This is a genomic window from Pseudokineococcus sp. 1T1Z-3 (genome assembly GCF_037482365.1).
Lineage (GTDB): Bacteria > Actinomycetota > Actinomycetes > Actinomycetales > Quadrisphaeraceae > Pseudokineococcus.
Genome location: NZ_JBBHZF010000026.1, coordinates 173,508 through 230,092, shown reverse-complemented (window position 1 = coordinate 230,092; position 56,585 = coordinate 173,508). Strand labels below are relative to the sequence as shown.

The 56,585-nt window shown below is 75.3% G+C and carries 55 protein-coding genes, 3 tRNA genes and 1 pseudogene (2 of these 59 cut by a window edge); 31 read left to right on the top strand and 28 right to left on the bottom strand.

Going from position 1 to position 56,585, the window contains the following annotated elements; all coding sequences use genetic code 11:
• From WDV86_RS13170 to WDV86_RS13145, 6 genes are all read right to left on the bottom strand, one after another.
• Positions 1-6 carry the 5' portion of a rhodanese-like domain-containing protein gene (locus WDV86_RS13170; protein ID WP_339568091.1) on the bottom strand. Its footprint begins 453 nt before the window's first position, so 6 of the gene's 459 nt are visible here — the first part of the coding sequence; the start codon lies at positions 4-6; its stop codon lies beyond the left edge, outside the window.
• A complete protein-coding gene (locus tag WDV86_RS13165; protein ID WP_339568090.1) occupies positions 3-791 on the bottom strand; it encodes a reverse transcriptase-like protein in 789 nt (262 codons plus the stop codon). The genes WDV86_RS13170 and WDV86_RS13165 overlap by 4 nt, the downstream gene beginning before the upstream one ends.
• Entirely contained in the window at positions 788-1,489 is a 702-nt protein-coding gene (locus WDV86_RS13160; protein ID WP_339568089.1) for a zinc ribbon domain-containing protein, read from the bottom strand. The genes WDV86_RS13165 and WDV86_RS13160 overlap by 4 nt, the downstream gene beginning before the upstream one ends.
• Before the next feature lie 236 nt (positions 1,490-1,725).
• A complete protein-coding gene (locus WDV86_RS13155; RefSeq protein ID WP_339568088.1) occupies positions 1,726-2,154 on the bottom strand; it encodes a PPOX class F420-dependent oxidoreductase in 429 nt (142 codons plus the stop codon).
• A 39-nt stretch (positions 2,155-2,193) separates the two neighbouring features.
• Entirely contained in the window at positions 2,194-3,369 is a 1,176-nt protein-coding gene (locus WDV86_RS13150; protein ID WP_339568573.1) for a Nif3-like dinuclear metal center hexameric protein, read from the bottom strand.
• Positions 3,370-3,544: 175 nt separating this feature from the next.
• Positions 3,545-4,339, bottom strand: a complete 795-nt coding sequence (locus WDV86_RS13145; RefSeq protein WP_339568087.1) for an SDR family NAD(P)-dependent oxidoreductase — start codon at positions 4,337-4,339, stop codon at positions 3,545-3,547.
• A gap of 287 nt (positions 4,340-4,626) precedes the next feature.
• Here WDV86_RS13145 and WDV86_RS13140 point away from each other — a divergent pair, with 287 nt between their 5' ends.
• From WDV86_RS13140 to WDV86_RS13130, 3 genes are read left to right on the top strand one after another with little or no spacing between them, the layout of a single operon-like run.
• Positions 4,627-6,057: a sensor histidine kinase gene (locus tag WDV86_RS13140; protein WP_339568086.1), complete on the top strand. Its 1,431-nt coding sequence runs from the start codon at positions 4,627-4,629 to the stop codon at positions 6,055-6,057.
• Positions 6,045-6,722, top strand: a complete 678-nt coding sequence (locus WDV86_RS13135; RefSeq protein WP_339568085.1) for a response regulator transcription factor — start codon at positions 6,045-6,047, stop codon at positions 6,720-6,722. The genes WDV86_RS13140 and WDV86_RS13135 overlap by 13 nt, the downstream gene beginning before the upstream one ends.
• Positions 6,719-7,564: a hypothetical protein gene (locus tag WDV86_RS13130; protein WP_339568084.1), complete on the top strand. Its 846-nt coding sequence runs from the start codon at positions 6,719-6,721 to the stop codon at positions 7,562-7,564. Before WDV86_RS13135 ends, WDV86_RS13130 begins: the two co-directional genes overlap by 4 nt.
• A 60-nt stretch (positions 7,565-7,624) precedes the next feature.
• On the opposite strand, the gene WDV86_RS13125 is transcribed toward WDV86_RS13130, so the two are convergent.
• From WDV86_RS13125 to WDV86_RS13115, 3 genes are all read right to left on the bottom strand, one after another.
• Positions 7,625-7,697 (bottom strand) — tRNA-Val (locus WDV86_RS13125).
• 13 nt (positions 7,698-7,710) lie between these two features.
• Positions 7,711-8,235 (bottom strand): redoxin domain-containing protein, encoded by a 525-nt coding sequence (locus tag WDV86_RS13120; RefSeq protein WP_339568083.1) that lies wholly within the window; start codon positions 8,233-8,235, stop codon positions 7,711-7,713.
• Positions 8,236-8,254: 19 nt separating this feature from the next.
• The gene (locus tag WDV86_RS13115) at positions 8,255-8,677 is read right to left on the bottom strand and encodes a DUF3052 domain-containing protein (RefSeq protein WP_339568082.1); all 423 of its coding nucleotides are present in this window, start codon (positions 8,675-8,677) and stop codon (positions 8,255-8,257) included.
• A gap of 261 nt (positions 8,678-8,938) precedes the next feature.
• Here WDV86_RS13115 and fdhD point away from each other — a divergent pair, with 261 nt between their 5' ends.
• Together fdhD and aceE are read left to right on the top strand one after the other, a co-directional pair.
• Complete coding sequence (fdhD, locus tag WDV86_RS13110) at positions 8,939-9,808, top strand: formate dehydrogenase accessory sulfurtransferase FdhD (protein ID WP_445263082.1); 870 nt, start codon at positions 8,939-8,941, stop codon at positions 9,806-9,808.
• 167 nt (positions 9,809-9,975) lie between these two features.
• Positions 9,976-12,717 carry a pyruvate dehydrogenase (acetyl-transferring), homodimeric type gene (aceE, locus tag WDV86_RS13105; protein ID WP_339568080.1) on the top strand — a complete coding sequence of 914 codons (2,742 nt, stop codon included), beginning with the start codon at positions 9,976-9,978 and terminating at the stop codon, positions 12,715-12,717.
• Positions 12,718-12,943: 226 nt separating this feature from the next.
• Here aceE and WDV86_RS13100 read toward each other — a convergent pair whose 3' ends face one another.
• Positions 12,944-13,609 (bottom strand): hypothetical protein, encoded by a 666-nt coding sequence (locus WDV86_RS13100; protein WP_339568079.1) that lies wholly within the window; start codon positions 13,607-13,609, stop codon positions 12,944-12,946.
• A 208-nt stretch (positions 13,610-13,817) separates the two neighbouring features.
• Between WDV86_RS13100 and WDV86_RS13095 the strand changes: the two genes are divergently transcribed.
• The 6 genes from WDV86_RS13095 to WDV86_RS13070 all read left to right on the top strand — a co-directional run bounded on the left by WDV86_RS13095 (position 13,818) and on the right by WDV86_RS13070 (position 20,947).
• A complete protein-coding gene (locus WDV86_RS13095; RefSeq protein ID WP_339568078.1) occupies positions 13,818-15,149 on the top strand; it encodes a PucR family transcriptional regulator in 1,332 nt (443 codons plus the stop codon).
• A 325-nt stretch (positions 15,150-15,474) separates the two neighbouring features.
• Entirely contained in the window at positions 15,475-16,662 is a 1,188-nt protein-coding gene (locus WDV86_RS13090; RefSeq protein ID WP_339568077.1) for an acyltransferase domain-containing protein, read from the top strand.
• Complete coding sequence (locus tag WDV86_RS13085; RefSeq protein ID WP_339568076.1) at positions 16,659-17,669, top strand: beta-ketoacyl-ACP synthase III; 1,011 nt, start codon at positions 16,659-16,661, stop codon at positions 17,667-17,669. The genes WDV86_RS13090 and WDV86_RS13085 overlap by 4 nt, the downstream gene beginning before the upstream one ends.
• Before the next feature lie 146 nt (positions 17,670-17,815).
• The gene (locus WDV86_RS13080) at positions 17,816-18,064 is read left to right on the top strand and encodes an acyl carrier protein (protein ID WP_339568075.1); all 249 of its coding nucleotides are present in this window, start codon (positions 17,816-17,818) and stop codon (positions 18,062-18,064) included.
• A 154-nt stretch (positions 18,065-18,218) separates the two neighbouring features.
• A complete protein-coding gene (locus WDV86_RS13075) occupies positions 18,219-19,511 on the top strand; it encodes a beta-ketoacyl-[acyl-carrier-protein] synthase family protein (protein WP_339568074.1) in 1,293 nt (430 codons plus the stop codon).
• A 38-nt stretch (positions 19,512-19,549) separates the two neighbouring features.
• Positions 19,550-20,947 (top strand): carboxyl transferase domain-containing protein, encoded by a 1,398-nt coding sequence (locus tag WDV86_RS13070; RefSeq protein WP_445263064.1) that lies wholly within the window; start codon positions 19,550-19,552, stop codon positions 20,945-20,947.
• Positions 20,948-21,005: 58 nt separating this feature from the next.
• Here the strand turns inward: WDV86_RS13070 and WDV86_RS13065 are convergent, their stop codons facing one another.
• On the bottom strand, positions 21,006-21,509 hold the full coding sequence (locus WDV86_RS13065) for a DUF3145 domain-containing protein (RefSeq protein WP_339568072.1): 504 nt from the start codon (positions 21,507-21,509) through the stop codon (positions 21,006-21,008).
• A 204-nt stretch (positions 21,510-21,713) separates the two neighbouring features.
• Between WDV86_RS13065 and WDV86_RS13060 the strand changes: the two genes are divergently transcribed.
• Positions 21,714-22,361 (top strand): hypothetical protein, encoded by a 648-nt coding sequence (locus tag WDV86_RS13060; RefSeq protein WP_339568071.1) that lies wholly within the window; start codon positions 21,714-21,716, stop codon positions 22,359-22,361.
• 62 nt (positions 22,362-22,423) lie between these two features.
• On the opposite strand, the gene WDV86_RS13055 is transcribed toward WDV86_RS13060, so the two are convergent.
• Positions 22,424-22,768 (bottom strand): VOC family protein, encoded by a 345-nt coding sequence (locus tag WDV86_RS13055; protein ID WP_339568070.1) that lies wholly within the window; start codon positions 22,766-22,768, stop codon positions 22,424-22,426.
• Between the two features lie 88 nt (positions 22,769-22,856).
• Here WDV86_RS13055 and WDV86_RS13050 point away from each other — a divergent pair, with 88 nt between their 5' ends.
• The gene (locus WDV86_RS13050) at positions 22,857-23,435 is read left to right on the top strand and encodes a TetR/AcrR family transcriptional regulator (RefSeq protein WP_339568069.1); all 579 of its coding nucleotides are present in this window, start codon (positions 22,857-22,859) and stop codon (positions 23,433-23,435) included.
• Between the two features lie 175 nt (positions 23,436-23,610).
• Here WDV86_RS13050 and WDV86_RS13045 read toward each other — a convergent pair whose 3' ends face one another.
• Both WDV86_RS13045 and WDV86_RS13040 read right to left on the bottom strand, forming a co-directional pair.
• Positions 23,611-24,075, bottom strand: coding sequence for a hypothetical protein (locus tag WDV86_RS13045; RefSeq protein WP_339568068.1), 465 nt, complete (start codon positions 24,073-24,075; stop codon positions 23,611-23,613).
• Positions 24,076-24,113: 38 nt separating this feature from the next.
• Positions 24,114-24,980 (bottom strand): hypothetical protein, encoded by an 867-nt coding sequence (locus WDV86_RS13040; protein WP_339568067.1) that lies wholly within the window; start codon positions 24,978-24,980, stop codon positions 24,114-24,116.
• 182 nt (positions 24,981-25,162) lie between these two features.
• Here WDV86_RS13040 and WDV86_RS13035 point away from each other — a divergent pair, with 182 nt between their 5' ends.
• The 11 genes from WDV86_RS13035 to WDV86_RS12985 all read left to right on the top strand — a co-directional run bounded on the left by WDV86_RS13035 (position 25,163) and on the right by WDV86_RS12985 (position 34,111).
• Positions 25,163-25,381, top strand: a complete 219-nt coding sequence (locus WDV86_RS13035) for a hypothetical protein (protein ID WP_339568066.1) — start codon at positions 25,163-25,165, stop codon at positions 25,379-25,381.
• A 10-nt stretch (positions 25,382-25,391) separates the two neighbouring features.
• On the top strand, positions 25,392-27,371 hold the full coding sequence (locus tag WDV86_RS13030; RefSeq protein ID WP_339568065.1) for an amylosucrase: 1,980 nt from the start codon (positions 25,392-25,394) through the stop codon (positions 27,369-27,371).
• 127 nt (positions 27,372-27,498) lie between these two features.
• Positions 27,499-27,906 carry an excalibur calcium-binding domain-containing protein gene (locus WDV86_RS13025; protein WP_339568064.1) on the top strand — a complete coding sequence of 136 codons (408 nt, stop codon included), beginning with the start codon at positions 27,499-27,501 and terminating at the stop codon, positions 27,904-27,906.
• Between the two features lie 186 nt (positions 27,907-28,092).
• Entirely contained in the window at positions 28,093-29,166 is a 1,074-nt protein-coding gene (locus WDV86_RS13020; RefSeq protein ID WP_339568063.1) for an ABC transporter substrate-binding protein, read from the top strand.
• A 10-nt stretch (positions 29,167-29,176) separates the two neighbouring features.
• The gene (locus tag WDV86_RS13015; protein ID WP_339568062.1) at positions 29,177-30,004 is read left to right on the top strand and encodes an ABC transporter ATP-binding protein; all 828 of its coding nucleotides are present in this window, start codon (positions 29,177-29,179) and stop codon (positions 30,002-30,004) included.
• A complete protein-coding gene (locus WDV86_RS13010; RefSeq protein WP_339568061.1) occupies positions 30,001-30,798 on the top strand; it encodes an ABC transporter permease in 798 nt (265 codons plus the stop codon). Before WDV86_RS13015 ends, WDV86_RS13010 begins: the two co-directional genes overlap by 4 nt.
• Positions 30,795-31,640, top strand: a complete 846-nt coding sequence (locus WDV86_RS13005) for an ABC transporter permease (RefSeq protein WP_339568060.1) — start codon at positions 30,795-30,797, stop codon at positions 31,638-31,640. The genes WDV86_RS13010 and WDV86_RS13005 overlap by 4 nt, the downstream gene beginning before the upstream one ends.
• Positions 31,641-31,660: 20 nt before the next feature.
• Positions 31,661-32,677, top strand: a complete 1,017-nt coding sequence (locus WDV86_RS13000; protein WP_339568059.1) for an adenosine deaminase — start codon at positions 31,661-31,663, stop codon at positions 32,675-32,677.
• 389 nt (positions 32,678-33,066) lie between these two features.
• Positions 33,067-33,294, top strand: a complete 228-nt coding sequence (locus WDV86_RS12995; protein WP_339568058.1) for a hypothetical protein — start codon at positions 33,067-33,069, stop codon at positions 33,292-33,294.
• 299 nt (positions 33,295-33,593) lie between these two features.
• Positions 33,594-33,839 carry a hypothetical protein gene (locus tag WDV86_RS12990; protein WP_339568057.1) on the top strand — a complete coding sequence of 82 codons (246 nt, stop codon included), beginning with the start codon at positions 33,594-33,596 and terminating at the stop codon, positions 33,837-33,839.
• 119 nt (positions 33,840-33,958) lie between these two features.
• On the top strand, positions 33,959-34,111 hold the full coding sequence (locus tag WDV86_RS12985) for a hypothetical protein (RefSeq protein WP_339568056.1): 153 nt from the start codon (positions 33,959-33,961) through the stop codon (positions 34,109-34,111).
• A gap of 132 nt (positions 34,112-34,243) precedes the next feature.
• On the opposite strand, the gene WDV86_RS12980 is transcribed toward WDV86_RS12985, so the two are convergent.
• From WDV86_RS12980 to WDV86_RS12965, 4 genes are all read right to left on the bottom strand, one after another.
• Complete coding sequence (locus WDV86_RS12980; protein ID WP_339568055.1) at positions 34,244-34,534, bottom strand: hypothetical protein; 291 nt, start codon at positions 34,532-34,534, stop codon at positions 34,244-34,246.
• A gap of 248 nt (positions 34,535-34,782) precedes the next feature.
• Positions 34,783-35,265, bottom strand: a complete 483-nt coding sequence (locus tag WDV86_RS12975; RefSeq protein WP_339568054.1) for an ImmA/IrrE family metallo-endopeptidase — start codon at positions 35,263-35,265, stop codon at positions 34,783-34,785.
• Positions 35,266-35,410: 145 nt separating this feature from the next.
• Entirely contained in the window at positions 35,411-35,773 is a 363-nt protein-coding gene (locus WDV86_RS12970; protein ID WP_339568053.1) for a hypothetical protein, read from the bottom strand.
• 389 nt (positions 35,774-36,162) lie between these two features.
• Positions 36,163-37,068 carry a lytic transglycosylase domain-containing protein gene (locus WDV86_RS12965; protein ID WP_339568052.1) on the bottom strand — a complete coding sequence of 302 codons (906 nt, stop codon included), beginning with the start codon at positions 37,066-37,068 and terminating at the stop codon, positions 36,163-36,165.
• Positions 37,069-37,101: 33 nt separating this feature from the next.
• Here WDV86_RS12965 and WDV86_RS12960 point away from each other — a divergent pair, with 33 nt between their 5' ends.
• Positions 37,102-37,791: a hypothetical protein gene (locus tag WDV86_RS12960; RefSeq protein WP_339568051.1), complete on the top strand. Its 690-nt coding sequence runs from the start codon at positions 37,102-37,104 to the stop codon at positions 37,789-37,791.
• A pseudogene (locus WDV86_RS16290) lies at positions 37,685-38,179 on the top strand (site-specific integrase); the annotation flags it as partial. The gene WDV86_RS12960 and the pseudogene WDV86_RS16290, both read left to right, overlap by 107 nt.
• 207 nt (positions 38,180-38,386) lie before the next feature.
• On the opposite strand, the gene WDV86_RS12955 reads toward WDV86_RS16290, so the two are convergent.
• The 5 genes from WDV86_RS12955 to dusB all read right to left on the bottom strand — a co-directional run bounded on the left by WDV86_RS12955 (position 38,387) and on the right by dusB (position 43,442).
• Positions 38,387-38,460, bottom strand: a tRNA-Ile gene (locus tag WDV86_RS12955).
• Positions 38,461-38,589: 129 nt separating this feature from the next.
• Positions 38,590-38,661: transfer RNA gene (locus WDV86_RS12950), tRNA-Asn, on the bottom strand.
• Between the two features lie 165 nt (positions 38,662-38,826).
• Positions 38,827-40,770 carry a DNA primase gene (gene dnaG, locus WDV86_RS12945; RefSeq protein ID WP_339568050.1) on the bottom strand — a complete coding sequence of 648 codons (1,944 nt, stop codon included), beginning with the start codon at positions 40,768-40,770 and terminating at the stop codon, positions 38,827-38,829.
• A gap of 54 nt (positions 40,771-40,824) precedes the next feature.
• Complete coding sequence (locus WDV86_RS12940) at positions 40,825-42,168, bottom strand: deoxyguanosinetriphosphate triphosphohydrolase (RefSeq protein ID WP_339568049.1); 1,344 nt, start codon at positions 42,166-42,168, stop codon at positions 40,825-40,827.
• Entirely contained in the window at positions 42,165-43,442 is a 1,278-nt protein-coding gene (dusB, locus tag WDV86_RS12935; protein WP_339568048.1) for a tRNA dihydrouridine synthase DusB, read from the bottom strand. The genes WDV86_RS12940 and dusB overlap by 4 nt, the downstream gene beginning before the upstream one ends.
• A gap of 175 nt (positions 43,443-43,617) precedes the next feature.
• On the opposite strand from dusB, the gene WDV86_RS12930 reads away from it, so the two are divergent.
• The gene (locus tag WDV86_RS12930; protein ID WP_339568047.1) at positions 43,618-46,308 is read left to right on the top strand and encodes a M14 family zinc carboxypeptidase; all 2,691 of its coding nucleotides are present in this window, start codon (positions 43,618-43,620) and stop codon (positions 46,306-46,308) included.
• Between the two features lie 63 nt (positions 46,309-46,371).
• Here the strand turns inward: WDV86_RS12930 and WDV86_RS12925 are convergent, their stop codons facing one another.
• Positions 46,372-47,754, bottom strand: a complete 1,383-nt coding sequence (locus tag WDV86_RS12925) for a glycine--tRNA ligase (RefSeq protein ID WP_339568046.1) — start codon at positions 47,752-47,754, stop codon at positions 46,372-46,374.
• Between the two features lie 198 nt (positions 47,755-47,952).
• On the opposite strand from WDV86_RS12925, the gene WDV86_RS12920 reads away from it, so the two are divergent.
• From WDV86_RS12920 to WDV86_RS12905, 4 genes are read left to right on the top strand one after another with little or no spacing between them, the layout of a single operon-like run.
• Positions 47,953-49,020: a metal ABC transporter substrate-binding protein gene (locus tag WDV86_RS12920; protein ID WP_339568045.1), complete on the top strand. Its 1,068-nt coding sequence runs from the start codon at positions 47,953-47,955 to the stop codon at positions 49,018-49,020.
• Complete coding sequence (locus WDV86_RS12915) at positions 49,017-49,889, top strand: metal ABC transporter ATP-binding protein (RefSeq protein WP_339568044.1); 873 nt, start codon at positions 49,017-49,019, stop codon at positions 49,887-49,889. The genes WDV86_RS12920 and WDV86_RS12915 overlap by 4 nt, the downstream gene beginning before the upstream one ends.
• Positions 49,882-50,853 (top strand): metal ABC transporter permease, encoded by a 972-nt coding sequence (locus WDV86_RS12910; protein WP_339568043.1) that lies wholly within the window; start codon positions 49,882-49,884, stop codon positions 50,851-50,853. Before WDV86_RS12915 ends, WDV86_RS12910 begins: the two co-directional genes overlap by 8 nt.
• Positions 50,850-51,269, top strand: a complete 420-nt coding sequence (locus tag WDV86_RS12905) for a Fur family transcriptional regulator (RefSeq protein ID WP_339568042.1) — start codon at positions 50,850-50,852, stop codon at positions 51,267-51,269. The genes WDV86_RS12910 and WDV86_RS12905 overlap by 4 nt, the downstream gene beginning before the upstream one ends.
• A 19-nt stretch (positions 51,270-51,288) precedes the next feature.
• On the opposite strand, the gene WDV86_RS12900 is transcribed toward WDV86_RS12905, so the two are convergent.
• The 4 genes from WDV86_RS12900 to leuA form a co-directional block, all read right to left on the bottom strand.
• Positions 51,289-52,107 carry an isoprenyl transferase gene (locus WDV86_RS12900; protein WP_339568041.1) on the bottom strand — a complete coding sequence of 273 codons (819 nt, stop codon included), beginning with the start codon at positions 52,105-52,107 and terminating at the stop codon, positions 51,289-51,291.
• A complete protein-coding gene (recO, locus tag WDV86_RS12895) occupies positions 52,104-52,979 on the bottom strand; it encodes a DNA repair protein RecO (protein ID WP_339568040.1) in 876 nt (291 codons plus the stop codon). The genes WDV86_RS12900 and recO overlap by 4 nt, the downstream gene beginning before the upstream one ends.
• Positions 52,980-53,081: 102 nt before the next feature.
• Positions 53,082-54,740: a GGDEF domain-containing protein gene (locus WDV86_RS12890; protein WP_339568039.1), complete on the bottom strand. Its 1,659-nt coding sequence runs from the start codon at positions 54,738-54,740 to the stop codon at positions 53,082-53,084.
• A gap of 158 nt (positions 54,741-54,898) precedes the next feature.
• Positions 54,899-56,585, bottom strand: the 3' portion of a protein-coding gene (gene leuA, locus WDV86_RS12885) for a 2-isopropylmalate synthase (protein WP_339568038.1). 104 nt of this gene lie beyond the right edge of the window; the window shows 1,687 of its 1,791 coding nt (coding positions 105-1,791); its start codon lies beyond the right edge, outside the window; the stop codon is at positions 54,899-54,901.

Genomic DNA, 56,585 nt, shown 5'->3' with positions numbered 1-56,585 from the left:
GCTCACCGCTGGTCCTCCGGCAGCAGCACGGCCTGCGCGCAGTGCACCTCGCCGCCCCCGAGCGGGGTGATGACGGGCGGGCCGTGCAGCACGTACCCCTCGTCGAGGTGGTCGGAGACCTTCTGGCAGAAGTCGCTCGTGTCCGGGCCCGTCAGCAGCTTGTAGGACTTCCGCCGTGTCGGCGCCGGCTGCGCCCCTGCACCGCCCACAGCCGTCGACGCGGTCACGTCGGCCTCCCCCAGCTCCTCCTCGACGTCCGGCTCGACGTCGGTGGCCTCCTCGGCACCTGCCTCGCCGCCGCCGAAGAGGGTCTCGGCCGACGTCGCCACTCCCGACGCGACGCTCCTCGGCGCCCACGCCCGCCCCTGCGCCGCGGCGTCCATCGCCTCGTTGGCCAGGCGGTCGGCGTGGCTGTTCTGCGCCCGCGGGATCCACTCGTAGCGCACCTGGGCGCGCGGCCACACCTCGCGCGCCTCCTGCCAGAGCCGCTGCATGTCGGCGTGCTTGACCTTCCAGCGCCCCGACATCTGCTCGACCACGAGCTTGGAGTCCATCCGGACCAGGACGCTTGCCCCCGAGTCGATCTCGCGCGCGGCCCGGAGCCCCGCGAGCAGCCCGCCGTACTCGGCCACGTTGTTCGTCGCCCGCCCGATCGCCTCGGCGACCTCGGCCAGCACCGGGCCGCCCGGTCCCCCGTCGAGCACGACGGCGCCGTAGCCGGCCGGGCCGGGGTTGCCCCGCGACCCGCCGTCGGCCTCGACGACGAGACGCCGTGGCACCGAGGCGCTCACAGCCCCGACTCCGGGGTCCGGACGAGGATCCGCTCGCACTCCTCGCACCGCAGCACGGCGTCCTCGGCCGCCGCGCGAATCCGGTTCAGCGTCACCGTGTCCTGCTCCATCCGGCACCCCTCGCACCGTCGGGCGCGCAGCGGCGCCGCTCCCAGGCCACCGTGCTCGCCCCGCACCCGCTCGTAGAGCGCGAGGAGGTCGTCGACGACGCCACCGGCCGTGCTCTCGCGGTCGGCCCGCACCGACGCCACGTCCCGGTCGATCTCCGTCACCGCGCTGCCCAGCGCCGCCCTCGCCTGCTCGGCGTCGGCGTCGACCTCGGCGAGCAGCTGCTCCAGCCCCACGAGCGCCCCCTGCGCCGCCTCCTGGCGCTCCATGACCTCCAGCTCGACCTCCTCCAGCGCGCTCTGGCGCCGGGCGAGGGACTCCAGCTCGGAGGCGAGCGCCGTGGCGTCCTTGGCGCCCACGGCCCCAGAGTCGAGGCGGGACTGGTTGCGCGCGGCGCGCTGGCGCACCTGCTCGACGTCGCGCTCGGCCCGGACGACCTCGCGCTCGACGTCCGCCACGGCCGTGCGCGCGCGCACGACGTCGTCCTGCAGCTGGGCGACGCGCTGCTGCCGCTCTGCGAGCACGGCCCGCTCGGGCAGCGTCCGTCGCCGGTGGGCCAGCTGGGCGAGGCGGGTGTCGAGGGCCTGCACGTCGAGCAGCCGGAGCTGGTCGCGGGCAGGGGCGGTGGTGGTCAGGGGACCTGTCCTCCCGGGTCGGCGACGCCCTGGCGGGCGTCGCGGTGAGACTGCCGCCGCGGCGCCCGTCTCCCCGCGGGGCATGAGGGCGGGACGACGCGGGTGCCTCACGCTACCGCCGAGCGCCCGTGGCTCCTTCTCGTCCGGTCGCCGGCGTCGACCCCTCGACCCCGCGGGGGCGGCGAGGCGGCTCAGCGTGTCGGCAGCAGGCGCAGCACGAGCGTGACCTGCTCCCCGGCGAGGCCGGCCCGCCCGGGCCGCATCCGCGCCGCGGCGCGCGCGAGCACCAGCACGCGGTAGCCGACGGGGTGCTTGCGGCGCAGCAGCGACGTCGTCCGCGCCACCTCGGCCGGGTCCTCACGGACCTCCACGCCGACCGCCGTCGTCGGCGCCCCCTCGCGCAGCCGACCCCTGGCGTCGCACGGTGTGATGGTGCCGCGGGGATCGCGTCGCGCCCGCCTCGCCTTGGCCGTCGCGCTCCCGGTGAGCACCCGCAGCACGTCCCCGTCCCCCACGAGCCACACCGGCGTGGGGCGCGCCGAGCCGTCGGGGCGGTAGGTCACGAGGCTGACGTACGTCTCCCGGGCCAGACCGCCGAGGCCCCCAGGCTCGTCGCTCACGACTCGACGGTACGCCCGGACGACCCGGAGGTCGACAGGTCAGCGGACCGGGCCGCCCGGGCTCGCGACCCGCAGCGACCACGGGTCGCTGCGCCGCCGGCTGATGTTGACCTCGACGGTGCCGACGCCCTCGAGGTCGGCCCGCAGCCGGTCACCAGCCGCCTGCAGCCACGGCCACTCGCTGGCCCAGTGCGAGACGTCGAGCAGGTGGGGCGGGCCGCCGCGCGCCCGCTCCCGCAGCTCGGAGACCGGGTGGTGGCGCAGGTCCGCCGTCACGTAGGCGTCGGCGCCGCTGGCGCGCACCGCGTCCAGGAGGCTGTCGCCGCTGCCCCCGCAGACGGCGACACGCCGCACGAGGGCCGAGGGGTCACCGGCGACGCGGACGCCGTGGTGGGTGAAGGGCAGGGCTGCGGCGACGACGCCGGCGAGCTGGTCGACCGTCACCGTCGTGTCGAGGGTGCCGACGCGCCCCAGCCCGCGCGGGGAGGACCACGGGGCCAGCTCCAGCACGTCGATCGCCGGCTCCTCGTAGGGATGCACGGCACGCACGGCCGACAGCACCCGCTCGCGCAGGCGGCGCGGCGCCACCATCTCGACACGGGCCTCGGGGCCGGTGTGCCGCTCACCCACCGTGCCCACCGCCGGGCTCGCCCGCGGCCCGGGGGTGAAGGTCTGGGTGCCCGGCGCGGTGAAGGCGCACCGGGCGTACTCGCCGATCTCCCCGGCCCCCGCGGCCGCCATCGCGTCGACGACGCGCTCCGCGTCGGGCTCGGGCACGTAGACGACGTGCTTGTCGACCGGGTCGGACGGCGCCGCCGCGAGCGGGGCCAGGTGGTCCAGCCCGATCACCCGGGCGAGGGCGTCCGAGACGCCGGGGCGGGCGGCGTCGGCGTTGGTGTGGAGCACGTGCAGCGCGATGCCCGCGCGCACGAGCCGGTGCACCACAGCGCCCTTCGGGTCGTCGGCCCGCACGGAGCGGACGGGCCGCAGGAGCAGCGGGTGGTGCACGAGCAGCAGGTCGACCCCGAGCTCGACGGCCTCGTCGACGACGTCGGCGACGGGGTCGACGGCGAGCAGCACCGAGCGGACGGGGCGGGTGGGGTCACCGCACACGAGGCCGACGGCGTCCCACTCCTGCGCGGACGACTCCGGGTAGCGGCGCTCGAGCACCCCGAGCAGCTCGCCCAGCGGTATCCCGTTGCCCACCGCACCCATCACGCCCTCACCGTAGCCGTCAGCGACACAGAGTCATCTGATCATGGCGCGTGCGGTGCGTCGTGACCACCCTGCGAGAGCTGAGGACCTGCGCGGGTGGCCCCGCGCCGACCGGACGCCGCGGGCCGGACCGGGGTCACGGCCCGCGGCGACGCCGGGGAGGGCGGGGTCAGGCTCAGATCGTCTGCACCGAGCCGGAGTCCACGCGCAGCGTGGCCCCGTTGACGAAGCTGGCGCGCTCGGAGCACAGGAAGACGATGGCGGCGGCGACCTCCTCGGGCTCCCCGCGCCGACCGAGCTCCATGCCGGGGCGCTCCTCGGCGAGGAAGCTCTTGATCGCCTCGTCGGTGGAGGTGTCCAGCTGGTCGGCCCGCTTCTGCATCATCGCGTCGGTCATCGGCGTGGAGATGAAGGCGGGAGCGACGCTGTTGACGAGGATGCCCTCGGACGCGTAGGTCTTCGACAGCCCCTTCATGAGCGCCAGCACGCCCGCCTTCGCCGCGCAGTAGGGGATCTCGTCGGCGTAGGGCTGGAAGGCGTCCTCGCTGGTGAGCAGGACGATCCGGCCCCAGCCCTTCGGGCGCATGCCGTCGATGAAGGCCTTGACCGTGCGCACGGGCGACATGAGGTCGACCTCGACGGTCTTCGTCCAGCCCTCGTCGTCGATCTCGTGGAAAAAGCCCTGCGCGCCCGTGATGCCCGCGGCCGCGACGATGATGTCCGGCGCCCCGCCGAGACCGGCCTCGACCTCGGACTTGAGCGTCGCGACGTCGTCCAGGCTCGTGAGGTCGGCGGCGACGGTGACGACCTCGCCGGGCAGCCGGCTCGCGGACTCCTTGAGGGAGTCGGCGTCGATGTCGGAGACGGCGACGCGCACGCCCTCCTCCAGCAGCATCCGGGCGGTGTGCCAGCCGATGCCCGAGTCGGCGCCCGTCACGAGCGCCGTCTTGCCGGTGATGCCGAGGTCCATGGGTCTCCTCCGTGGTGCTCCTGCGCCGCAGGGCGGCGCTGTCCGTGGTCTGGGTGGTGACCGCCCTCGGACGGCCCCTCGTGGCCGCTGCGTCGCAGGGCCGTCGGCGCGCCCGGGCAGGAGCAGGGCCGGGCGGCACCTCGACGGGGACGCTAGGCGCGCAGGGACGAGCGCGCGCGGCGAGCCGGCCCGGCGGCACCTGACGCCGCCCGGCTCCGGTTTTCCCTCACCAGACGTCGGGTCCGCCGGGCAGACCGGGGGACCGCCACGCTCCTACCGTCCTCGGCATGAGCTCGCCGACCGCCGCCGACGCCTCCCCCACCACGCCGCTGCCCCGCGACACCCCCGGGACGCACGGGGGCCAGGGCCGGGTCCCGTCCTCCGACGTCCCGCCCGGCCCGCGTGACTCGCCCGGCCCGCGTGGCCCGCGTGGCTCGCGTGGCCCGCGTGGCTCGGGGCCCGGCCGTACCGCCGGGGGACGCCACCCGCGCCGCCGTGGTGTCGGCACGGTGCTGCTCACCGTGCTGCACCTCGCGGCCCTCGGCGTCGCGGGCACCCTCGCCGCCGGCGTCGTCTTCGCCCTCTTCATCGTCGGGATCAGCAGCCTCACCGCGCTCGGGCTCGGCGTGCTCGTCCTCGTCGGCCTCGTGTACGTGCTCTACGCCTGCGCCTGGGCGGAGTCGGCCCGCGTCGAGGGCCTCTACCGGCTCGGCCTGCCGCCGCTGCAGCGTCGTCGACGACAGGGCCCGGGCCTCGCCGCTGTGCTGCGGATGATCGGCAGCCAGAGCGTCGACGGCGCCATGTGGCGTGCCCTCGTCAGCCTCGCGCTCGCGACCGCCCTGGGTCTGCTGACGCTGCTGCTCGCGAGCCTCGCCGGCACCGGCCTCACGCTGCTGCCGGCGGCCCTGTCCGCGTCGGACGACACCGTCGGGCTGCTCGGGCTGGAGATCGGCGCAGACGTCGCCCCCCTCGCCGGGCTGCTCCTGGTGGTCGGCTCGCCGACCGCCGTCGTGGGCCTCGCGCTGCTGCACGGGCTCGTCACCCCGGCCCTCCTGGCGCCCTCGCGGGAGGCCCAGCTGGAGGCCCACGCGCGCGTCGCCGACACCCGTCGCGAGAGCGCCGTGCACGCCGCGGAGGTCGAGCGCACCCGCATCGAGCGGGACCTGCACGACGGCGTCCAGCCCCGCCTCGTCGCGGTCGGCATGTCGCTCGGCCTGGCCCGGCAGAAGATCGAGGGCGACCCCGCCGCCGCGCGGGCGCTCGTCGAGGAGGCGCACGCCTCGACGAAGGCCGCGATCACCGAGCTGCGCCAGCTCGCCCGCGGCATCCACGCCTCGGTGCTCGACGACCGCGGCCTCGACGCGGCGCTCTCGGCGCTCGCGGCCCGCTCGCACGTGCCCGTCGACCTCGACGTGCGCCTGCCCGAGCGCTGCGCGCGCCCCGCCGAGGCGGCCGTCTACTTCGCCGTCGCCGAGCAGCTCACCAACGCCGCCAAGCACTCCCGCGCCGGGGCGTGCCGGGTCGCCGTCCGCCAGCGTCCCGACGGCAGCCTGTGGGCGCGGGTCGAGGACGACGGCGTCGGCGGCGCCCGCGTCACGCCGGGCGGGGGGCTGGACGGCGTCACCGGACGCGTCACGGCGGCGGGCGGCACCGTGCGGCTCGACAGCCCCGCCGGCGGGCCGACGGCGCTGGAGGTGGTCGTGCCGTGCGCGTCCTGATCTGCGAGGACTCGGTCCTCCTGCGCGAGGGCCTCGCCCGGCTGCTCGCCGACGCCGGGCACGACGTCGTCGCGGCGCTGCCCGACGCCGAGCACCTCGCCCGGGTCGTCACCGAGCACGACCCGCAGCTGTGCGTCCTCGACGTCCGGCTACCGCCGACCTGGAGCGACGAGGGCGTGCGCGCCGCCCTCGCGCTGCGGGCCGCGCACCCGCGGCTGCCCGTGCTCGTGCTGTCCCAGTACGTCGAGGAGCGGTACGCCGCAGAGCTCTTCGCCGAGCCGGCCGGTGGCCTGGGGTACCTGCTCAAGGACCGCGTGGTCGACGTCGCCGACTTCCTCGACGCCGTGGGACGCATCGCCGCCGGCGCGACGGTGCTCGACCCCGAGGTCGTCGCCCAGCTGCTGAGCCGCCGGGCGCGCGACGAGCGGATGACCCGGCTCACCGACCGCGAGCGCACCGTCCTCGGGCTGCTGGCCGAGGGCCGCTCCAACCAGGCGGTCGCGGGGACGCTGTTCCTCTCCCCCGCGAGCGTCGAGAAGCACATCACCGCGATCTTCACCAAGCTCGGCCTGGAGCGCGACGAGGCGGGCAACCGCCGCGTGCTGGCCGTGCTGGCCCACCTCGAGCAGCGCGGCGCGACGCCGCAGCAGGGAGCCCCCCGATGAGCACCGCCCAGGCCCCGCCCCTGACGTCACCTGCGCCCCCGCGGCGCGCGCCCCGGGTCGTCTCCGTCGTCGCGGCCGCGCTCGGAGGGCTCGTGCTGGCGGCCACGACGGCCTCGGCGATCGGGATCACCGCCGACCAGGTCGGGCGCTACGACACCACGCTCACCGAGCCCGTCGCGGGGGTCACGAGCCTGGACCTGGACGCCGCGGGGGCCTCCGTCGTCGTCTCGCCCGTCACCGGCAGCAGCGACGCCCGGCTCGTCCTCGACGGCGTCCGCGGCGACTGGCGGATGGAGCGGGTGGGCAGCACGCTCGTCGTGACCGGTCCCTCCCGGGAGAGAGCGCGCGCGTCGGGCAGCGGCGCCGGGCACGCAGACCTCTCCCTGCCGGCGTCCCTGCTGCGGGGGGACCTGTCGGCGGACCTGGACGTGCTCGGGAGCTCGGTCACGGTCGAGGGCCGCTACGGCGACCTCGCGGTCTCCGTCACCGGCGGTGAGCTCTGGCTCGGCGGCGCGCCGGACGAGGGCCTGCGCGCCACCTCGGTGGCTGCCGTCGTGACCGGTGGCACCCTCACCGCCCGTCTCGAGGACGTGGCCGAGGTCGACCTGGGCGTCACCGGCGGGTCAGGCAGCGTCGTGGCGACCGGGACGCCGCCCGAGGAGGTCGTCGTCGACGTCACCGCGGGCTCGCTCGACCTCGTGCTGCCGACCGCCACGTACGACGTGACGACCGAGGCCGGGCCGTGGGAGGTCGTCGACGAGCTCACCTCCGTGCCGGGGGCGCCGCGCACGGTCGACGTCTCGGTCACCGCCGGGCAGGCGTTCCTCTCCCCGGGCAGCTGACCGACGCTCCCCTCACGACGGCCCTGACGGCGCCCCTCACGACGGCACACGGAGTCTGCGTGGGCCCGGCCGGAGTCGAACCGACGACATCCGCGGTGTAAACGCGGCGCTCTGCCAGCTGAGCTACGGGCCCTCGTGCCGCGACGTCAGGCCGGCCCCGGAGGGCGCAGCAGCCGGTGCGCCGCGTCGAGAGCATCATCCAACCTCCGGGCACCCCCCGGGGCCACCTCGTCGCGCCAGAGCACGACGGCCTGCTGGTCGAGCAGCAGGCTCACCCGGCGCGGTGCACCCGTCGCCTCCTCGAGCGCCCCGCAGGCGCGCGAGGCGGCGCCGTGCGGCCAGAAGTCCGAAAGCAGCGGGAAGGGCAGGCGCTCGGCGCGGGCCCACGCCGCGAGCGCCGGGACGGCGTCGCAGGTGACGGCGACGACGTCGAGGCCTGCGGCGGAGAGCTCCTGCGACCGGTCGCGAAGCGTCCCGACCTCGCCCGTGCACACCGGTGAGGACGCGAAGGGCAAGAAGACGACGAGCCGGCCGGCACGACCGGGCGGGGTCTCGCCGAGGTCGACGGTCGAGCCGTCGGCGGCGGTCAGCGGTGTCGACGGAAGGCGGTGCCCGACCCGCAGCCCCCGAGGGGGCCGCCCGTGCCGTCGCCGCCGCAGGGTGCGCAGCACGGCCCGGGCCCGTCGGCGCTCAGGCCTTGCGGCTGCGGGCCACGAGCCGGGTGCCGGACCAGTCCTCGGTCACCGCCAGCGTCGACGTCGCGTGCAGGCCTGCGGTGGGCGCGGCGTCGTCGACGTCGGCGGGCTCGACGTGCCCCGGCCGGCCGCTCTTGGGGCTCAGCAGCCACACCACCCCGCCGTCGGCCAGCGAGGTGAGGGAGTCGACGAGGGCGTCGACGAGGTCGCCGTCGCCCTCGCGCCACCACAGCAGCACGACGTCCACGGGCTCGACGGCGTCCTCGTCGAGCATCTCCGTGCCGATGGCCTCCTCGACGGCGTCGCGCAGGTCGTGGTCGACGTCAGAGTCGTAGCCCAGCTCCTGCACCACCTGGTCCGCCGAGACGGCCAGGCGCCGTGCGGCCCCGCCCCCCGCGGCGTCCGCGCTTCCAACCACCGTCGTGCCCCACCCCTCGTCGTCGTGCGTCGGTCGTCGTCGGCCCCTCGGCCTGCCGCCGGACGGGCTCCCCCGCCCCCGGTGGGGGCGACCGTAGTGCACGCCCTGGCCGTCGGCCCCCGCCGGAGCCGGGTCGGGGGCGGTCGCGGTGGCGTGCCGACCTACAGTCGGGGCGTGGCAGCAGGCGCGGCTCCCGCGGGCGGCGAGGACGGCGACGACGGCGGGGCCCCGGGGGCGGTCGGCAGCAGCGCCGTGGACGTCGTGCACGTCCGGGTGGGCGGCGGGGCGGCCGCGAGCGCCAGCACGGCGTCGCCCCGGCCCGACCGGGTCGCCGTCGAGGAGCCGCTGGAGGTCCGCGTCGCCGGCGCGCCCGTCGTCGTGACGATGCGCACGCCCGGCCACGACGAGGACCTGGCGCTGGGCTTCCTGCTCACCGAGGGGCTGCTGCCGGGGCCGGCGGCGGTCGCCCGGACGACGGCGTGCGTTGACGTCGGCGTGGACGGCGAGCCGCTGGTCGGGTCGCTGGAGCTGGCGCTGGCCGGCGGCGTCCCCGTCCCGGACCTGGAGGGGCGCCGCACCTTCGGCATGACCTCGGCATGCGGGGTGTGCGGGTCGGCGAGCGTGGACGCCGTCCGGGCCCGGACGGGGACGAACCTGTGGCGCGACGACGTCGTCGTCGACGCGGGCGTGCTGGTCGCCCTGCCGGACCGGCTGCGGGAGGCCCAGCGCGTCTTCGCCTCCACCGGCGGGCTGCACGCCGCCGGGCTGGCGAGCGCGGACGGGACGGTGCTCGTCGTCCGGGAGGACGTCGGGCGCCACAACGCCGTCGACAAGGTGCTCGGGTGGGCGGCGCGGGAGGTCGGGTGGCCGCTGCGGGGTCACGTGCTCGTCGTCAGCGGGCGCGCCTCCTTCGAGCTGGCGCAGAAGGCGTGGATGGCGGGCGTGCCCGTGCTGGCCGCCGTGTCGGCGCCGTCGTCGCTCGCCGTCCAGCTGGCCCGCGAGGCCGGCATGACGCTCGCGGGCTTCGTCCGCGCCCCGACCTTCACCCTGTACGCCGGCGCGCAGCGGGTAGGCGTCCCCCACGAGCCGGTCCCGGGCGACCACGGCGAGAAAGTGGCGCCCCTGATGTGACGGCGCGCCACCGGGCACGCGAGGATGGGTCCGCCGCGGTCGACCCCTCTCCGCGGTGTGCGGCCGAGCCGGCCGCGGCCGGACCGCCGGGGCAGCAGCCACGGCGGCGAGCGAGACGGAGACGCCCAGTGGCAGGACGCGACGACGCCGGTCCCCAGCGGAGCGGCATGCCCTCCCAGGTCCCGGACATCGACCCCGAGGAGACCCAGGAGTGGCTGGACTCCCTGGACGGTGCCGTCGACGAGCGGGGCCGCACCCGGGCGCGCTACCTCATGCTCTCGACGCTGCAGCGCGCGCGGGAGCGCGGCGTCGGCGTCCCGAACCCGGTGACGAGCGACTACGTCAACACCATCGGCCCCGAGCAGGAGCCGTGGTTCCCCGGTGACGAGGAGGTCGAGCGCCGCTACCGCGCGTGGCTGCGGTGGAACGCCGCCGTCCAGGTGCACCGCGCGCAGCGGCCCGACGTCGCCGTCGGCGGGCACATCTCCAGCTACGCCTCCTCGGCGACGCTCTACGAGGTCGGCTTCAACCACTTCTTCAAGGGCCACGAGAACGGCACCCCCGACCAGGTCTACATCCAGGGGCACGCCTCCCCCGGCGTCTACGCGCGTGCCTTCCTCGAGGGCCGGCTGTCCGAGACCGACATGGACGGCTTCCGCCAGGAGCTGACCGCGAAGGGTCGCGGCCTGCCGAGCTACCCCCACCCGCGTCTCATGCGCGACTTCTGGGAGTTCCCCACCGTGTCCATGGGCCTGGGGCCGATGAACGCGATCTACCAGGCGCAGTCGAACAAGTACCTCACCGCCCGCGGCATCAAGGACGTCTCCGCGAGCCACGTGTGGGCCTTCCTCGGCGACGGCGAGATGGACGAGCCCGAGAGCCGCGGCCTGCTGCAGGTGGCCGCCAACGAGAACCTCGACAACCTCACCTTCGTCGTCAACTGCAACCTCCAGCGCCTCGACGGCCCGGTGCGCGGCAACGGCAAGATCGTGCAGGAGCTCGAGAGCTTCTTCCGTGGCGCCGGCTGGAACGTCATCAAGGTGCTGTGGGGCCGGGAGTGGGACCCGCTGCTGGCCGCCGACGCCGGCGGCGCCCTCGTCAACGTCATGAACCAGACGCTCGACGGGGACTACCAGACCTTCAAGGCCGAGTCCGGCGGCTACATCCGCGAGCACTTCTTCGGGCAGGACCCCCGCACCCGCAAGCTCGTCGAGGACTACACCGACGACCAGCTGTGGGGCCTCAAGCGTGGCGGCCACGACTACCGCAAGGTCTTCGCGGCCTACAAGGCAGCCGTCGAGCACACCGGCCAGCCGACCGTCGTCCTGGCGAAGACGGTGAAGGGCTACGGCCTCGGCTCGCACTTCGAGGGCCGCAACGCCACGCACCAGATGAAGAAGCTCACGCTGGAGGACCTCAAGGCCTTCCGTGACAGCCTGCGGATCCCGATCACCGACGAGCGGCTCGAGGAGAACCTCTACAACCCGCCCTACTACCACCCGGGCGAGGACGCCGAGGAGATCCGCTACCTCAAGGAGCGGCGGCAGAAGCTCGGCGGCCCGCTGCCGGCGCGCCGCACGACGCCGCACACGAAGATCGAGATGCCGGGCGACGACGCCTACAAGGTGCTCAAGCGCGGCTCGGGCAAGCAGACGATCGCCACGACGATGGCCTTCGTCCGGCTGCTCAAGGACCTCATGCGCGACAAGGAGCTCGGCCGGCGGGTCGTGCCGATCATCCCCGACGAGGCACGCACCTTCGGGATGGACTCCTTCTTCCCGACGGCGAAGATCTACAACCCGAACGGGCAGAAGTACCAGTCGGTGGACCGCGAGCTGATGCTCGCCTACAAGGAGTCCGAGACCGGGCAGATACTGCACGTCGGCATCAACGAGGGCGGCTCCATGGGCGCCTTCACCGCCGCCGGCTCCGCCTACGCCACGCACGGCGAGGCGCTCATCCCGGTCTACGTCTTCTACTCGATGTTCGGCTTCCAGCGCACCGGCGACAGCATGTGGGCGGCCGCCGACCAGATGGCCCGCGGCTTCCTGCTGGGGGCGACCGCCGGTCGCACCACGCTGACGGGTGAGGGCCTGCAGCACGCGGACGGGCACTCCCCGCTGCTGGCCTCGACGAACCCGGCCGTCGTCTCCTACGACCCGGCCTACGGGTACGAGATCGGCCACGTCGTGCGCGCCGGGCTGGAGCGGATGTACGGCGAGGGGCCCAAGGGCACCGACGCGGCCGGGCACGACGTCGACCCGAACGTCATGTACTACATCACCGTCTACAACGAGCCGATGGTGCAGCCGGCCGAGCCGGACGACGTGGACGTCGAGGGGATCGTCCGGGGCATCCACCTCGTGAGCAGGGGTCACGAGGGCGACCGGCCCCGGGTCCAGCTGCTCGCCTCGGGCGTCGGCGTGCCGTGGGCGCTGGAGGCCCAAGAGCTGCTGGGCAACGAGTTCGGCGTCGACGCCGACGTGTGGTCGGTGACCTCGTGGGGCGAGCTGCGCCGCGACGGGCTGGCGTGCGACCAGTGGGTCTACGACAACCCGGGTGCCTCGGCCGACGAGGCGCCCGTGCCGTACCTGACGAAGAAGCTCCGGGGCTTCGAGGGGCCGGTCGTCGCGGTGAGCGACTACATGAAGTCGGTGCAGGAGCAGATCCGCCCCTGGGTGGACGGGGACTACACCGTCCTCGGCACCGACGGCTTCGGCCTCTCCGACACCCGGCCCGCCGTCCGTCGTCACTTCCACGTCGACGGGCCCTCGATGGCCTACCAGGCGCTGGTGCGCCTCGCCGCCCGCGGCGAGGTCGACGCCGACGTCCCGGCCAAGGCCTACTCGACCTGGCAGCTCGACGACCCCCGCGCCGGCACCTCCGGCTCCGCGGGCGGCGACGCCTGAGGCAGCCCCCGAGGCCGACGGCCGGTCACCCCTGGTGGGGTGGCCGGCCGTCGTCGTCCGTGGTCGTGCTCCGACGGCCCATGCCCCCGCCCCGCGGGTCGGCGACATCTCGCCCTCCCCGCACCGCCCGCCGGCGAGCCGACGACGACGTGCCTCCTACGTGCCCGCGGACGACGACGGGCCGCCACCCGTGGGGGTGATGGCGCGTCGCGCTCGTGACGGCGAGTCAGCGGCGGCTCTCGGCGCCGGCGATGACGCGCTCCAGCTCGGCCTGGACGGCGTCGGCGCGCTCGGAGTCCGGGTGGGCCGAGAGAGCCTCGAGGTGGCGCTTGGCCTCGCCGACCCGGCCCGCCTCGACGGCGGCGTGCACCATCTGCACCCCCGCGTCGATGCGGTGCTCGCGCGGGCGCCAGTGGCCGACGCCGAGGCCCAGGGCGTCGCCCGGCAGGCCGGCCTCGCGCAGGATGGACAGGGCGTGCGCCAGCGCGCGGCCCGAGCCGTCCCGCTCGGACGCCGTCGACAGGCGACGCATCGCGCCGTCGCGGTCGTCGTGGATGGACAGGCGGCCCAGCTCCAGCAGCGGGTACCAGGAGCGGCTGGAGCCGGCCATCTCCTCGGCGAGCGCCCAGACGGCGTCGGCCTCGGCGCGGCGGGGGTCACCCTCGGCGTGGTTCTCGGCGGCCCGGCGGCGCACGATGCCCGCCAGCTCGACGAAGGCGCTCTCGTCGTTGGGGTCGTCGTGCAGACGCTCGCGCAGCGCGTCCTCGCGGCGGTCGTCGGAGTGGGGGTGCCCGGACCGCCTGCTGACCGGGTCCACCTTCCGTGCCGACGGCGTCTGCTCCGCCGGGGCGCCGCGACCCACTCGGCGGCGAAGCTTCTCGAGCAGGCTCATGCGGTCCTTCCGTCGGTGCGTCGGACCGCGCGGTGGTGCTGTGCGCCGGACCCCCGGACGACTCGACCATATCCCCCGGCCCCGCCCCCGGCACGCCCCCGACGGCGCAGCGGGGCCTCGCGCCGGTCACGGTCCGGACACGCCCCACCGCTTCCGCTGGCACCGCCGTGCCCCCGCGCGGCCACGCCTGGTCCTTACGATCTCAGCCGTGGACGACGCCGGAGGCCCCTCCCCCGTCGCCGCGGCCACCCAGCACCCGCGGACGGGCCGCGGGCCGCGCCGCAGCCCGCACCGCCTGCGCCGCACCGAGCCCTCCGCCGACGACGTCGCCCGCCTGCGCGCCGCCACCGGGCTGCTGGCCACCGCGGCGCTGCGCCACCTCGACGAGACGCTGCCCTGGTACGGCGCCATGCGGGCCGAGGACCGCTCCTGGGTCGGGCTGGTCGCCCAGGCCGGCATCGGCGCCTTCACGACCTGGTACTCCGACCCGGACGCCGACGCCTCCCTCGCCATCACCGCGGACGTCTTCGGCAGCGCCCCCCGCGAGCTCACCCGCGCCGTCACCCTCGCCCAGACCCTGGAGCTGGTGCGGGCGGCCGTGGACGTCGTCGAGGACCACGTCGACGTCGTCGCCGCCCCCGGCCGCGAGCAGCACCTGCGTGAGGCGGTCCTGCGCTACTCCCGCGAGGTCGCCTTCGCGGCGGCCCGGCTGTACGCCGGCGCCGCCGAGGCCCGGGGGGCCTGGGACGCCCGGCTCGAGGCGCTCGTCGTCGACGCCGTCGTGCGCGGGGACGTCGACGACGCCGTGCGCTCCCGCCTGTCCGCGCTCGGGTGGGGGCGGCCGTCGGCCGTCACGGTCGTCGTCGGGTCCGCGCCGGCGGGGGCGCCCGAGGACGTCGTCGCCCGGCTCCGGCGCGCCGCGCGGGCCTCCGCCGACGACGCGCTCGTGGGTCTCCAGGGCGAGCGCCTCGTCGTGCTGCTCGGGCTCACCGGCCGACGTCGCCGGCACGAGGAGCCCTCCGCGCCGACACCTGCGGACCCGGCCCTGGTCGACCTGCGCACGGCGACCACGGCGCTGGCGCGCTCCTTCGGCCCCGGCCCCGTCGTCGTCGGGCCGGCCGTGCCCGACCTCGCCTCGGCCGGCATCTCGACCCGCGCGGCGCTGTCGGGGCTCGCCGCCGCCCGCGCCTGGCCCGGGGCGCCGCGCCCGGTACTCGCCGACGAGCTCTGGCCCGAGCGGGTGCTCTCCGGGGACGTGCGCGCCCGGCGGGCCGTGCTGGACGCCGTCTACCGCCCGCTCGTCGCGGCGGGCGGCGGCCTCGCCCAGACCGTGACGACGTACCTGGAGCAGGGCCGCTCGCTGGAGGCGACGGCCCGCCTGCTGTTCGTGCACCCCAACACCGTGCGCTACCGGCTCCGCAAGGTCGTCGACGTCACGGGGTATGACGCCACGTCCGCGCGCGACGCCCTCGTGCTGCAGGTCGCCCTGGTCGTCGGCGCCCTGGCCGACGGCCCCCCGGGACGGGCGCGCGACGGGTGAGGTGCCGGGCGACCTGCCCGAGGCCGGCAGCGCGGCACGTCGCCGCAGGTCAGGGGCGCGGCGGCCGCGCAGCGAGCCACCTCTGCGGGTCCAGGGGCACGCACGGCCACCGAGGGCGACGAGCAGGGACGCCACTCGGCAGCCCGTGGCGCACATCAGCCACAACTGTCACAGGCGCTCACTCGACGCACCTGCTGGTCGACGCAGCGTCACGGCCTCGACACCTGCGCGCCGCCCCCCGTTGTAGGACCCCTACAACGTCGCCGCGGCGGCGCTGTCGGCGTCCTCACCCTCGCGAGCGCGCCCCGCGGACCACAGTCGTCGCGTGCTCGTCATCGCGTGCCCCGGCCAGGGGTCCCAGAAGCCCGGCTTCCTCGCCCCGTGGCTCGAGGTGCCCGGCTTCGCCGACCGGCTGCACTGGCTCTCGGTCGTCTCGGGGCTCGACCTGGAGGCCCACGGGACCACCTCGGACGCCGAGACCATCCGCGACACGGCCGTCGCCCAGCCCCTGCTGGTGGCGAGCGGCCTGCTCTCGCTGCTCGCGCTCTTCCCCCGTCCCGACGACGCCTTCTCCCTCGTGGGGATGGCCGCGGGCCACAGCGTCGGGGAGATCACGGCGGCGGCGGCCGCCGGCGTCGTCTCCGCCGAGCAGGCCATGGTGCTCGTGCGCGAGCGGGGTCGGGGCATGGCCGCCGCGAGCGCGACCGCGCCGACGGGCATGAGCGCCGTCGTCGGCGGCGACCCCGACGACGTCGCCGCCACCCTGGCGCGGCACGGGCTGGTGGCCGCCAACGCCAACGGCGCCGGGCAGGTCGTGGCCGCGGGCACCACCGAGCAGCTGGCGGCGCTGCGGGCCGACGGGCCGGCCCGCGCCCGCGTCATCCCGCTGTCCGTCGCGGGCGCCTTCCACACCGAGCACATGGCTCCCGCCGTCCCCGAGCTGGAGCGCCTCGCCCGCGCGATCACGACGCACGACCCCCGGGTCCTGCTCGCGAGCAACGCCGACGGCACGCTGCTGCACGACGGCGCGCAGGTCCTGCGGCGGATCGTCGCGCAGGTCGCCCGCCCAGTCCGCTGGGACCTGTGCCAGCAGACCTTCGCCGACCGCGGCGTCACCGGCCTGCTCGAGGTTCCACCGGCGGGCACGCTCACGGGCCTGGCCAAGCGCTCGCTGCCCGGCGTGGAGACCTTCGCGCTGACCTCGCCCGACCAGCTGGACGACGCCCGCGCCTTCGTCGCCCGCCACGGCGAGCCCAGCACGGTCGAGGGCGCCCCGCCGTGGCGGCTCGTCGTCGCCCCGGCCAAGGGGGTCGTGCACGTGCAGGGCCCCCGCGAGGAGGGCGCCGCCGTCGAGCCGGGCGCCGTCGTCGCCCGGGTCGAGGGGCTGCGCGACGGGCACGACGCCACGGCCCCCCACGGCGGCTGCGTGCTCGAGTGGCTCGTCGAGGACGGCGACCCGGTCGCCCCCGGCCAGCCCCTCGTGCGGCTCCACCCCGTGGGCGGTGCCGCGTGAGCCCGGTCCTGCGCACGAGCCGCGGCCCGGAGCACACCCGGGTCCTCGGGGTCGGCGCGTGGCGGCCCGAGCGGGTCGTCACCAACGAGGAGGTGTGCCAGCACATCGACTCGACCGACGAGTGGATCCGCCAGCGCACCGGCATCGAGTCGCGCGGGTGGGCCGACGCCGAGACCTCGGTCGTCGACATGGCCGTCCACGCCGGCGCCGAGGCCCTCGCCGCCGCGGGCGTCGAGCCGTCGGCCGTGGGCGCCGTCATCGTCGCGACCGTCTCCCACCCCTACCAGACGCCGGCGGCCGCCACCCTCGTCGCGCACCGCCTCGGCGCCAGCCCGGCGGCGGCGTGGGACATCTCCGCGGGCTGCGCCGCCTTCTGCCACGCCCTCGCCCAGGCCTCCGACCTCGTGCGCGGCGGCACGAGCGAGCACGTGCTGGTCGTCGGCGTCGACAAGCTCACCGACTTCACCGACCTCACCGACCGCTCGACCGCCTTCCTGTTCGCCGACGGCGCCGGCGCCGTGGTCGTCGGCCCCTCCGACACCCCGGGCATCGGCCCGACCGTCTGGGGCTCCGACGGCGAGCAGTGGGACGTCATCCGCAGCAAGACCTCCTGGCTGGAGCACCGCGACGCCGGCCCGGCGGCCGTGGAGTGGCCGGCGCTGCAGCAGGAGGGGCAGAAGGTCTTCCGCTGGGCGGTGTGGGCGATGGCGCCGCTGGCGCAGCGGGCGATCGACGCCGCCGGCATCACCGCGGGCGACCTGGCCGCGTTCATTCCGCACCAGGCGAACATGCGCATCATCGACAAGCTCGCGCACCAGATCCGGCTGCCCGAGCACGTCGCGATCGCGCGGGACGTCCGCACGACGGGCAACACCTCGGCGGCCTCCGTGCCGCTGGCGATGCACCGGATGCTCGCCGAGGGCCAGGTGACCTCCGGCGGCCTGGCCCTGCTCGTCGGCTTCGGCGCCGGCCTGTCCTACGCCGCCCAGGTCGTCGTCCTGCCCTGACCCCCACCGGACGTGCTCCGCGGACCCCGCGAGCACCGACGGCCCCCAGCCCCCCGCCCCGGCGGGTCGCACCACCGCAGCACCGCACCACCCGGACCAGACCGCAGAGCCGGCGCATCCGCGCCGCAGACGAGGAGCACCCACCCATGGCCCAGAGCGAGAACGAGATCCTCGACGGCATCGCCGACCTCGTGAACGAGGAGACCGGCCTGCCCAAGGAGTCCGTCGAGATGGACAAGTCGTTCACCGACGACCTCGACATCGACTCCCTGTCGATGACCTCCATCGTCGTCCACGCCGAGGAGAAGTTCGGCGTCACGATCCCCGACGAGGACAGCAAGAACCTCAGCACCGTCCGCGACGTCGTCGCCTACATCCAGCAGGCGCAGGGCTGACCTCGCCGCTGACCTCGGGCGGGTCTCCCGGCCGGCCCCCGCGCCGGCCGGGAGACCCGCCCGAGGCAGCACCGGCACGAGAGCACCAGCACGAGCGCACCACCACGAGCGCACCGACGCAGCACCCGACCCGTCCGACCTGGAGGCCCTCGCCATGACCGAGACGACCCGCTCGTCCGCCGACGGCGCGCCCGGCGCGAGCGACGCGCGCGCCGTCGTCGTCACCGGGATGGGGGCCACCACCCCGCTCGGCGGCGACGTCGCGAGCACCTGGGAGGCGGCGCTCGCCGGCCGCTCGGGCGCCCGCCCCCTCACCCAGCCGTGGGTCGAGGACTACTCCCTGCCGGTCACCTTCGCCGGCAGCCTCGCCGTCCCGGCCAACGAGGTGCTGGCCCGGCACGAGACCAAGCGCCTCGACCTCTCGGCCCAGTACGCGCTCATCGCCGGTCGTGAGGCGTGGACGCAAGCGGGCACCCCGCAGGTCGACGGCCAACGCCTCGGCGTCGTCGTGGGCACCGGCATCGGCGGCATCACCACCCTCATCAACGCGCAGGACACGTTGCGCGACAAGGGTCCGCGCAGGGTCCTGCCGCTGACGGTGCCCATGCTCATGGCCAACGGCGCCGCGGGGGCCCTGTCCATCGAGCTCGGCGCGCGGGCCGGCGCCCACAGCCCGGCGTCGGCCTGCGCGACCGGGGCCGAGGCCATCGCCCAGGGCGCCGAGATGATCCGCACCGGGCGCGCCGACGTGGTCGTCGCCGGGGGCACCGAGGCGGCGATCATGGCGCTGCCCATCGCCGCGTTCGCCTCGATGCACGCGCTCTCCCAGCGCAACGACGAGCCCGGCACCGCCTCCCGCCCCTACGACGTCACGCGCGACGGCTTCGTCCTCGGCGAGGGCGCCGGCATCCTCGTGCTGGAGTCGGCCGCCCACGCCGCCGCGCGCGGGGCCCAGGTGCTCGGGGCGATCGCGGGTGCGGGCATCACCTCCGACGCCCACCACATCGCCGCGCCCGACCCCGAGGGACTCGGGGCCACCCGGGCCATGCGGCTCGCGCTCGAGCAGGCCGGGGCGACGCCGGGCGACGTCGTCCACGTCAACGCGCACGCGACGTCGACGCCGGTCGGCGACGTCGCCGAGGTCGTCGCCCTCCGGGCGGCGCTCGGCGCTGACCTCGACCAGGTGGCCGTGTCGGCGACCAAGTCGATGACGGGCCACCTCCTCGGCGGCGCCGGCGCGCTGGAGAGCATCTTCTGCCTCAAGGCGCTGGCCGAGGGTCTGGCCCCGCCGACCATCAACGTCACCGAGCTGGACCCCCGCGTCGACCTCGACGTCGTCCTCGACGAGCCCCGCAAGCTCGTGACCGGGCCGGACGCGGTGGCGCTCAACAACTCCTTCGGCTTCGGCGGCCACAACGCCGCGCTCGCGCTGGTGGGCCCGGCCTGAGCGTCGGGACGACCCGAGCGGTCGAGGTGCCCGCCGAGGTGGACCCCAAGGACCCGCTGCTCCGGCTGCGGACCCTGTTCGACGAGGGCTCGGTCACGCCCCTCACGCCCGTCGACGACTCCGGGATGCTCGCCGCGGCCGGGCTGGTCGACGGCACCCCCGCCGTGGCCTTCGCCTGCGACGCGCGCGTGCAGGGCGGCGCGATGGGCGCGGCCGGCAGCCGCGTCGTCCTGGCAGCCTACGAGCGGGCCCTGGCCGAGCAGGTCCCCGTGGTCGGCGTGTGGCACTCCGGCGGGGCGAGGCTGCGCGAGGGCGTCGTCTCCCTCGACGCCTTCGGTGCCGTCTTCGCCGTGATGACACGCGCCTCGGGCGTCGTGCCGCAGATCTCCGTCGTCGTCGGCCCGGCCGCCGGTGGCGCCGCCTACGGGCCCGCGCTGACCGACGTCGTAGTGCTCGCCCCCGAGGGCCGGGTCTTCGTCACGGGCCCGGACGTCGTCCGGTCGGTGACGGGCGAGGACGTCGACGCCGCCCGCCTCGGCGGGCCCGAGCCGCACGGCCGCCGCTCCGGCGTCGTCCACGTCGTCGCCGCGTCGCAGCCGGAGGCGTACACCCAGGCTCGCAAGCTCGTGCACCTGCTCGGCACGCAAGGACTCCTCGACGTGGCCTCCGTGGAGGAGCGCGACCTCTCGGAGCACCTGCCCGAGAACGTCCGCCGCGCCTACGACGTCCACCCGCTCGTCGACGACCTGCTGGACTCCCCCGCCGGGCACGGCGAGGGCGACGGTGCGCTCGAGCTGCACCCGCGGTGGGCGCCCAACGTCACGACGACGCTGGGGCGCCTCGGCGGCCGCACGGTCGGCGTCGTCGCCAACAACCCGCTGCGCCTGGGCGGGTGCCTGGACTCCTCCTCGGCCGAGAAGGCCGCCCGCTTCGTGCGGCTGTGCGACGCCCTGGGGGTGCCGCTCGTCGTCGTCGTGGACGTGCCGGGCTACCTGCCGGGCGTCGGCCAGGAGTGGGACGGCGTGGTGCGCCGCGGCGCCAAGCTGCTGCACGCCTTCGCCGAGTCGGTCGTCCCGCGCGTCACCCTCGTGACCCGCAAGAGCTACGGCGGGGCCTACATCGCGATGAACTCCCGCTCCCTCGGGGCGACCCGGGTCCTCGCCTGGCCGACGTCGGAGGTCGCCGTCATGGGCGCCGTCGCCGCCGTGCGGGTCCTGCACCGTCGTCGCCTCGCCGAGGTGCCCCCGGACGCGAGGGCCCAGGTCGAGGCCGAGCTGGCCGCCGAGCACGAGCAGCTCTCCGGCGGCCTGGCCCGCGCCCTCGACATCGGTGTCGTCGACGAGGTGGTCGAGCCCGGCGCGACCCGTGCGGCGGTGGCCTCCGCCATCGCCTCCGCGCCCCAGCGCCGCGGCCGCCACGGCAACATCCCCCTTTGACCGGCCGGCGCCGCCCGACGTCCTCGACGCCCTTCTCCGCCCGGGCGAAGGGATCGGCTCAGCCGACGCGGTGCAGCCAGCGGACGGGCGTGCCGTCGCCGGCGTAGCGGAAGGGCTCGAGCTCGTCGTCCCAGGCCGTGCCGAGGGCCAGCTCCAGCTCGGCCCGGACGTCGGCGGCCGACTCGACCGAGCACTCCAGCGCGGCGCGGACCCTGTCCTCGGGCACGAGGACGTTGCCGTGGACGTCGGTGACGGCGTGGAAGATGCCCAGCTCGGGCGTGTGGCTCCACCGGCCGCCGTCGACGCCGGGGCTCGGCTCCTCGGTCACCTCGTAGCGCAGGTGCGCCCACCCGCGCAGCGCCGAGGCGAGACGGGCGCCCGTGCCCTGCTCGGCCTGCCACGACAGCTCCGTGCGGAAGGCGCCGGGGGCGACGGGCTGCTCGATCCAGTCCAGCGTCGCGGGCACGCCGATGACGCCGCCCGCGGCCCACTCGACGTGGGGCAGCAGCGCGCGCGGCGCGGAGTGCACGAACAGCACCCCGCGCGTCAGTGCTCCGGCCATGGCTGACCCTCCTGGTGTCGGTCTCCGAGGTGCGTCTTCCCCAACGTCCTCGAGCCCTGACCGGGTGGTCGTCGTGCCGGACGGCGCGGCGCCGTCGCGGGCAGGATGCCAGAGACCTCTCTCGCCCGCCAGCCCCTGCCGCACAGCTGGTCCGGACGGCGCGGGCGAGCGGCGAGGACGGGCTGCGCGGAGCACCATGGGCGCGTGAGCCCCCCGCAGCGGCCGCGGCGCCCCACCTTCCTCGGGCCCCGCGCGATGGACAGCCTGGAGAGCCCGGGCGACCCGACGTCGCGTGACGCCGCCGCCCACGCGACCGCGCGGCTGCTCGTCGAGGGGGCCCAGGGCTCCGGCGACGCCGGCGTGGCGGCGCGCCTGGTCGCCCTGGCCGACGACCAGGGCCTGGAGCTGCTCGCCGAGCTGTGGGCCGACGCCCCGCCGGAGTCGCTGCCGGGCGCGCTCTGGCGGCTCTACGTGCTGCGCCAGTGGGTGCACGCCGCCCCGTCCGAGGCCGCCCGGCAGTTCGACGAAGGTCGCCGGCGCGCGCCCGTGCTGGAGGTCGTCGCCGGGGTCGCCGACCCGCCCGGGCCCGACGAGGTGCGCGCCCAGGTCGACGCCGTCCTCGCCGGCGTCGCGACGGGCGACTTCGCCGGCACCCTCGACCGCGCCGCCGCCTTCGCCCGCGTGGTGGCCGTCGGCCGCGCCGACCTAGCCGACAGCACGGGATGGACGCCCGAGGTGGACGACAGGACCGACGCCGAGGAGAGCCTGACGACGTCGGCCGCCCGGCTCGTGCGCACCGCCGAGCACCTCGAGGCCTGCGCCGGGCGCTGGCGCTCGGGGTCGCTGCTCTGAGGGCCTCGCTGCTCTGGGGGGGCCCGCTGCCCTGAGGGCGTCACCGCCGTGAGAGGGCGCGGCTAGACGTCCTCGGTCGACTGGTCCATCACCTGCACGAGCAGGCCGCTCGGGTCGCGGTAGAGGGCCACGAACCCGCCGGGGATCTCGCTCGGGCCCTGGACCTCCTCCAGACCCTGGGGCCGGTCGGCGTGGAAGGCGCTGACGTCCTCGACGAGGAAGATCGGCCCCGGGGTGGCGCCGTCGTCGCTCGCGTCGAGCATCACCTGCGCCCCCGACCGGACGTCGCGGAGCGCGACGGTCGTCTCGCCCTCCCGCCACACCTCCGTCATCCCCAACCCGTCCCGGTAGAGCGCCACCGAGGCCGCCAGGTCACGGGTCGGCACGTAGAAGAACTCCAGCTGCACGGTCGGCTCCTGCCGTCGGGCCGGAGTCCCGCTCGGGACTCCGGGTTACGTAGTCGAGTTACGTCGACCGTAGCAACATGATGGGCGCATGCGGGAGTGGGTGCCGGTGCGGACGTCGACGCGGGGCCGGCTCGTGCTGGCCGCGCTGAACGCCTTCGGTGACACCGCCTACGACGACGTCGCCGTGACGGAGCTGGCTGGGGCGGCGCAGGTGACGACGGGGGCGCTGTACCACCACTTCGGGAGCAAGCTCGGTCTCTACGAGGTCGTGCGCGCCGACGTCGAGCAGCGCGTCCTCGACCGGTTCGAGGCGGCCGCCGCGGCCGCCGGCGAGGACCGGCCACCAGCGCGCGCCGCCCTCCTCGCCGGCTTCGACTTCGCCGTGCGCGAGCACTTCCTGCGCCTGATGGCCGCGCCTCCCGGGACGGCCGCCAGCCACCGCCTGGGCGTCGGTCTCGCCCAGGCGTGCGGCGTGGACGAGCCTGTCGGCCGGCTGCTGCTGGCCGCCTGGCGCGAGGCCCTGCTCGCCGTCGCCGAGGGGACCGACGCCGCCGCAGCGCGCCGGGCGCTGACGGCCATCGAGGTCGGCGCGGACGCCTCGGGCGAGCACCCGGGCGGGCCCCTGGACGGACAGCCGGGCGGGCAGCCGGACGAGCGCGGACGCTGACACCGGAGGCGCGGCGCGGGCCACGCCGGCGGTGCGCCGCTCGTGCCCGCCCGAGCGCGACGGCGCCGTCGGACCGTGGTTACAGTTGTCGCGCGCCGGGCCGCGGTAGCCCCGGGCTCCACCTGAAGCCGCTACGAGCGGCCACGCGCCGAGAGGCGCTCCCGGCCCGGCGCACCTACTCCCCCCGCTCGCCTCGGCCAGAGCGCGGCGTCCTGAGGTCGGCACCCGCCGCCAGGTCGTCGAGCAGGGCGCGCAACCATCCGGGGCCCCAGCACCGCACGGGCAGGCGCGCCCGCAGCCCCCGGTCGGCGGTGACGACGACGACCTCGGCTCCTGCCGGCGAGCTGAGCAGCTCGCGCGTCAGCTCGACGACCGCGTCGTCCCCGGAGCCGGGCGCCTCCAGCACCCGCACCTGCGGGCTAGCCGCGGTGGTGCCCGCGCCGCGCGCCGCCCCCTCGAGGACCACGGCGACGGCCGCCACCGAGACCGCCTCGCCGTCCGCGCCCGTGACGGGTCTCCCCGGCAGCGACGCCAGCTGGTCCAGCAGCCGGCGGGCCGCGCCCGCGCGGTCGCGCCACCAGCCGTCCGGGCGGGCGCCCACCACGTTGGCGGCGTCGACGACGAGCACGAGGGAGGTCACCGCCCCACCATGACCGACCTGCCTGGCCGCTGTCGTCGTCACGCCCTCCCGGCTCGCCCGGAGGGCAGGGCCGTGGTCAGGGCCGTGGTCGGGGCCGTGGTCAGGGCCGTCACCAGGGCCAGCACCAGCAGCAGGCTCATCGCCAGGAGCTCCCCCGCGGACTCGGCGAGAGCGAGGGCGTACCCCGCCCGCCCGGGCAGGACGGGCGCCAGCAGCTCGTGCGCGACGTCGAGGCCCGCACCGGCCAGCAGGAGCAGCCCCGTCCCGCCCGCGAGCCACCACGACGCCCGGCGCAGCCCGGCGTCGGCGCAGCGGCGGTGCGCGAGCACGACCAGGAGCCCGAGCACGGAGCCGTAGGCCGCCCAGACGACCAGCTCGCCGACGTCACCGCCTCGCAGCCCACCCACCTCGGAGACGCCGACGGCGCGGGCCAGGGCGAAGCCGCCCCGCTCGTGCAGCTGGGCGGCGTCGTCGAGGACGACGACGCCGAGCAGCGACGACCAGGCGCCGAGGAGGAGCGACCGGGCCCGCAGCGCGACGACGAGCAGGACGAGCGACGCCGCGGCGAGCTGGACGTAGCCGAGCACCTCGGCCCACGACCAGTCCAGCTGGCTGTCCCACCGCCACCCGGCGAAGGCGGGGAACCGGCCTTGGAGGGTGGCGTAGCGGTGCAGCGCGTCCCCGGCGAGGACGCCGAGGTCCAGCAGCACCAGCACGACGAGCAGGGCCCCGGCCCGGCGGGAGGACCTCCAGCGGGGCACGACGCGGCGGGAGCCGATGCGGTCGTCGACCAGCCCGCCCCGGCCCTCCTCGCCGGCCCCGGCGGGACGGTCGGCGAGGCCGGGCGACGTCCGCCGCCCTCCGCCGTCGTCCACCCGTGCCGCCGGGCCATGTCGACCGGCCATCACGCCCCCCGTCGGTCCCCGGCCGAGCGCCGACGACCGGTCCGCCACCTGCCGCTCGTCCCCCGTTCACCGAGCGGTCACCCACCGTAAGGTCCCGATGGCGGTCGTGGTGGGCCTCGGGGCCGCTCCTCGTCGACGGGTGGGGCTCGACGGGTGGGTCCGCACCGCCCATGCTGTGCGGCATGGTCGAGGAGCCCACGCGCGGCAGCCCAGCCCAGGACGGCCCGGCGGACGAGGCAGGTGCCGAGCGACGGGAGCCGGCGATGCCGACCGTCGCGCTCAACGCCGCCGAGCAGGACCCCGACCCCAGCGCGACCACCAGCGACCCGACCGCCCCGCAGGCCTCCGCCGACTACGACAACGACCGCGAGGAGATGCCGGGCGCCGGCGACGGCCCATGAGCGGGGCGGGGTGAGCGGGGCGGGGCGGGTGCCGGACGTCGCCGACGTCGCGGACCTCCTCGCCGACCTGTCGGCGGACCGGCGTGAGCTCTTCGCGCTCCGGCTGGAGCGGTGGTGGCCCGACGTGCGCGACGGCCTGCTGGCCGTGCACGCCCCCGAGGACGTCGCCGCGCTGGAGCGCCGCCTGCTGCGGTCCGCGGCCCGGGCCTACGCCGAGCGCGACCCCGAGCTGCACCGCCTCGACCTGGCCCGCACGCTGGCGCCGGACTGGTTCCAGCGCCCGGGCATGCTCGGCTACGCCGCCTACACCGACCGCCTGACCGGCACGGCCGACGCCCCCGGCACGCTCGCCGACGTCCGCGAGCGCCTGCCGCTGCTGGCCGAGCTGGGCGTCACCTACCTGCACCTCATGCCGCTGCTGCTCCCGCGCGAGGGCGACAGCGACGGGGGGTACGCGGTCGCGGACTACCGGCGGGTGCGGCCGGACCTCGGCACGACGCAGGACGTGCGCGCCCTCGCCGCCGACCTGCGCTCGCGCGGCATCAGCCTGGTGCTCGACGTCGTCCTCAACCACGTCGCCCGTGAGCACCCGTGGGCGCGGGCCGCCCGCACCGGCTCGCCCGAGGAGCGAGCCCGGTACCGGGCCTACTTCCACGTCTTCGACGACCGCGGGGTGCCCGACGCCTACGAGCGCACCCTGCCGGAGGTCTTCCCCGGCACCGCTCCCGGCAGCTTCACCTGGGACGACGAGCTGTCCGGGTGGGTCTGGACGACCTTCAACGCCTTCCAGTGGGACCTCGACTGGTCCTGCCCCGACGTCCTCGCCGAGATGGTCGACGTCGTCCTGCACCTGGCGGGGCTGGGCGTCGAGGTGCTGCGCCTGGACGCCGTCGCCTTCCTCTGGAAACGGATGGGCACGGCCTGCCAGAACCAGCCGGAGGTCCACGCCCTCACCCAGGTGCTGCGCGGCGTGACCCGGGTGGCCTGCCCGGGCGTGCTGCTCAAGGCCGAGGCGATCGTCGCCCCCACCGACCTCGTGCACTACCTCGGCACGGGCCGCCACGTCGGCCGCGTCAGCGACCTGGCCTACCACAACTCCCTCATGGTGCAGGTGTGGTCGATGCTCGCCACCGGCGACGTCCGGCTGGCGAGCAGGGCGCTGCAGGCCATCCCGCCGGTGCCCGCCTCGACGTCGTGGATCACCTACGTGCGCTGCCACGACGACGTCGGCTGGGCCGTCTCCGACGAGGACGCCGCAGCAGCGGGTCTGGGCGGGTACGCCCACCGCTCCTTCCTGTCCGACTGGTACTCCGGCGCCTTCCCCGGCTCCTCCGCGACCGGGCTGGTCTTCCAGGCCGACCCCGCGACGGGCGACCGCCGGATCAGCGGCAGCACGGCGGCCCTCGTCGGGCTGGAGGCCGCGGTGGCCCGCGGCGGACGGCTCGGGCAGGAGGACGTCGACCTCGCCGTCGGCCGGCTGCTGCTGGCGCACGCCCTCGTCATGGCCTGGGGCGGCATCCCGGTGCTGTGGACGGGCGACGAGCTCGGCCACCCCGGCGACGACGGCTGGGCCGCCGAGCCCGGGCACGAGGCGGACAACCGCTGGGTGCACCGGCCCCGGATGTCCGCCGAGCTGCTGGAGCAGCGCCACGACCCCTCGACGGTCCCCGGCGCGGTCTTCGCCGGCGTCCGCCACCTGGCCCGCACCCGCGCGTCGCTGCCCCACCTGCACGCGGCCGTCGCCGCCCAGGTGCTCGACCCGGGCGACCCGGGCGTGCTCGCCGTCCTGCGGCGCCACCCCGAAGGGCCGCTGCTCGTGCTCGCCAACGTCACCGAGGGCTGGCGCCCCTTCCCGGCCGAGCGCCTGGCCGCCCACGGCGTCGCCGGGGCCCTCGACGCCCTCTCGGGCCGCGTGCCCCCGCTCGGCGGCGACGGCCAGCTGTGGCTCTCGCCGTACGAGGTGGTGTGGCTGGTCGGCGACCAGCCCTGACGGCGCGGTCGAGAGGCCGCGTTCTTCACCCCTTCGAGGTCACCTGGAGTACTCGACCCCTCACGCTGGGCCACCTACCGTCGATCGGGCACGGCCAGACGACGACGTCTCACCTCGGGGGAGAACCATGCGCACCACCCGCTTCGCCCTGCCTGCCGCCCTGTCCACCGTGCTGGCCGCCGGCCTCGTCGGCCTCGGCGCACCGGCGCTCGCCACCTCCGGCGATCCCTTCGACTGCGACGACTTCGCCACCCAGGAGGAGGCCCAGGCCGAGCTGGACCGAGACCCCGGTGACCCGTCGGGGCTCGACGCTGATGACGACGGCGTCGCGTGCGAGGACCTGCCGCGTGGCGGGTCCCCGGGTGCGGGCCCGACCGGCACCGGCACCGGCTCCATGACCATGCCCAGCGGCGGCGTGGCCACCGGCCTGGGCGGCGGGGCCGGCGGCACCACCACGCTGCTCGCCGCCGGGGGTGCCCTCGCGGCGGCCGGGGCCAGCGGGGTGGTGCTGCTGCGGCGACGCCCGCGGGGCTGAGACCCCGGCTCGGCGTCGCCAGCGGCTCGGCATCCCCACCCCCGGACGAGGTCCGGGGGTGGGGATGCGTCGTTTACCGGGCGGAAACCTGAGGCAGTTGAAGGTCGAAACACCACGCTCGTACCTTCCGCCTCGGCAGCGCCTCGAAGGCGCGCACACCTCATCGCCAGAGCCACCTGGAGCCCCGTGACCATCTCGCCGCGCCCTGCCCGCCGGACCGCCACCACCGCCGTCGCCCTCACCGCCGCCCTCACGCTCGCCGCCTGCGGGGGCGGCTCCGACGACGGCACAGGCTCGGGCGGCGACGGCGAGGCCGCCGACTACGGCACGCTGGACCTGCAGCTCTCGTGGATCCTCAACGAGGAGTTCGCCGGCGAGTACTTCGCCGACAGCAACGGCTACTTCGCCGAGGCCGGCTTCTCCGACGTCGTCATGACCCCGGGGCCCTCGACCGGCACGGCGGAGCTGCTCTCGGGCAGCGCCGACGTCGCCCTCTCGGACTCGGTCGCCGTCGGCACCGTCGTCGCCAACGAGGACGCGCCGCTGAAGATCATCGGCGCGACGTACCAGGCCAACCCCTTCACGATCCTCTCCCTCGCCGACGGCGGGGACATCGCGACGCCGCAGGACATGGTCGGCCAGCGGATCGGCGTCCAGGCCTCCAACACCTCCCTCTTCGAGGCGCTGCTCGCGGCCAACGACATCGACCCGGCCGACGTCACCGTCGTCCCCGTCGAGTACGACCCCTCGGTGCTCGTCAACGGCGACGTCGACGGCTTCCTCTCCTACCTCACCAACGAGGTCATCACCGTCCAGCAGCAGGGCCTGGAGACGACCACGCTGAACTTCGCCGACAACGGGCTGCCCTTCGTCGCCGAGACCTTCACCGTGACCGACCAGACCCTCGCCGAGGACCGCGAGCTGCTCAAGGCCTTCCTCGTCGCGGAGATCCGCGGCTGGACCGACCAGCTCGCCGACCCCGACGAGGGCGCGCGGCTCGCCGTCGAGGAGTACGGGGTCGACCTCGACCTCGACCCGGAGAAGGCCCGCATCGCCTCCTCGCTGCAGAACGAGCTGCTCGTCACCTCTGGCAGCACGCAGGAGAACGGCCTGTTCACCATCAGCGACGAGCTGCGGGAGCAGACGCTCGCGAGCCTGCAGGGCGTCGGCCTCGACGTGGCGGACGAGGACCTCTTCGACCTCACGCTGCTCGACGAGGTCTACGAGGAGAACCCCGACCTCGTCGACTACAGCAGCTGACGCGGCACTCGTGAGCGAGGGCACCGCGGGACCGGCGGGCGCAGGCGCAGGTGCAGGCACGGGCCTGCACCTGCGCGGCCTGCACAAGAGCTTCCGGACGGGGCGGCGCGACGTCGTCGCGCTGGAGGACGCCCACCTGCACACCGAGCAGGGCAGCTTCTTGTCCCTGCTCGGGCCGTCGGGCTGCGGCAAGTCGACGATCCTGCGCATCCTCGCCGGCCTCGAGGACCCCACCTCGGGCACGGCGACGGTGGACGGCAAGAGCCCGCAGGAGCTGCGGCGCGCGGGCGAGCTCGGCATCGCCTTCCAGGACCACGCGCTGCTCCCCTGGCGCTCGGTGACGGCGAACATCTGCCTGCCCTTCGAGGTCGCCGGACGCCAGGTCGACAAGGCCTACGTGGAGGAGCTGGTGGACCTCGTCGGCCTGCGCGGCTTCGAGGGAGCCAAGCCCTCCCAGCTGTCCGGCGGCATGCGGCAGCGGGTCTCCATCGCCCGCTCCCTGGTGCTGCGTCCCTCGGTGCTGCTGCTCGACGAGCCCTTCGGCGCCCTCGACGACATGACGCGCCAGCGCCTCAACCTCGAGCTGCTGCGGATCTGGACCGAGAAGCCCGCGACGACGCTGCTGGTCACCCACGGCATCAGCGAGGCGGTGTTCCTCTCCGACCAGGTCGCCGTCATGTCCCCGCGCCCGGGCCGCGTCAAGGAGGTGCTCGAGATCGACCTCCCGCGCCCGCGCACGCCCGAGATGCTGCGGACACCGGAGTTCCACGCGCTGCACGACCGGGCCTCGGAGGTCCTCTTCGGGACGGCGGCCCCGGCGGCCGCAGGGCCGGCGTGAGCCGGGGGCTGCCCCGCTGGGCGACGTCGGTGCTCGGGACGCTCGCCGTCCTCGCCGGGTGGTGGCTGCTGTCGGCGATCGTGCCCTCGACGGGCAGCTACGCGCCGGTCCCCTCGCCCGCCGCCGTCGTCGCGACCCTCCTGGACGACGGGGCCGGGCTGTACTGGACGAACTTCGTGGTGACCATCACCGAGGCGGGCATCGGCTACGCCGTCGGCAACGCCGTCGCGCTGCTCATGGCGGCTCTCGTGCTCCTCCTGCCCCGGGCCGACTGGTTCGTCAACCAGCTGGCCGTCATCACCTACTGCATCCCCATCGTCGCCATCGGGCCCATCGCCGTCGTCGTCCTCGGCGGTGCGCGCAGCCCTGGGGACCCGTCCGCGACGGCGGTGCTCTTCGCCGGGCTGTCCGTCGTCTTCACGACGGTCGTCGGCGCGCTGCTGGGGCTGCGGGCCGCGGACCGCGCCGCGCTCGACGTCGTCAGCGTCTACGGCGGCTCCCGCCTCACGCAGCTGCGCAAGGTGCGGCTCGTCGCGGCGATCCCCGCCGTCTTCACCGCCCTGCAGATCGCCGTGCCCGCCGCCTTCCTCGGCGCCGTGCTCGGGGAGTACTTCGGCAAGATCAGCCGCGGCGTCGGCCCGCTCCTCGTGTCCTCCCAGGTGGCGCTGGACTCCCCGCGGGTGTGGGCCGTGCTGCTGATCTCCGCGCTCGTGGCGATCGTCGGCTTCGGCCTCATGGGCCTGCTCGGGCGTCTCGCGGCGCCCTGGTCGGCCGGTCAGGGGGCCCGCGCGTGAGCGTCGACGTCGGTCCCCCCGGGACCCCGCGCGTGCGCGGCGCAGCCACCGCCTCGGTGGTCCGGGCGCTGCTGCGCAGCACGCTCTCGGCGCTCGGCACCCTCGGCATCGTGCTGCTCGTGTGGCTCGCCGTCGTCCACCTGACGGGCATCTCCGCCTACGTGGCCAAGGGGCCGCTGGAGGTGGGGCGCTTCCTCCTCACCGACGAGGGCGCCGCGCAGAACCGCGCGGTGCTCGGGGAGAACCTCGCCGTCACCTTCGGCCACGCGGCGAGCGGCTTCGCCGCGGGCCTGGCCGTCGCCCTGGTCGGCGCCGTGCTCTTCCGGCTCTCCCGCACCGTCGAGGCCGCGCTGATGCCCGTCGCCACCCTGCTGCGCTCGGTCCCGCTGGTCGCCCTCGCGCCGGTCATCATCCTGCTCCTCGGCTACGGCAGCCAAGCCTCGGTGATGGTCATCGGCGCCGTCGTCGTGCTGTTCCCCGCGCTCGTCACGATGGTCTTCGGGCTGCGCACCGCGTCCCCGCAGATGCTGGACGTCGTCCACGTCTACGGCGGCGGCACCTGGGCGGGGATCCGCCGCGTGGCGCTGCCGGCCGCCCTGCCGTCCCTGTTCGCCGCCGTGCGCGTCTCCGTGCCCGCGGCGCTGACCGGCGCGCTGCTCGCCGAGATGCTCTCCACGGGCGACGGCGTCGGGCGGGCGGCGCTCGTCTTCTCGACCCAGGCCCGCTTCCCCGACCTGTGGGCGGCCGTCATCGCCGTCACGGTCATCGCCCTGCTGGTCTACCAGGCCGTCCAGATCCTCGAGGCCGTCGTCCTGGCCCGCATGGGCATGACCGGCAGCTGATCCCCCGACGAGAGGTACCCGTGACCGACCTGACCACCTTCGCCCACGGCCTGCCGAAGGCCGAGCTGCACCTGCACCTCGAGGGGACGCTCGAGCCCGAGCTGAAGTTCGCGCTGGCCGCGCGCAACGGCGTCGAGCTGGCGCAGAAGACCGTCGAGGAGGTGCGCGCCACCTACGACTTCACCGACCTCACGAGCTTCCTCGCCGTCTACTACCCGGCGATGGACGTGCTGCGGACCGCCGAGGACTTCCACGACCTGGCGTGGGCCTACCTGCAGCGCGCAGCCGCCGAGGGCGTCGTCCACACCGAGATGTTCTTCGACCCGCAGGCGCACACGAGCCGCGGCGTGCCCTTCGACGACGTCGTCACCGGCTACCACCGCGCCGTCGTCCGGGCCGGGCGGGAGCTGGGCGTCTCCGCCGAGCTCGTCCTGTGCTTCCTGCGGGACATGAGCGCCGAGCACGCCATGTCCACGCTCATGGAGGCGCTGCCGTACAAGCGGTGGATCATCGGGGTCGGCCTGGACTCCGACGAGCGCGGCAACCCCCCGTCGAAGTTCGACGCCGTCTTCGCCCGGGCGCGGGCCGAGGGCTTCCTGCTGACGGCGCACTGCGACATCGACCAGGAGGGGTCGATCGCCAACATCGGGCACGTCGTCCGGGAGATCGGCGTCGACCGGGTCGACCACGGCACCAACGTCGTCGAGGACGACGCGCTCGTCGAGCTGGTCGCCGAGCGCGGCCTGGGGCTGACGTGCTGCCCCGTCTCGAACTCCTTCGTGACCGAGCAGATGAAGGCCGACGAGATCGTCGGGCTGCTGAGCCGGGGCGTCCGGGTGACGGTGAACTCCGACGACCCCGCCTACTTCGGGGCCTACGTCGGCGGCAACTACGTGGCGCTCGCCGAGCAGGCAGACCTTGGCGCCGAGGACCTCGTGCAGCTGGCCGTCAACTCCTTCGAGGCCGCCTGGCTCACCCCGGCCCGACGCGCGGCCTACATCGCACAGGTGCACGAGTACGCGGCCGCGGCGAGGTGACAGGAGCCAGAGGTGACGGGAGCAGAAGGGGGCCCGGGCGGAGGTAGGGCAGGTGGGGCTCGAACCCACGACCGACGGATTATGAGTCACCCGGGCCCGGTGACCCGTCATGACCCGCTGGTGCCCTCAGGGGCGTAACCGCAGGTCAGCACGGGTACGTGGTCCCCCGCTGTGTCCCGGCGTGCCCCCCTGTAGCCGGCCGCGTGTGCCCACGCCGCGCCCACGAACAACGAAGCCCCGCCGGTGCTGGAACACCGGCGGGGCGAGAGTCAGCACCCACCCCTTGCGAGAGAGAGCCACTGACCATGACCACGGTAGCCGCGACCGACAACGCCCACGCCGCCTTCTGCGTTAGCCACTCGGCTGGGCGAACGGAGGACCACGCCTGCATGAGCGACGACATCACCCTCGAGTACGTGTCACAGACCGAGGAGAGCTGGCCGGCCGACATGTACGCAGCCCTCCTCCGTGAGCCGTCGAAGCCGAGCGTCGTCACGCTCAGCGGCTTCGCCGACCGCCACGGCAACGACCAGGAGCTGTGCTTGCGGCCGCCGCAGGCCCGGTCCCTCGCCGCAGCCCTGGTGCAGCTGGCCGACTCGGCTGAGCACGGCCGGTGATGGACGACGGGCGTAGGCCGCGCACCCGCGAGGAGTGCGTGCGCGCGGCGGGGGAGCGACTGGCTAGGGCGGCGCAGCGTGTGGCTGCGATGAGCCCGAGGGAGGCCGCGGAGGCGGCGTGGGTGCCGGGCGGTCCATCGAAGGTCGAGCTCGAGGCGCGGCTCCGGGCGGAGCGCGGCCTACCGCCGTCCTGAGTCGACAGGCCGACAGTACGAGGGCCGTGGCGGGCGTTGATGCCGCTCGCCACGGCCCTCTCCGTTCCGGCCTGAGCCGGCGACAGGACACCTACCGTCGACGGCATGGCTGCCGACGCTCGAGACCACTGGTGGAACGCGCTCGACGACGAGGGCCCCGCCACCGTCACCGCCTTCGACCCAGACGGCCACGTCCCCACGGCCGCCCTGGACCACTTCCAGCGGCCCAATGCGCCCACCCTCGTCCACGCTCAGTGGATAGGCGGAAGCGACCCTGGCGCCTGGACCATGTCCACCGAGGACGCCGACTGGCTCCGCCGGCGCGGCGACGACACCATCGCGCGGGGCTGACGTGATGCGCTCCCCGACGTGCGACGTCGACGGCTGCACACGCCTTCTCACGCCCATGCGAGCCGACCCGCCGCTGTCCGGCCCTTCCGAGCCGCGCCCGTGGCGCTGTCGAGAGCACGGTGTCCGTCCCAACGTGCACCCGTACGCACCTGGCTGAGACGCTTCCGGGCATCGAGCTCATTGATGGGACGAGCTTCGAGCACGCCGGTAACTTCTCCCTCGCCCGCGCCAACGTCGAAGCCCTCCTCTTCCACGACGAGCCTGAGGTCTGAGACGACGCTGGTCGCCACTACCTGGGGGCGGCGGCGGTCGGTGAGGTACGTGAGGTCGGCTAGGCCGATTCACCAAACGGGAGTGGGCCCGCGGGTGTAGTACGTCACCTGGGGGTCCCTCGCCGTGTACCGCTACTCGTTGGTGGACGCCGCGTGCACACGCTTGGGGAAGAGGTAGTTGGCGACCACGTAGAGGATGCCGAGCACTTCAGTCACCGTGCTGGCGAGGTAGGCGCCGATGGCCCACGCGGGGACCTGGCCCCACTGGCTCCCGACGTAGACGCCGAAGGCTGCGGTGCTGAGGACGAGCATCGTCGAGGACGCGCTGATGGCCCAGATGGTGATGATGAGACGGAGTCGGTTGTTCTGCTTGTCGTTGGCGAGTGCGGCGCGTTCCCGCTCGTAGCGGACAACCTGCTGCATGCTCGAGACGCCGACGGGATCGGTGCCGTCGGCTTCCTGCCGCAGAATCTTCTTGGGCTCACGGGTCTCGCCGGCCGTTCTTGCAGTCGGTGCGTCGCTGCCGCCCTCTTGGGGCGCGCCATCCCCAGCCGTCGCTGACCTGAGAAGCTGTGCGGCAGCTTCGGCCCCGTAGATTTCCTCGAGCTGCTCTCGCGTGAACCCCTCGACACCGTCCTCGTTGGACGAGTCCTCGGGTCGGGGGGCGTCGATCACTGCAGTCCGAGACGCCGCCGGCGTACCTCCGCAGCGTCCTGGGAGACACCGAAGTGGTTGGCGACCGAGACGAGCGACCGTTGCTCGGCCCACTGCCGGGTGAAGGCGTCGGCCGGCATGAGCAGGTGGCCCGCGAACTCGTTGGCGTAGAGCTCGCGCAGACTCCACGGGCCACCTCGACGGTCCACGTAGCTGAGCTGGCCTCGGTCGTCAGCGCGCTCGACGTAGTGACCCAGCTCGTGCGCGACGGTGAACCGCTGCCGCTTAGGGGAGTCGTCGACGTCCACGTAGATGGTGGCGTCCTCGTCGGGACGCTTCACGATCATGCCCGAGATGTCCTCGCCCAGCTGCGCGAGGACCACCCGGACACCCATGTCGCGGGCGATCTTCACGGGGTCGACTGGCAGGGAGGCGGACGTCCAGTAGGTCGCGAGGGTCGCCTTCGCGTCGCGCTCGGACGCGTACTTCATGTTGGGCATGGCCAGGTCTCCCCTCGTCGTCGCACCTGTCGTCCCCCGCGCTCGGGAGTGGCGTCCCGTGGTGTGCCCCGTTGTACCGGAGACGACCCACAACGCGCGCGACCAACGCCGCATGCCCGCGAGGCCACGCAAGGACGCCACCCCGTCAGAGGTGGTCGGCGCGCTCGAGGGTGTCGTTGAGGACGTCGACGACGGTGTCGCCGGTGAGCTCGGCGAGGCGGGTGGCGAGGACGGCGCTGAGGAGGCCGGCGCCGAGGAGCTGGCCGGTGGCCTGCTCGACGACGATGGAGCTGGCCTTGCCGGCGAAGGTGCGGCTGCGGGCGCTGAGGCCGGTCTCGGCGTCGATGTAGGCGCGGGCGATGGGGTGGGCCTCGTTGGTCCACCAGTCGCTCAGCACGGCGTTCCCGGCGTGCATGACGTCGGCGACGGTAGAGCCGTCGGCGATGGCTGACGCCATCGTCTGGGCGACCTGGGGGGCGGTAACGGTCGGCTCGGTGGGGGTGCTCATGGGTACTCCTTGGTCAGTGGGCGACCCGGTCGAGGTGAGAACGGGTGTCTTTCCCAATAGTGCATGCGTCGGACAGCGAGTCGAATGGCGGGATACCGTGCTCGTCGGTCACGACGGCGTGGCCGATGAGATGGAGGGGAAGTCCCATGACAAAGGTGTCGACGTACCACTCGAGCAATCCGTCGGACCCCGACGTGCACCACGACCAGAGTGACTGCCCGTCGGGGCAGCAGATCCCGCAGAGGAACCGTCTCTCGGGAACCGGCGGCTACCCGAAGTGCGGGCACTGCAAGAAGATGTGACTGGCCTTCCGGGTCGGGCGTCGCGGCCAACCGCGGGCCCGACCCGGGGACCCCGGCCGCCGGGGTGGTGCCGACAATGACGGGCATCTAGACCCCCGTCCGGGACAGCAACTGGTCGGCCATGTCGTTCGCGGAGTCCGTCAGCACCTGCGACGCGACGTCACCCGCCACGGCACGGAACACGCCGAGGTAGGTGCCGTCGTCCGCCTGCAGCGTGACCGGGCCGACGAAGCCTGCGGGCCCGGCGGGCCTCGTGGCGGCCTGCCGGATGACGGCCATCTCCGCGGCCGGGATTACCGCATCGGGCGTCGCGAGCTTGTGGACGCCGAGCATGGTGTCGTCCATCCACCCGCCGCCGTCGAACAGCGTCGGCGTGAGGCCGGCGAAGTCCTCCGGCGCTGACCCCCGCGAGTACCCGCCCTTGCGGTTGTACGCCTTCGGCAGGGACCCGTACCGCGACAACGCGTACCGCATCGACGCGAGGATGTTCGACAGCGGGTCGAAGATGTCCTGGTCATACCCGTCGAGGGCGTGGGCACGGAACGTCGGCGGGATGACTTGTAGCCGTCCGCGGCTGGCCACGCCGTTGCGGGCGTTGATGTCCCAGTTGTTGATCGCCCGGGCGTTACCGCCGGACTCCTGGTTCATCCGCCGCAACGTCGTGTCCGCGAGGCTGGCGGGCAGGCCGAGGATCCCCAGAGCCTGCAGCAGCATCCCGCGCCACCGCTCGACGCCCGACCCGACACCACCGCTGATCGCGCCCTCGGTGGCGCTGGCCGTGTCGTCGGACCCGAAGATGCTGAGGAACTTGTCCTTCAGCATCGTGCCGACGGACCCGATGAGCCCCTTCACCGCGCCGACACCGAGGTCGCCCATGAGGCCGGCGACCTTCGGGATCTCGAGCCCGTCGAAGGGGTTCACGAAGTCAAGCAGCCTCGAGAAGAAGCCGCCCTCGTCCGCGGCGCCGACGTTCCCGCCGGTCAGGTACGGCATCGGGTTGACCCGCGACCCAGCGGTAACCCGCGCATGCGCGGCTACCTCACGGGTCGTCAGGTACTCGGGCCCTACGCCACGAAGAAGGACGCCGAGGCCGCTCTTGCCGAGCAGGTGCGGGACGTCCGCCACGGCACCCACGTCGCCGCCGAGCGCGGCCTGACCGTCGCTCGCTACCTCGAGGACTGGCTGGCGGGGAAGGTTCGCCTCGCCGACTCGACCCGGCACTCTTACCGCCAGCACCTCGACCTGTACCTCCTGCCCGGCCTAGGGCACCTACGGCTCGTCGACCTGCGCGACACCGACGTGGAAGCCCTGTACGACGCCATGCGGCTCATCGGTCACCCCGCGCCAGTCCGGCCGTCGCAGACGCTCCTGCGGCTCCTCGAGGCCCGCACTGACGCCGCCTCGGCCCGCCGGCCCTTGTCCGACGGCACCCTGCGCCGGGTCCACTCCACCCTCATGAGCGCGCTCAACGCCGCGATGAAGCGGCGGAAGGTCGCCGCGAACCCGGCCCTGCACGTCGAGCTGGCCACCGGCCGCGCCGAGAAGGCCCTGCTGTGGACCGAGCACCGCGTCGAGGCATGGCAGCGCACCGGCGAGCGCCCCCCCCGTCATGGTGTGGACACCCGAGCAGGCCGGCGGCTTCCTCGACTACGCCGCGACGGACGACCTCTACGCCCTCTGGCACCTCGTCCTGTTCCGCGGCCTCCGCCGCGGTGAGGCCGTCGGGCTGCCGTGGTCCGACGTCGACCTCGATGCCGGCTCCGTCCGCATCGGCGCGACCCTCCTGCAGGTCGGGCACCGCGTCATCGCCGGAGGCACGAAGTCCGCGACGTCCGCCCGCACCATCAGCCTCGACGCCGGCACGCTGGGGGTGCTCCGTGCTCACCGGGCGCGCCAGGTCGCCATGCGCGACGAGCTCGGCGCCGCCTACACCGACACGGGCCTCGTCTTCACCAAGCCCGACGGGGCGCCCCTGCAGCCCGACTCGGTGTCGCAGCGGTGGGACCGGCTCGTCACCCGGTCGGGGCTGCCGCCCGTCCGGTTCCACGACACCCGGCACGTCGCGGCGTCGCTGACCTACCGGGCGACCCGGGACCTCAAACTCAAGTCGCAGATGCTCGGGCACGCCTCGACGGCCATCACGGAGGCCATCTACGTGTCCGTCTTCGCCGACGTCGAGCGGGAGGCGGCGGATGCAGCGGCGGCCCTCGTGCCGCGGATGCAGCGGCCTGTGCCCACCTTGTGCCCACCGGAGGGCATCGACCCCGCCGAGCGGGCAGCCTTCGCAGGCATCGTCGCTGGTCAGGAGGGGTGGGGCAGGTGGGGCTCGAACCCACGACCGACGGATTATGAGTCCGCTGCTCTGACCGGCTGAGCTACTGCCCCGCGACGGGCGACCCTACCGAGCGCCCGCGGACGCCAGCTCCGTGACCCTGGACCTGTGTGACCCTGGACCTGCGCGAGGGGTCGTCACCACGGTGACGACGTGGGGGCAGGGTCGACGAGCGACCTGGGCTCCCGCGGCTGGATTCGAACCAGCAACCGTTCGATTAACAGTCGAATGCTCTGCCGTTGAGCTACGCGGGACCGTGCCGGGAGCGGGGCTCCCGGCGGTTCGAGCGGGGTCGAGGCTACCAGGACGTATCGGGCCGGCCGTCGCCGTTCTTGAGCGCTGGCGGGCGCGTCGTCGCGGCCGCTGCGAGGCCCGGCTGCCGGACGCCGTAGGTCGTGGCGCTGAAGCCACTCAGGCGCTCAGGCGCTCTCGGCCCGCAGGCGCTGCAGCTGCGCCGTGATGGCCGCGGCGTGCGCCCACAGCTCGCCCGCACCGGCGACGTCCCCGGCTGCCTCGGCCCGCTGGGCCCGGCCGGTGACCTCGCCGGACTCGCGCAGCAGGCCCCGCAGCTCCAGCTCGCGCAGGGCGGCGGCCGCCAGCCGACCTGCTCCCTCGCCGGGGCGGAGCATCATCGGGGCGACGGCGAGCTCCTCGACGTAGGGCCGCAGCGACTCCCCCGCCGTCTCGCGGACCTGCCCGGTCCAGCCGGTGCCGGCGGCGGCGAGACCGCCGACGGCCCGGACGACCTCGTGGACGGCGCGGTGCGCGGGCACGGCGAAGGCGTCGGCCGGCAGGGCGTCGAAGCGGGCGGCGTCCACGTCGCCCGGGGCCTGCAGGAGCGCCTGCAGCAGCTCACGCTCCAGCCGCACGACGGGGTCGCGGGGGTCGGGCGGCGTCGGTCGCGGGAGGGAGGGGGCGTCGCGCCCCGGGCCCTGGTCGCGGGCGACGTCACCGCGCTCCCGGCCGCGGGCGTGGTCGCGGCGCTGGTCGGGACGGGAGCCTCCCCCACCGTCCCCACGACCGGCAGCCCCCCTGCCGACGCCGGCGACCGCACGGCGGACCTCCTCGACGTCCATGCCGAGCCAGCCCGAGAGCCGCCGGGCGTACTCCGGACGCAGCGACGGGTCCTTGATGCCGGCGACGACGGGGGCGGCGGCCCGCATGGCCGCCACCCGGCCCTCGGCCGTGTCGAGGTCGAAGCGCTCCAGCGTGCTGCGCAACGCGAACTCGAACAGCGGGATGCGCGAGGCGACGAGGTCGACGACGGCCTCGGGGCCCCGCTCCAGGCGCAGGTCGCAGGGGTCAAGCCCGGTCGGCTCGACGGCGACGAAGGTCGAGGCGGTGAAGCGCTGGTCCTCCTCGAAGGCCCGCAGCGCCGCCTTCTGCCCGGCGGCGTCGCCGTCGAAGGTGAAGACGACCTCGCCGCGGAAGGCGTCGTCGTCCATGAGCAGGCGCCGCACGGAGCGGATGTGCTCGGGCCCGAACGCCGTGCCGCACGTCGCGACGGCGGTGGGGACGCCGGAGAGGTGGCACGCCATCACGTCGGTGTAGCCCTCGACGAAGACGACCTGGCGGCGGCGGGCGATCTCGCGCTTGGCGAGGTCGAGGCCGTAGAGGACGGTCGACTTGTCGTACAGCGGCGTCTGCGGGGTGTTGAGGTACTTCGGGCCCTGGTCGGACTCGAGCAGGCGGCGCGCGCCGAAGCCGATCGTGGCCCCTGCGACGTCGCGGATCGGCCAGACGAGCCGCCCGCGGAAGCGGTCGTAGACCCGGTCGCCGGACTGCGCGCGGCTCATGAGGCCGGCGGTGGCCAGCTCGCCGTCGCGGTAGCCCTTGCCGCGCAGGTGCTGCAGCAGCGCGTCCCAGCCCTCGGGGGCGAAGCCGACGCCGAACTGCTGGGCGGCCGCCCGGTCGAAGCCCCGCTCGGCGAGGAAGCGGCGGGCCACCTGGGCGCCCGGCGTCGCCAGCTGCTCGGTGAAGAAGTCTGCCGCGACGCGGTGGGCGTCGAGCATGCGCTGCCGCTCGCCGACGTCCTGGCGCCGCGGGCCGCCGCTGCCCTCCTCGTAGCGGAGCTCGACGCCGACGCGCACGGCGAGGCGCTCGACGACCTCGGGGAAGGTCTGGTGGTCCATCTCCTGCAGGAACCGGAAGACGTCGCCGCCCGCGCCGCACCCGAAGCACTTGTAGAAGCCGACCGCCGGGCGCACGTGGAAGGACGGCGAGCGCTCGTCGTGGAAGGGGCACAGCCCCTTGAGCGACCCCGCCCCCGCGGGCTTGAGGGTGACGTACTCGCCGACGACCTCGTCGAGCCGGGTCTGCGCGCGGACGGCCTCGACGTCCTCGCTGCGGATGCGTCCCGGCACGGCCCGAGTCTAGGTCCGGCGACCGGCGTGGCCGCGCTCGTCCACAGGTGAGGCTCAGCGCACGAGACGCTCGTGCCAGGCGGCGGCGCTGACGTCGGTGAGCGCGGCGACCTGGTCGACGACGACGCGCAGGCGGGCGTCGTCGCCGTCCGCGGCGGCGAGGTCGGCGGCGTAGGCCGGCTCGAAGACCTCGGGGCCGCGGGAGCAGAGGGCGTCGACGAGCTCGGCGAGGAGCTCGCGCTGGTGGACGTACACGGGCTGGCGGTCCCCGGCCTCGACGACGAACAGCGCCGAGAGGCCCTTGAGGGCCGCGATCTCGGCGAGGGTCTCCTCCGGGACGACGACGTCGGCGTCGTAGCGCACGAGCGGCAGGCGCCCGTGCGCGGCGTGCGTCGCCCGGCGTGCCGCGTCGACGAACCGCCCGACGAGCTGGCTCGTCATGTCCTTGAGCGCGGCGAGCGCGGCGCGGTCCAGCGCCGTGCGGCCCACCCACTCCGGGGAGGCCGCGAGCCGCAGCAGGCCCTCCTCGACCGAGGCGGCCTCGACGCCGTGCCAGCGCGCGACGACCTGGGCGACGAGCGCGCGCTGACCGGGGTCGGCGACGACGCCCAGGTCCAGCCGACCCGCGACGACGGCGTCCTCGACGTCGTGGACGCTGTAGGCGATGTCGTCGGCGAGGTCCATCACCTGCGCCTCCAGGCAGCGCCGCCGGGCCGGCGCGTCCTCGCGCAACCAGGTGAAGACCTCGTCGTCGCCGTCCGGGCCGCCGTAGACGCCGTACTTGCCCGCCGCCGGACCGGCCGGGTCCCCCGGCGCCTGGCCGGCGTGCCAGGGGTACTTCACGACGGCGTCGAGGCTCGCGCGGGTCAGGTTGAGCCCGCCGCTGCGACCGGTGCGGAGGTCGACGACCTTCGGCTCCAGCCGGGTGAGCAGCCGCAGGGTCTGGGCGTTGCCCTCGAAGCCGCCGATGCCCGCGGCGGCCTCGGCGAGCGCCCGCTCCCCGTTGTGCCCGAACGGCGGGTGGCCGAGGTCGTGCGCGAGGCAGGCGGTCTCGACGACGTCGGGGTCGCAGCCGAAGGAGGAGGCGAGCTCGCGCCCCACCTGGGCGACCTCGAGGCTGTGGGTCAGCCGGGTGCGGACGAAGTCGTCGCTGCCGGGGCCGACGACCTGGGTCTTGCCGCCGAGACGGCGCAGCGCCGAGGAGTGCAGCACCCGGGCGCGGTCGCGGGCGAAGTCACCGCGCGCCGCGCTCTTGGGCGCCTCGGGCACGTGCCGGGCGCGGGCGTGCTCGGAGTAGCCGGGGACGCGCGCGTCGTCCTGGCGCACCCAGCCGGCGGGGGCAGGAGGACGGCCCGGCGCGCGGCCCGCAGGGGTGTCCTCGGCGTCGCGCACGCTCACCCGCCCGAGACCGACGCCTCGGCGTCGGCGACCATCCGGGCCGCCTCGCCCGTCAGCTCCCGGCTGTCGAGCCACTGGTGCGGCAGCGCCACGCGCTTGGTGGCGGCGGTGCGCCCCCGGGGGCCCTCGGCGTCGTCCCCGGGCCACGGCGCGTCGGGGTCCAGCTCGGCGAGCACCTCGGCGAGGGCGTCCAGGCTGGGCACGAGCGCGAGCCGCTGCCGCACGGACGAGCCGACGGGGAAGCCCTTGAGGTACCAGGCGACGTGCTTGCGGATCTCCCGGCAGGCACGGTCCTCGTCGACGTCGGTGACGTCGGAGAGCGGCTGGCCGACGCCGGCGCCGTGCTCGGCGGCGAGCAGGACGGCGTGGCGGTGCAGCATCGCGGCCACCTCGCCGAGGGTGGGGCGCACCCGCTCGGGGCGCCCGGCGAAGGCGGCGGCGAGGTCGGCGAACAGCCACGGCCGGCCGAGGCACCCACGCCCGACGACGACGCCGTCGCACCCCGTCTCGGCGACCATGCGGACGCCGTCCTCGCCGGACCAGACGTCGCCGTTGCCGAGGACGGGCACGGAGGTGACGGCCTCCTTCAGGCGGGCGATGCGGCTCCAGTCGGCGGTGCCGGAGTAGTACTGCTCGGCGGTGCGGGCGTGCAGCGCGACGGCGGCGGCGCCCTCGGCCTCGGCGGCGCGGCCGGCGTCGAGGTAGGTCTCGTGCTCGGCGTCGATGCCGACGCGCATCTTCACCGTGACGGGCACACCCGCAGGGGCCGCCGCCCGCACGGCCTCCCGGACGACGCTGGCGAACAGCGAGCTCTTCCAGGGCAGCGCCGCCCCGCCGCCGCGGCGGGTGACCTTGGCGACGGGGCACCCGAAGTTGAGGTCGACGTGGTCGGCGAGGTCGTCCTCGACGAGCACGCGGACGGCGGCGCCGACCGTCCTCGGCTCGACGCCGTACACCTGGGTGCTGCGCAGCCGGACCCCGGGCGCGTGGGCGACGAGGCGCAGCGACTCCTTCGTCCGCTCGACGAGCGCCCGCGACGTCACCATCTCCGAGACGAAAACGCCCTCGCCGCCGGCCGCCGCCATCTGCTCGCGGCACAGGGTCCGGTAGGCCTCGCCCGTGATGCCGGCCATGGGGGCGAGGACGACGGGCGTCGGCACCTCGTGCGGCCCGATCCGCAGCGGGCCGGCGGGCGACGACGACCGCTCCGGGCGCCCGTCGGCGACCGGGCCGTCGACAGGGCGCGGCGGGGCGGTCGCAGGGACGGCGGTCACCTCCCCATGGTGGCAGGCCCGGCGCTGCGGCCCCGCGCCCGTCCACCGGGGCGCCGGCCGGCGAGGCAGCCCCGGACCCGGCCGGTACGGAGATCTACGACGAGCGCACCGCGAGCGGCGTTCGCGTGCCACGGTGCGCCCTCACCTCCCCACCCCTCACCCGCCTGGAGCACCTGTGCACCCGAAGGTCTGCCGACGCACCGGCCTCGGCGCCGTCGCCGTCGCCGTCGCCCTGTCCTGCGCACCGGGCGCCGCAGCCGCCACGGAGAGCCGCGAGCGCACCTCGCGCTCCCTCGAGGCCCCCGCGTCCGCCGACGCCTTCCTGCGGGCCGGCCTGCCGGCCGCCACCCCCGAGGCGCCCGCGCGGCGTGCCAGCGCCGCCGGGGCCGCAGGCCCGCTCGCGACGCCCGCCCCCGGAGCGACCGCTGGGTCCGCCCTCGCGGCGGGCCCGAGCAGCTACCCGTCCCAGCCGCGGCTGCGGGTCTACCCGGACGAGCCCGCCGACGCCGCCGCCGCGCGCGGGGCCCTCGCCTACGACGAGATCGCCCCGCGCGTCCAGGCCCTGATGGACCGCAGCGCGTACGTCTCCGCCGAGGTCGTCGGCACCTCGACGCTCGGCCGCGAGCAGCTCCTCGTCACGCTCACCGCACCGGAGACGCCCACCGAGACCGCCCAGCAGACCGCCTGGCGCCAGGCGATGAAGGACGACGCCGAGGCCGCTGCCGCGGACGAGGCCTTCGCGGCCGGGTACAAGGTCCCCCTCTGGTTCAACAACAACATCCACGGCAACGAGGTCGAGGGCACCGACGCGAGCCTGGCGTGGATGGAGGACCTCGTGGACCGGGCCGAGGCCGGCGACGCCGAGGCGCTCGAGGTCCTCGCCACCAGCCGCCTCTACTTCACGATGTCCAACAACCCCGACGGCCGCGTCGCCGGGGCGCGCCGCACCGCCCTGGACCTCGACGCCAACCGCGACCACATCACCAACGCGACACCCGAGACCCGCACGACACGGGCGCTCGCGGACCGCCTCCAGCCGCTCTTCTTCAGCGACATCCACGGCTACACCCGCACCCTGCAGGTCGAGCCCTGCGGTCCGCCCCACGGGGAGAACTACGACTACGACCTCTTCCTGCCGCACGCCTACGCCTCGGCGCTGCGCATCGAGGCCGACGTCGCGGCGGCGGACATCCCCGGCAACGTGTACCGGGCGGAGGACGGCAGCCCGACGCCGGAGAACACCGGCCGCTTCACCATCCCCTACCGCGACACCCCGGTCGGCTGGGACGACTGGCCCCCCGTCTTCACGGCGCAGTACGTCGCCTACCAGGGCGCCGTCACCTCGACCGTGGAGCTGCCCCGGGGCACCGACGTGGCCACCAACATCACCATCGGCCGCCAGGTCATCACCTCGACCACCGACTACGTGCTCGAGAACCGGGCGGACATGCTGGCCAACCAGGTGGAGATCTTCCGGCGGGGCAGCGCCGGGGAGCCCCTGCGCACCCTGGGCGCCGACCCCGACCCGGCGACGGTCCCCGGCCCGGACCAGTGGGCGGAGCTGTGGGGGCCCGAGGACGTCTACCGCACCGACTTCCCCGACGCCTACGTCATCCGCGTCGGCGAGGACCAGCGGTCGGCGACTAACGCGGCGCGGCTGGTCGACACCCTCCTCGCCCACGGCGTCGAGGTGGGTCGGGTCCCTGGCCGTCACGAGGTGGACGGCGTCACCGTCGCCCCGGGCTCCTACCTCGTCGACATGCAGCAGCCGATGCGCGGGCTCGCGAACGCGCTGCTCGCGCCCGGCAGCGACATCAGCGACCGCGTGCCCTTCATGTACGACGTCTCGGCGTGGAGCCTGGGCGAGCTGTGGGGCGCCGACGTGGACACGGTCCAGGAGCTGCCCCGCACCTCGCGCGGGCGCAGCCTCGTCCGGGCGCGACCCGTCACGCAGGCCCGGGGCACGGCGTCCGTGCCCCGCGGCAGCGACCTGCGGCTCGCGCTCACGGGCCCCGCCGAGGTGCGCGCGCTCAACCGGCTGCTCGCCGACGAGGTACCCGTGGGCGTCCTGCCCGACGGCTCGGTCGTCCTCGACCAGAGCCGGCGGGCCGCCGCGGCCGCCGTCTCGCGGGCCGAGGGGGTCGCCTTCACCGAGGCCGACGACGTGACGCCGGGCGAGGACGGCGTGCCGCTGGCCCGGCCGCTGCGGGTGGCCTACACCACGTCCTCCTCCGTGCCGCTCGGCGGCGACGACCTGCTCTCCCTGGAGGCGCTGGGCTACGAGGACCCGCTGCGGGTGAGCGCGGCGACGCTGGCCAGCGGCGAGGCCTCGCTCGAGGACGTCGACGTGCTGTGGGTCGGCGCCGGGCTGTCCCGGGGCCCGCTGCCGGCCGAGGCCCTCGCCGAGCTGGAGGCCTTCGCGGCGGCGGGCGGCGACCTCGTCGGGCGCGGGACGGCGGCGACGGCGCTGGCGCAGCAGCTCGGCTACGTCGACGCCACGGCCGTCGCGGGCAACGGCTGGGGCAACGGCCTGCTGGCGGTCGAGACGCCGGCGGGCGGGCTGCTCGACGGCGTCGCGGAGGACCACGCCTTCGGCTACGCACCGGTCCACTTCACCGACCTCGGGGAGGGCGACGTCGTGGAGCAGACCTACGGCGACGACCCGCTCGTCGCCGGCCACTGGACGCCGCTGGACGCCGCCGGCGTCGGGGGGCCGGCTGCCGCCGCCGGGCAGCCCTCGGTCATCTCGGGCGAGAGCGAGGCCGGCGGGCGCGCCGTGCTCTTCGGGACCTACCCCACCTTCCGCGCGCACCCCGTCGGGATGCTCGACGACCTCGCGCGGGCCCTCGGCGTCGCCCAGGGCTGACGCCCGCGGCCGACGTCGGCCTCCTGCCCGGACACCGCCGGGCAGGAGGCCGACCGCCGGGGGTCAGGCCCCGACGAGGCGGGCGGCGAGGTAGCCCTCGACCTGGTCGAGCCCCACCCGCGTCTGCGTCATGGCGTCACGGTCGCGGACGGTCACGGCCTGGTCCTCGAGCGTGTCGAAGTCGACCGTCAGGCAGAACGGCGTGCCGATCTCGTCCTGACGGCGGTAGCGACGCCCGATGGCGCCCGCGTCGTCGAAGTCGACGTTCCAGTGCTGGCGCAGCTGCGCCGCGAGGTCACGGGCCTTCGGGGACAGGGCCTCCCCGCGCGAGAGCGGGAGGACGGCGGCCTTGACCGGCGCCAGGCGCGGGTCCAGGCGCAGGACGACACGCTTGTCGACGCCGCCCTTGGCGTTGGGCGCCTCGTCCTCGCAGTAGGCGTCGACGAGGAAGGCCATGAGCGAGCGCGTGAGGCCTGCCGCCGGCTCGATGACGTACGGCGTCCAACGCTCGCCCTTGGCCTGGTCGAAGTAGGACAGGTCGGTCCCGGAGTGCTCCGAGTGCGTCGAGAGGTCGAAGTCGGTGCGGTTGGCGACGCCCTCCAGCTCGCCCCACTCCGAGCCGGTGAAGCCGAAGCGGTACTCGATGTCGACGGTCCGCGTCGAGTAGTGCGAGAGCTTCTCCGCCGGGTGCTCGTAGTGGCGCAGGTTGTCCCGGTCGATGCCGAGCCCGACGTACCAGTCGGTGCGCGCGTCGATCCAGTACTGGTGCCAGCCCGCGTCGGTGCCCGGCTCGACGAAGAACTCCATCTCCATCTGCTCGAACTCGCGGGTGCGGAAGATGAAGTTGCCGGGAGTGATCTCGTTGCGGAAGGACTTGCCGATCTGGCCGATGCCGAAGGGCGGCTTGCGGCGCGAGGAGCCCATGACGTTGGCGAAGTTCACGAAGATGCCCTGCGCCGTCTCCGGGCGCAGGTAGTGCAGCCCGGACTCGTCCTCCACGGCACCGAGGTAGGTGCTCAGCATCATGTTGAAGTCCCGCGGCTCGGTCCACGCGCCGCGAGTGCCGCAGTTCGGGCAGGCGATCTCGGCCAGCCCCTCCGGCGGGCGGCCCTTCTTCTCCTCGAAGCCCTCCTCGAGGTGGTCGGCCCGGAAGCGGCGGTGGCAGGACTGGCACTCGGTCAGCGGGTCGGTGAAGACGCCGACGTGGCCGGAGGCGACCCACGTCTCGCGCGGGAGGATGACCGAGCTGTCGAGGCCGACGACGTCGTCGCGCCCGGTGACGACCGCCTTCCACCACTGCCGCTTGATGTTCTCCTTGAGCTCGACGCCCAGCGGTCCGTAGTCCCACGCCGAGCGGGTGCCGCCGTAGATCTCCCCGCTGGGGAAGACGAAACCCCGGCGCTTGCAGAGGCTGACGACGGTGTCGATCCGGGAGGGTGCGGCCACGCTGGTTCGCTCCAGGCTGCTCGAGGGCGGGTCGGGGTGGTCCCGCCGGTGCGCGGCGGCGGCCGGCGCTCGGGCGGCGCAGCCGGCGGCGGGCTGCCGGTCGGGTCTGCCGCGAGGGTATCGGCCCGACGGCGTGCCCCCGGTGCCGCTCGCCCCGCGGTGTTGACGCAGCCAAGGCCAACGGTGAGAATCGTCATCATGACCGCCCGACCGGCTCGTCTCGTCGCCCTGCCCCTCGCGGGCCTGCTCGTCCTCGCCGGCTGCGGCGCCGACGCCGGCTCGTCCACGACCGGCGCGGGCTCGACCCCGGCCGCCGGTGGCGCCACGGACGCCGACGTCGAGGTCGTCGCGAGCTTCTACCCGCTGCAGTGGCTCACCCAGCAGGTCGCCGGGGACCGCGCCGAGGTGGGGTCGCTGACGACGCCCGGCGTCGACCCGCACGACCTCGAGCTGGCGCCGCGGGACGTCGCGACGGCGCTGGACGCGGACCTGCTCGTCACCCTCGGAGGCTTCCAGCAGGCCGTCGACGCGGCGGCGCAGCAGCGCGGGGACGACCCGGTCGTCGACGTCGCCGCCGCGGCCGACCTCGAGGACTCCCCCGGCGCGCCGGAGGGCACCGACGACGGCGGCGGCGACGACCACGACCACGCGGACGACGACCACGCGGCCGACGACCACGACCACGGCGACGAGAGCCACGCCGACGAGCACGACCACGCCGAGGAGGGCCACGAGCACGCCCTGGCCGAGGACCCGCACTTCTGGCTCGACCCGGTGCGGATGCAGGCCGTCGCCGAGGTCGTGGCCCAGGGCCTCACCGACGTCGACCCCGACGGCGCCGACACCTACGCCGCCAACCTGGCCGACGTGCAGGCCGAGCTCGCCGCCGTCGACGAGGAGTACGCCACCGGCCTGGCGACCTGCGACAGCCGGGACCTCGTGACGGCCCACCAGGCCTTCGGCTACCTGGCCGAGCGCTACGACCTCACCCAGCGCGGCGTCACCGGCATCGGCGGCGGCACCGAGCCCACGACGGCCCGCCTCGCCGAGGTCGCCGACTTCGTCCGGGCGAACGACGTGCGGACGATCTACACCGAGACGCTGCTCAGCCCTGCGGTCGCCGAGACCGTCGCGAGCGAGACCGGCGCCGGCACCGCCGTCCTGGACACCCTCGAGGGCCTCACCGACGCCTCGCCCGGCGAGGACTACCCCGCCGTCATGCGGGCCGACCTGGAGACCTTGCGCGCGGGCCAGGGCTGCTCGTGACCACCGCCGACGGCCCCCCGCTGCTGCGCCTGCGCGGCGCCGGCTTCGGCTACGGCGACCGGGTCGTCGTGCACGACGTCGACCTCGAGGTCCGGCGCGGCGAGCGGGTCGCCCTCCTCGGCAGCAACGGCTCGGGCAAGACGACGCTGCTGCGCGGGGTGCTCGGCCTCGTCACGCGCACCGGCGGCACCGTCGAGGTCGACGGCCAGCCGGCACCCTCCCGGGCGAGCCGGCGCCGGACCGGGTACGTGCCGCAGGCGATGTCGGTCGGCGGCGGCGTCCCGACGACGGTCCGCGAGGTGGTCGCGACCGGTCGCCTGCCGCTGCGCCCGTTCTGGCGGCCCGCCGGACGGGCGGACCGCGACGCCGAGCGGGAGGCGCTGGAGGCCGTCGACATGGCCGAGCACGCCGACGAGGACGTCAACGAGCTCTCCGGCGGCCAGCAGCGCCGCGTCCTCATCGCGCGGGCGCTGGCCGCCCGTCCCGACCTGCTGGTCCTCGACGAGCCGCTCGCCGGGGTCGACGCCGCCAGCGGGCAGGCGCTCGCGCGGACCCTCGTCGACCTCGCCGACCACGACGTGACCCTCCTCGTCGTCACCCACGAGGTCGGGCCGCTGGAGGACGTCGTGGACCGGGCGCTGGTCCTGTCCTCCGGACGCCTCACCTACGACGGGCCGCTGGTCCCGCGCCTGGCCCGGTCCGAGGCGAGCCCGCTCGAGCACCAGGAGGTCTGCCACCACGACGACCGCCACCGCGACGACCACCGCGACGGCCGGGGCCGGGTCGGCCCGCGCGGCTGGGTGGACCACCCGCGGACCCACGCCGCCGTCGTCGGCGCGGACGACCACCCGGAGCGTCACGGTGCCTGAGGTCCTGCAGTACGACTTCATGGTGCGGGCGATGCTCGCCGCGGTGCTCGTGGGCCTGGCCGCGCCCACGGTCGGCGTCTTCCTCGTCCAGCGGCGCCTGTCGCTCATCGGCGACGGCATGGGGCACGTCGCGCTCACGGGCGTGGCGGTCGCCCTCGTCACGAACCAGGCCGAGGTGGAGGTCGCGCTCGTCCTCACCGTCCTCGCCGCGGTCGCCGTCGAGCTGCTGCGCCGCTACGGCCGCACCGCCGCCGACGTCGTCCTGGCGGTGCTCTTCTACGGCGGCATCGCGGGAGGCGTCGTCGTCATCTCCCTGGACGAGGGCGGCTCGACCGCGACGCTCAACACCTACCTCTTCGGCGCCATCACGACGACGTCGCGCGAGGACCTGCAGGTCTCCGCCGTCCTCGCCGTCGTAGTCCTCGTCACCGCGCTGGGGCTCGGACGTCGCCTGGCCGCCGTCAGCAGCGACGAGGAGCACGCCCGCGCCAGCGGGCTGCCCGTCACAGGTCTCAACGTGCTGCTCGGCGTCCTCACGGCCGTCACCGTCGTCCTGTCGATGCGGGTCGTCGGCCTGCTGCTCATCAGCGCGCTGATGATCCTGCCCGTCGCCGTCTCCCAGCAGCTGAGCCGCAGCTTCCGCGCGACGACCACCACCGCGATGGTGGTCGGGGTGGGCGCCAGCCTCGCCGGCGTCGTCGGCTCCTGGTACGCCGACACGCCCTCCGGCGGGACCATCGTGCTGCTGCTCATCGCCCTGTTCGTCCTCGCCGCGGCCGGCTCGGCCCTGCTGCGGCTCGGACGCTCGCGCGGGCACCGGCGGCGGGCCCGCGCCGCGGGCGGCGTCGACGGGTCACCGAGGCCCGGTGGCGGCGACGCCCCGGCCGGTCCGGCATCATCGGGTGCGGGCGGGCAGCGGCGAGGGACCGCGGACCGCGAGGTGAGCACCAGGACAGGAGCGTGACATCCGTGCCGCAGCAGCGGGTCCGGCGCGCGAGCCGCCAGCGTGACGCCGTCCAGGCCTCGCTGGCCAGCAGCGACGCCTTCCAGAGCGCCCAGGACCTCTACGCGACGCTGCGCGAGCAGGGCAACCCCATCGGGCTCGCGACGGTCTACCGCGCGCTGCAGGGCATGGTCGAGGACGACGAGGTCGACGTCCTGCGCACCGACGACGGCGAGGCGATCTACCGCCGGTGCAGCCCCACCCACCACCACCACCTCGTGTGCCGCAGCTGCGGCGCGACCGTCGAGGTCGAGGGCCCCGACGTCGAGGCCTGGGCCGCGCAGGTCGCCGCGGAGCACGGCTTCACCGCGCCCGACCACGTCGTCGAGGTCTTCGGGACCTGCGCGAGCTGCTCGGCGGCCCGCGACCAGCCCTGAGCCGCCGGCCGCGCCGCCCTCAGCCCGACGGCGCGGAGCGGTCCACCGCACCCCCGTACCGCCGCTCGCGGCCGGAGTAGAGCAGCACGGCGTCCCACAGCGTCCGACGGTCGACGTCGGGCCACAGCACGTCGAGGAAGACCATCTCGGCGTAGGCCGACTGCCACAGCAGGAAGTTGGACGTGCGCTGCTCCCCCGACGTCCGCAGGAACAGGTCGACGTCGGGCAGGTCAGGCTCGTCGAGGTACCGCGCCAGGGTGCGCTCGTCCACGCGCTCGGGGTCCAGCCGGCCGGCCGCCACCTCCCGGGCGACGGCCCGCGCGGCGTCGGCCACCTCCGCCCGGCCGCCGTAGTTGACGCACATCGTCAGCTGCAGCCGGTCGCAGCCCGCGGTGACCCGCTCGGCCTCCTCCAGCTCGCCGACCACGCTGCGCCACAGGCGGGTCCGGCGCCCGGACCAGCGCACCCGCACCCCCCAGGACGCCATCTGGTCCCGGCGGCGGCGCAGCACGTCGCGGTTGAAGCCCATGAGGAAGCGGACCTCCTCGGGCGACCGCTTCCAGTTCTCCGTGGAGAAGGCGTAGACCGAGACGTACTCCACGCCGATCTCCAGCGCGCCCGCGACGAGGTCGAGCAGCGCGGCCTCGCCGGCCTCGTGACCCGCGGTGCGCGGCAGCCCGCGCGCGTTGGCCCAGCGGCCGTTGCCGTCCATGACGACCGCGACGTGGCGCGGCACGGCCTCCGGCGGCAGCTCCGGCGGGCGCGCACCGCTCGGGTGCGGCGGCGGGGCCACCGGGGGCGGCGGCGGGGCGGCGCCGGCCCGGCGGCGCAGCCTCACGCCGGGCTCCCGGCCCGGACGTCCTGCGCCCCGGCCGCCTGGGCGCTCGTCACGACCTCGAGGGTGCGGGCGCCTGGGGCCGCAGGAGGAGGTGGCGGGGCCTCGGCGTCGTGCCCCTGCTCGCCCTCGCCGCGGTCGACGAGCGGCAGGGAGCGGACGGCGCGCTCGAGGTGCCACTGCAGGTAGGCGGCCACGAGGCCGCTGGCCTCGCGCCGCTCACGCCCGCCGCTGGCCTCGGCGACGTCCCAGGCCCCGGCCAGCAGCGCCCCGAGCAGCTGCAGCGTCGCGGCCGCGGGGGCGGCCGCCCCCGGCGGTCGGCAGGAGCGGCACACCGCGCCGCCGGCCGCGACGGCGAAGCCCCGGTGCGGCCCCGGCTCGCCGCACCGCGCGCAGGCGTCGAAGCTGGCGCCCCAGCCGGCGACGGCGAGCGAGCGCACGACGAAGGCGTCGAGGACCAGCCCCGGCGGGCGTCGCACGGGCGCGTGCGGCGGGCCGACCAGGGCCCGCAGCCCCCCGACGAGCAGGAGGAACTGCTGGGTGGCCGGCTCCCTCTCCTCGGGCGTGAGCCGCTCGGCCACCTCGAGCATCGCCGTCGCGGCGGTGTAGCGCGGGTAGTCCTGCCCCAGCGACCTCGCGTACGGGCCGAGCGTGAGGACCTGCGTGACGACGTCGAGGCTGCGCCCCTGGTGCAGCTGGACGTCGACGAGCATGCCCGGCTCCAGCCGGGCGCCGAAGCGGCTGCCGGTGCGGCGTACTCCCTTGGCGACGCCGCGGACCCGGCCGCAGGTGCGCGTGAGCAGCGTGATGACGCGGTCGGCCTCACCGATCTTCTGCGTGCGCAGGACGAGCGCCTCGTCGCGGTAGAGCTTCACGCCCCCAGTGTGGCCGCCTGCGACGTCGGGTCGGGTCAGGCCCCGCGGCCGCGCGCCGGCGCACCGGTGCGCGGCCTCCCGCCGTCGCCGCAGGCGTCGCCCTCAGCCGCCGCCGGGCACGAGGGGCGCGACCACGACCGGGGCTGGCTCCTCCAGCCCGCCGCCGCGGGGCTCGGGCAGGGACGCCTCGCGCGGAGGCGGCAGGTCGTCCCGGCTGACGCCGAGCACCACCCGGTCCCGACCGGCGTGCTTGGCGGCGTACAGCGCGGCGTCGGCCGACGCCAGCGCCGAGCCGACGCTCGAGCCGGGCTCCACCCCCACCGAGACCGTGACGGCGAGGCCGGCGCAGATCCCCTGCCAGTCCTCGGCGCGGACGGCCTCGAGCACGCGCTGGGCGATGCTCGTGGCCACCGTGGGGTCCCCGGCGACGAGGACGACGAACTCGTCGCCCCCGTAGCGGACGACGAGCTCGGAGGCACGGCAGGCCGAGGTCAGCAGGCCCGCGAGACGCACGAGCACGAGGTCGCCGACCTCGTGGGAGAACCGGTCGTTGACCTCCTTGAAGTGGTCGACGTCGACGAAGACGACGCCGAGCTCGGCGGGTGCGGCCTCGAGCGCCGCGACGAGGGCGCGACGGTTGCCGAGACCGGTGAGGGCGTCGGTGAGCGCGGTGCGGTGGACGCCGTCACGCTCGTCGAGGAGCCGGCGGACCTGGCGGCGCGACTCCAGCTCCGCCGTCCGCCCGGCGCTGTCACGCTGAAGCCGGCGCAGCAGCGCCCGGGCGTGCTCGCGGCCCCGGCCGACGGCCGGGTGGTCGCCGTGCTCGGCGACGTCGACGTCGACGAGGGCGTCCACGGCCACCCAGCGCCAGACGTCGCGCCGGCTGCGCCGACCGAGGCGCTCCGCCAGCTCCAGGCTGAGGCGGGCGGCGACCAGGTCTCCCGCGGCGAGCTGGTGGCGCCCCCGCACGACGAGGGCCACCAGGCGGTCCGTGCCGGCGGGGCTCAGGTGCTCGAGCAGGCTCGGGTCGCCCACGAGCGCCCAGGCCGCGTCGTCGGCCCCGAGCTCCTGCAGCGCCAGCGAGCAGTAGACGTCGGCCCGGACCGTCGCGGCGACGTCGCCCACCTCTGCTGCTGCCCGGCGCATCGCGAGGGCTCGCTCGGCGACGACGCGCTGGTGGCGCTCGACCTCGCCCTGCTCGCCGAGCAGCGCGGCGAGCCCGCCCCAGGCCGCGCGGACCGCGCACGCCTCCTCGACGGCCGTCGTCCGGTGCGGGTCGCGGGGGTCCACGAGACCGGCGAGCACCTGCTCGGCCGCCTCGTGCAGGTCGAGCGCCTCGAGGGTGACGCCGAGCGCCATGAGCGCCGACATCCGGTTGTAGCCGTCGACGCCGCCGTCGACGAGGTCGAGGCCCTCGGCCACCAGGTCCAGGGCGAGCGAGGTCCGGCCGAGCACGGTGCTGGCCTCGGCGAGCAGCGCCAGCGCCTTGGCTCGCCACAGCGGGTCCCCGCCGGCGAGGTCCAGGAGCTCCTGGCTCTGCTCGACCACCTCGACGTACCGGCCGAGCTCGCGCAGCGAGATCCCCCGGGAGTAGCAGAGGAAGCGCTCGGAGGCGACGTCGCCGACCGCCCGGACGAGCGCCAGCAGCTGGTCGCAGACGTCGACGGCCGCAGCGGGGTCGCCGTCGACGTAGTAGCGGTGCGCCCGGTCGCACAGCGGGTCCATCGGGCCGAAGGCGTGCACCGGCTCCAGCTCGCCCATCTCACCCCCGAAGTGGTGTCCCGAGGGGCCGCCGCCTGGCTGGTCGTCGCCCCGTCGTCGGGGCGGGTCCGGGCGGGCCCAGCGTCACTGTAGGGGCGTCGTCGCCGGAGGGACGGCGCCGCTCTGCGGGTCCAATCTACGACGGAGAGTCGTGCCCGTCACCCAGGGAGAGCAGAGGTCGGTGGCGCGGCCCGGTTGACGGCCGACAGGACCGCACGCAGCGACGCCACCACGGTGTTCGGGTCGATGCCGACCCCCCAGAGCACCCGGTCCCCGTGCACCGGGTCGGAGACCTCGCACTCGACGAAGGCGGCGGCGCGCGCGTCCCCGCCCTCGGACAGCGCGTGCTCGACGTAGTCGAGGACCCGCACCCCGACGCCCTCGGCCCGCAGGGCCTCGACGAGCGCGTCGATCGGGCCGTTGCCGAGCCCTCGCAGCACCCGGGGCTCGCCGCCGTCGGTGATGTCGACCTCGAGGCGGGCGGCGCCGTCGGCCTCGCTGCTCTGGCGCAGGGCGGTGAGGGCGAAGCGGCCCCACGCCCTCTCGGGGTCCGGGGCCGGCAGGTAGGCGTCCTCGAAGATGCTCCAGAGGGTCGCGGCGTCGACCTCGCCGCCGACCTCGTCGGTGCGCGCCTGCACGACGGCGGACAGCTCGACCTGCAGGCGCCTCGGCAGGTCGAGGTGGTGCTCGCTCTTCATGAGGTAGGCCACGCCGCCCTTGCCGGACTGGCTGTTGACGCGCACGACCGCCTCGTACGTGCGCCCGACGTCCTTGGGGTCCACCGGCAGGTACGGCACCGCCCAGGTGATCTCGTCGACGCCCCGCCCCTGCGCGGCCGCCCGGCGGTCCATGGCCTCGAGGCCCTTCTTGATGGCGTCCTGGTGGGAGCCGGAGAAGGCCGTGTACACGAGGTCGCCGCCGTAGGGGTGACGCTCGGGGACCGGGAGCTGGTTGCAGTACTCGACCGTGCGGCGCACCTCGTCGACGTCGGACAGGTCGACCATCGCGTCGACGCCCTGCGTGACGAGGTTCATCGCCAGCGTGACGAGGCAGACGTTGCCCGTCCGCTCGCCGTTGCCGAACAGGCAGCCCTCGACCCGGTCGGCGCCGGCCAGCAGGCCCAGCTCGGCGGCGGCGACGGCGGTGCCGCGGTCGTTGTGCGGGTGCAGGGACAGCACGACGCCGTCGCGCGGCACGAGGTGGCGGCCCATCCACTCGACGGCGTCGGCGTAGACGTTGGGCGAGGCCATCTCGACCGTCGCGGGCAGGTTGATGATGACCGGCCGCAGCGCCGAGGCCCCGAAGACCTCCAGCACCTCGTTGCAGACCCGCGCCGCGTACTCCAGCTCGGTGCCGGTGAAGGACTCCGGGGAGTACTCGTAGGTGATCTCGGTCTCGGGGACCGTCTCCTCGAGCTTGCGGCACAGCCGCGCCCCCTGCAGGGCGATGTCGAGGACGCCGTCCTCGTCGAGGCCGAAGACGACCTCGCGCTGCAGCACGGACGTGGAGTTGTAGAGGTGGACGATCGCCCGCGGGGCCCCGGCGATGGCCTCGTAGGTGCGGTGGATGAGGTGGTCCCGCGCCTGGGTGAGCACCTGGATCGTGACGTCGTCCGGGATGAGGCCGCCGTCGACGAGCTGGCGGACGAAGTCGAAGTCGGTCTGGCTCGCCGAGGGGAAGCCGACCTCGATCTCCTTGTAGCCCATGTCGACGAGCAGCTGGAACATCCGCAGCTTGCGGGCCGGGCTCATCGGGTCGATGAGGGCCTGGTTGCCGTCCCGCAGGTCGACGGCGCACCAGCGGGGCGCGCTGGTCTGCTGCCTGGCCGGCCAGGTCCGGTCGGGG

Excerpts from the sequence above, each read along its gene's own strand:
- WDV86_RS13065 (WP_339568072.1), bottom strand. The coding sequence starts at position 21,509 with ATGGCCGGAGCACTGACGCGCGGGGTGCTGTTCGTGCACTCCGCGCCG.
- WDV86_RS13150 (WP_339568573.1), bottom strand. The coding sequence starts at position 3,369 with ATGGGTGCGGTGGGCAACGGGATACCGCTGGGCGAGCTGCTCGGGGTG.
- WDV86_RS12960 (WP_339568051.1), top strand. The coding sequence starts at position 37,102 with ATGCGCGGCTACCTCACGGGTCGTCAGGTACTCGGGCCCTACGCCACG.
- WDV86_RS13080 (WP_339568075.1), top strand. The coding sequence starts at position 17,816 with ATGGCCCAGAGCGAGAACGAGATCCTCGACGGCATCGCCGACCTCGTG.
- WDV86_RS13040 (WP_339568067.1), bottom strand. The coding sequence starts at position 24,980 with ATGGCCGGTCGACATGGCCCGGCGGCACGGGTGGACGACGGCGGAGGG.
- WDV86_RS12920 (WP_339568045.1), top strand. The coding sequence starts at position 47,953 with ATGACCGCCCGACCGGCTCGTCTCGTCGCCCTGCCCCTCGCGGGCCTG.
- WDV86_RS13025 (WP_339568064.1), top strand. The coding sequence starts at position 27,499 with ATGCGCACCACCCGCTTCGCCCTGCCTGCCGCCCTGTCCACCGTGCTG.
- WDV86_RS13100 (WP_339568079.1), bottom strand. The coding sequence starts at position 13,609 with ATGAGCCTGCTCGAGAAGCTTCGCCGCCGAGTGGGTCGCGGCGCCCCG.
- WDV86_RS12980 (WP_339568055.1), bottom strand. The coding sequence starts at position 34,534 with ATGCAGCAGGTTGTCCGCTACGAGCGGGAACGCGCCGCACTCGCCAAC.
- WDV86_RS12995 (WP_339568058.1), top strand. The coding sequence starts at position 33,067 with ATGAGCGACGACATCACCCTCGAGTACGTGTCACAGACCGAGGAGAGC.
- WDV86_RS12990 (WP_339568057.1), top strand. The coding sequence starts at position 33,594 with ATGGCTGCCGACGCTCGAGACCACTGGTGGAACGCGCTCGACGACGAG.
- WDV86_RS13050 (WP_339568069.1), top strand. The coding sequence starts at position 22,857 with ATGCGGGAGTGGGTGCCGGTGCGGACGTCGACGCGGGGCCGGCTCGTG.
- WDV86_RS13075 (WP_339568074.1), top strand. The coding sequence starts at position 18,219 with ATGACCGAGACGACCCGCTCGTCCGCCGACGGCGCGCCCGGCGCGAGC.
- WDV86_RS12965 (WP_339568052.1), bottom strand. The coding sequence starts at position 37,068 with ATGCCGTACCTGACCGGCGGGAACGTCGGCGCCGCGGACGAGGGCGGC.
- WDV86_RS13035 (WP_339568066.1), top strand. The coding sequence starts at position 25,163 with ATGGTCGAGGAGCCCACGCGCGGCAGCCCAGCCCAGGACGGCCCGGCG.
- aceE (WP_339568080.1), top strand. The coding sequence starts at position 9,976 with ATGCCCTCCCAGGTCCCGGACATCGACCCCGAGGAGACCCAGGAGTGG.
- WDV86_RS13140 (WP_339568086.1), top strand. The coding sequence starts at position 4,627 with ATGAGCTCGCCGACCGCCGCCGACGCCTCCCCCACCACGCCGCTGCCC.
- WDV86_RS12975 (WP_339568054.1), bottom strand. The coding sequence starts at position 35,265 with ATGCCCAACATGAAGTACGCGTCCGAGCGCGACGCGAAGGCGACCCTC.
- WDV86_RS12890 (WP_339568039.1), bottom strand. The coding sequence starts at position 54,740 with ATGGGCGAGCTGGAGCCGGTGCACGCCTTCGGCCCGATGGACCCGCTG.
- WDV86_RS12970 (WP_339568053.1), bottom strand. The coding sequence starts at position 35,773 with ATGAGCACCCCCACCGAGCCGACCGTTACCGCCCCCCAGGTCGCCCAG.
- WDV86_RS13145 (WP_339568087.1), bottom strand. The coding sequence starts at position 4,339 with ATGGACCTCGGCATCACCGGCAAGACGGCGCTCGTGACGGGCGCCGAC.
- WDV86_RS13130 (WP_339568084.1), top strand. The coding sequence starts at position 6,719 with ATGAGCACCGCCCAGGCCCCGCCCCTGACGTCACCTGCGCCCCCGCGG.